Genomic DNA, 40766 nt, shown 5'->3' on the forward strand with positions numbered 1-40766 from the left:
GTAGTCGAAGTCCTCCACCGCGTAACCCGGAGCCTCGTCGGCCACCGACACCGGCGTGGCCGGGCCACCGCCCGGCAGGACGGTCCAGGCCAGGGTGCCGGCGGCCAGAGCCGCCACAACTGTGCCTATAAGTCTCTTGCGCTGCGACTGTGCCGCAAATGTGGTACGCGACTTCATCACTTTCCTAAACTCGTTGCTTCCGAATCAATGCCAGAACGTGGTTCAAGGCAAACGTGAAGGAAATAGCCAAAGCCGCGAGTGCTTCCACATCGCTTTCCCCCGGCCTCGATGCCACATCGCTTCCGCAGGTTTGTCCACCCTCCAAAACCCATAAAACGGACGGCAGTTGGAGGTTCGGTGTGACGCTCGCCACACCCGGGAAGGGTTGTACGGCTTCTATAACGAAAAGACAAAGAATGCTTTTGAATTCGCGTAGCCGAATTGATTGCCCTGTGAACGCGCGTTGGTAGGGTCACGTCATTGCGCAGGCACCGCATAGACCCAACCGGGATCACACAGAAACCACGGGGAAAAACATATGCAGACGATCTTCTGGAGCCGCAGACGAGTCCTCGGCTCGCTCGCCGCTGTGACAGCCGTCGCCGCCGCGCCCCTGACGTGGGCGCCGGTGGCCCGCGCGGCCGACGCGGCAGCGACGACGGCCGATCCGCTCTCCCTGCCGAACACCGACCGGGCGAAGGTGGTCAGAGCCTGGATGACCGGCGGGAAGGCCACCAAGGCCGCGGCGGCCGACGCGCTCTTCGGCACCGAGACCGACATCAGTACCTTTATCGCCCAGACGCTGCCGACGGTGACGACGGAGGACAACCGCGTCGCGATCGCCAGCTACCTCTCCCGCTCCGGCAAGGGCCTGCGCCGCGAGGCCGTCGCCGCTCTCGACAGTGGCGACAGCGCCATCGCCGCCTTCCTCCAGGGCGGTTACGAGTCGGCTCTCCTGGAAGACCTTCAGGTGGCGACCGCCATCCTGTCGGCCACCGGCGGAAAGGCGGTCCAGCGCAAGGCGTCCGCGGCCCTGGACACGGGCACGCGGTCGGCGCTTGAGGCCTTCCTGACGGAGGGTCAGTACGCCGCCCGTCTGGAGGACTCCCAGCTCCTGGTCTCCGCCATGCTGGTCAACGCCGGGCCCGAGGTGCAGAAGTACGCGAACCGCGCCCTGAACGGCTCCGCGACGGACATCCAGTGGTTCCTCGACACCGGCCAGCACATCGCGCGCGCCCGCGACCAGGAGTCGGCGACCATCGAGGAACTCGTCGCGGTCGTCGACCGGGAGGGCAAGCGCGCCCAGGCCGAGACCGACCTGGCCGTCGAGGCGTCCGAGCGGGCCCTGGCCGCCGCGGCCGAGGCGAAGAAGGCGGCGGAGAAGGCCGCGGCCGAGGCCGAGGCCGCCAAGGAGGACGTACAGAAGTCCGCCGCGGCGGCCCGCAAGGCGGCCAGTGCGGCCACCGGCGCGGCGAACGCCGCCCGTATCGCCATCAACGCCTCCAACGCGGCCGTGAACGCCTCCCGGCGCGCCTCCTGGGCGGCCACCGCAGCCTCCCAGGCCGCGTCGGCCGCCGGAGGGGCCGCGTCCCGTGCCTACAACGCGGCCATCGCGGCCTCCAAGGACGCGAGCAAGACCCAGGCGGCCAAGGACGCGGCGGTCACGGCCCGCAATTCCGCCGCGAAGGCCCGTACCGCGGCCAAGGCCGCCGACTACGCGCGGGCCGCCTGCGCGCAGTCCGTCAGCGCCAGTGCCTCGGCCGCCTCCGCGGCCCGTAACTCCGCGGCCGCCGCCACCGCCTCCGCGCAGGCCGCGGCCGCGTCCGGAGTCGCCCAGTCGCAGGCCGCCGAGGCCAAGCGCCAGGCCGCCATCGCCACCGCCGCCGCCAACCGCGCCACCAACGCCGCCTCCACCGCACAGGCCCTCGCCAACGCGGCGGCCTCGGCCGCGGCCGTCGCGCGGGATGCCGCCAACTCCGCCGCCGCCCATGCCGAGAAGGCCGCCGACGCCGTCGACGAGGCCGTGGCGAACGCGGGCAAGGCCATCGACTTCGCGAACAAGTCCACCGCCCACGCCGGTGAGGCCGTCAAGGCCGCCGACACCGCCACCAAGGCCGTGACGGACGCCATGGCGGTCGCCAAGGCGGCCCGGGACGCGGAGCTCGCGCGCCTGGAGCAGGAGCGGCTGCAGGGCGTGGACGAGGCCCGGCTGCTGGCCGAGATCGAGGTGGCGGAGCTGGCCGAGTACGCGAACAAGCGGGCCCAGGAAGCGCAGACCGATCAGGCGCTCAAGGACCTGATCAGCGCGGCCGAGAAGGCCCTGTTCACGGACGGCGACCTGGCGCTCGCCGCCACCCTGGGCCGCAAGGCCGCCACCGGGCTGCTCGAAGCCAAGGGCGCGTGGACGCGGGAGGCCGCCCAGTTCGCGCTGTCCGGCAGCGACGACGACGTGTTCTCCTGGATCGACCTCGACCGGGGTGTCGCCCAGGGCCAGGACGACCGGGAGACGGTCCTCTACATCGCGCAGATATCCAACCCCGCCATCGCGGCGGCGGCGCACGCGGCGCTGGCGAGTACCAGCTCCACGGCGGTGGGCGACTTCCTGACCTCCGGGGTGATCAAGGCCTCGCAGGACGACAACCGGGTGCAGATCGGCCGCATCCTCGACCAGAAGCCCGGCAAGGCCGTCATCGAGGCGGCCAACGACGCGCTGGACAAGAACACCCCGGAGGCGTTGCAGGACTTCTTCGACCGCACCTACCCCGAGGCCGTACGGGAGGACGACGCGGTCGAGACCGCGACCTCGGTGGCGAGCGGAGGCGACTACACCAAGGCCTACGGGGACGTCGCCCTGGAGGGGCCGACGTGGATGCGCCGGAACTTCGTCCAGGTCGTGCAGCACTCCGCGGCCCAGCTCGACCACGACTCCGCGACCCACGTCGCGGCGATCCAGGGGGCGATCGCCGCCGCGGCCAAGACCGCCTACGCGGCGCAGCAGACCGCGGCACTGGCGTCGCAGGTGGCGGCGACCGCCCGCAACGCCGCCACGGAAGCCCAGCAGTGGGCGGACAAGGCCGTCGCGGCGGGGACGAAGGCCGGCCAGTACTCCGACCAGGCCCGGCAGAACGCGGACGCGGCGGACAAGTCGTCCGCGGACGCGCAGGTCTCGGCGAACAAGGCCTCGGCTGCCGCGACGACGGCGCGCACCGCCTCCCGCTCGGCGAACTACTCCGCGAACAAGGCGATCGACTCGGCCCGTTCGGCCCTGAACTCCGCCTACAGCGCCCAGCAGTCCGCGGCGAGCGCCCGCCAGTCCGAACTCGAGGCGGGCCGGGACGCGGCCACGGCGGCCGCGGCGGCGAACCAGGCGCGCGCCATCGTCATCCAGAAGCGCCAGGACGAGGCCCGCGAGGCCGCCCGTGAGGCCGCGGAGAAGGCGCAGGAGAACCGGAACAACGGCAGCAACCCGGCCGACAGCGATGCCAACGACGACGTCAACCAGAACGGCACCAACGGCGACAACGACGAGTGGTACTCGGACGCCGGCTGGTGGGCCGACGCCTTCAACTACGTCAGCATCGGCGCCGGATTCATCTCCGCCGGCCTCGGGCTCGCCAGCCTCGTCTTCCCGCCGTTCGCCGTCGTCGGTGTCCCGGCCGCGGCGATCTTCGGCGGCATCGCGATGGGTGCCGGCGCGCTGAGCACCCTGTTCACCGGCATCGAACACGGCTTCACCAGCAGCGAGTTCATGTGGGCCGCGGCCGGCACGGCGCTGAGCCTGGTCACCTACGGCCAGTCCAAGTGGATCACCCCGGTCGCCAAGAGGGTGGCTCCCGTGGTGAAGCAGGTCGCGGAGGAGGGCAAGGAGCTCGTCTCCTCGATCACCAGCGGTCTGTCGTCGATGTTCTGACCCGCACCAGCACCAGCACCAGCAGGGCCTCTTGGCAATTCGGAGGGCGGCTACGCCAACCGGTGCGCCAGGAGGCCCTTTTCATGGCGGCCTCACAGCTTGGTCAAGGGTTAACCCTTGACTCCCGCCCACCCGCATGACATGCCCCGATCAATCATGTCACTCTCCCTCCAGCTCTCACGCAGTTCCCGCACGGCACCTCCACCCCGTCGTCGCAAGAGGAGTACGAGTGAGACCCTCCCCCCGCAGATCGGCCGCCGCCGCGTCCCTGGTCGCCGCCGCATCGCTGCTAGCCGTAGGAATCCAGACGGTCCCCGCGACCGCCGAGCCCGCCTCCCCCCACGCCGGCGCGTTGCGCGCCGGCGGCCTCCAGGCCGAACTCTCCCCGGCCCAGCGCACCGCACTCATCAAGAGCGCGTCGGGCAAGACCGAGGCCACCGCCGACTCCCTCGGCCTCGGCGCCAAGGAGAAGCTGGTCGTCAAGGACGTCGTGAAGGACGCCGACGGCACCCTCCACACCCGCTACGAGCGCACCTACGACGGACTTCCGGTCCTCGGCGGCGACCTGGTCGTCCACACACCCCCGGCCTCGCTGGCCACCGGCACCGTGAGCACGACCTTCAACAACAACCGCCGTACCGTATCGGTCAAGTCCACGACCGCCACGTTCGGCAAGGCGTCCGCCGAGACCAAGGCGTTGAAGACCGCAAAGGCGCTCGACGCCGAGAACCCCGCCGCACAGAGCGCCCGCAAGGTGATCTGGGCCGGTGAGGGCACCCCGAAGCTCGCCTGGGAGACGGTGGTCTCCGGCTTCCAGGACGACGGCACGCCGAGCAAGCTGCACGTCATCACGGACGCCACGACCGGCGCCGAACTCTCCCGGTTCGAGGGCGTCGAGACCGGCACCGGCAACAGCCAGTACAGCGGCACGGTCACCATCGGGACGTATCTGTCCGGCTCGACGTACCAGATGTACGACACCTCGCGCGGCGGCCACAAGACGTACAGCCTCAACAACGCCACGTCGGGCACCGGCACGCTGATGACCGACACGGACGACACCTGGGGCACCGGCTCCGGCTCCAACACCCAGACCGCCGGCGTGGACGCGCACTTCGGCGCCCAGACGACCTGGGACTTCTACAAGAACACCTTCGGGCGCAGCGGCATCAAGAACGACGGTGTCGCCGCCTACAGCCGCGTCCACTACAGCACGGCGTACGTCAACGCCTTCTGGGACGACGACTGCTTCTGCATGACGTACGGCGACGGCACCAGCAGCACTCACGCGCTGACCTCGCTGGACGTGGCGGGCCACGAGATGAGCCACGGCGTCACCTCCAACACGGCCGGTCTCAACTACACCGGTGAATCCGGCGGGTTGAACGAGGCGACCTCCGATATCTTCGGCACCGGTGTGGAGTTCTACGCCAACAACTCCACCGACGTCGGCGACTACCTCATCGGCGAGAAGATCAACATCAACGGCGACGGCACGCCGTTGCGTTACATGGACGAGCCCGACAAGGACGGCGGCTCGGCGGACAGTTGGTACTCGGGCGTCGGCAACCTGGACGTGCACTACTCCTCGGGGCCGGCGAACCACATGTTCTACCTGCTCTCCGAGGGCAGCGGCAGCAAGACCATCAACGGCGTCACCTACAACAGCCCGACCTCCGACGGTGTCGCCGTCGCCGGCATCGGCCGGGCCGCGGCCCTGCAGATCTGGTACAAGGCGCTGACGACGTACATGACGTCCAGCACCAACTACGCCGCGGCCCGCACCGCCGCCCTGAACGCGGCAGCCGCCCTCTACGGCACCAGCTCCGCGCAGTACGCCGGGGTCGGCAACGCCTTCGCCGGCATCAACGTCGGCAGCCACATCACCGTGCCGTCGACCGGCGTGACGGTGACCAACCCGGGCAGCCAGTCGACCACGGTCGGGACGGCCGTAAGCCTCCAGGTCAGCGCGAGCAGCACCAACAGCGGCTCACTGACCTACGCGGCCTCCGGTCTGCCCACCGGCCTGTCGATCAGCAGCTCCACCGGCCTGATCTCCGGGACCCCGACCACGGCCGGCAGCTACAGCAGCACGGTCACGGTGACCGACAGCACGGGAGCCACCGGCACGGCGTCCTTCACCTGGACGGTGAGCTCGTCGGGCGGCGGCAGCTGCACCTCGACCCAGCTGCTGGGCAACCAGGGCTTCGAGTCGGGCAACACGACCTGGACCGCGACCAGCGGTGTCATCACCAACGACAGCGACCAGGCCGCCCGCACCGGCTCCTACAAGGCCTGGCTGGACGGCTACGGCTCCACCCACACCGACACGCTGTCCCAGTCGGTGACCGTCCCGAGCGGCTGCACCGGGACGACGTTCACCTTCTACCTCCACATCGACACGGCGGAGACCACCACCAGCACCCAGTACGACAAGCTGACGGTGACCGCCGGTTCGACGACCCTGGCCACGTACTCGAACCTCAACGCGGCCGGCGGTTACGTCCAGAAGTCCTTCAGCCTGTCGGCCTTCGCGGGGACCACGGTCGCCCTGAAGTTCACCGGCGTCGAGGACTCCTCGCTCCAGACCAGCTTCGTGATCGACGACACGGCGGTGACGACCGGCTGAGCCCTCTCGGGCAGGGGCGGGTCGCAGGCTCAGGCCTCCGGCTCGCCCTTCATCGCTTCCTCCATCGCGAGGAGCTCCTCGTTCGGGACGGCCCCGCCGAAGCGGCGGTCCCGGGAGGCGAACTCGAGGCAGGCCCGCCACAGGTCACGGCGGTCGAAGTCGGGCCACAGGACGTCCTGGAAGACCATCTCGGCGTAGGCGCTCTGCCAGATCAGGTAGTTGGAGGTGCGCTGCTCGCCGCTGGGACGCAGGAAGAGGTCCACGTCGGGCATGTCGGGGTAGTACAGGTACTTCGCGAGGGTCTTCTCGGTGACCTTGGCGGGATCGAGGCGCCCGACCCTCACGTCCTCGGCGAGGGCCTGCGCGGCATCCGCGATCTCGGCCCGGCCGCCGTAGTTCATGCAGAAGTACAGGGTCAGCTTGTCGTTGTCCTTGGTCTGCTCCTGGGCGACCTGGAGCTCCTTGGCGACGGACTTCCACAGCTTGGGCATCCGGCCCACCCAGCGCACCCGGATCCCGAGCTCGTCGAGCTGGTCACGGGTCTTGCGGATGAAGTCGCGGTTGAAGTTCATCAGGAAGCGGACCTCGTCGGGCGAGCGCTTCCAGTTCTCGGTGGAGAAGGCGTAGAGGGAGATGTTCTTCACCCCGACCTCGACCGCGCCCTGGAGCACGTCGAGCACCCGCTCGGCACCGACCTTGTGCCCCTCGGTCCGGGGCAGCCCGCGCTCCTTCGCCCACCGCCCGTTGCCGTCCATGACGATCGCCACGTGTTCGGGGATCAGCTCACCGGGGAGCTTCGGCGCACGGGCGCCGGACGGGTGCGGCTCGGGCGTCTTGTACTCGCGGCGCTGGCGACCGAGGATCCCGCGTACGACCATGGTGGTTCTCGTCTCCCTCTCAGGGTTGCTTCTCTACATAACGCAGGGATCTGAGCCCGCGTTCCAGGTGCCAGTGCAGGTAGGCGGACACCAGACCGCTGCCCTCCCGGACGTGCCGCGGCTCACTGGCGTCCGCGGTCTCCCAGTCTCCCGTAAGCAGCGCGGCGAGGAGTTCCAGGGTCTGCGACGACGGTACGACGCTGCCGGGCACCCGGCAGTCCACGCAGACCGAGCCTCCGGCGGCCACGGAGAAGAAACGGTTCGGGCCCGGCATGCCGCACTTCGCGCAGTCGCTGAAGCTGGGGGCGTAGCCGTTGACGGCGAGGGAGCGCAGCAGGAAGGCGTCGAGCACGAGGTGGGGCGCGTGCTCGCCCCGGGCGAGGGTTCTGAGCGCCCCGACGAGCAGCAGATACTGCTGTACGGCGGGCTCCCCCTCATGGTCGGTGAACCGCTCGGCGGTCTCCAGCATGGCCGTCCCGGCGGTGTACCGCGCGTAGTCGGAGACGATCCCGCCACCGTAGGGCGCGATGGTCTCACTCTGCGTGCACAGCGGCAGCCCGCGACCGACCAGCTCGCTCCCCCGCGCGAAGAACTGCACGTCGACATGGGAGAAGGGTTCGAGGCGCGCCCCGAACTTCGACTTGGTCCGCCGCACCCCACGGGCCACGGCCCGCACCCGCCCGTGCCCGCGTGTGAGCAGCGTGATGATCCGGTCCGCCTCCCCCAGCTTCTGGGTGCGCAGCACGATGCCGTCATCCCGGAACAGACTCACCGCACACCCCCACAGCGGGCCGGCCGGGGGTCCGGGGGTTGCCCCCCGGGCGAACACAGCATGATCCGGTCCGCCTCACCCAGCCTCTGGGTGCGCAGCACGATGCCGTCATCCCGGAACAGACTCACCGCACACCCCCACAGCGGGCCGGCCGGGGGTCCGGGGGTTGCCCCCCGGGCGAACACAGCATGATCCGGTCCGCCCCACCCAGCCTCTGGGTGCGCAGCACGATGCCGTCATCCCGGAACAGACTCACCGCACACCCCCACAGCGGGCCGGCCGGGGGTCCGGGCGTTGCCCCCCGGGCGAACACAGCATGATCCGGTCCGCCCCACCCAGCCTCTGGGTGCGCAGCACGATGCCGTCGTCGCGGAACAGACTCATGAGCCCATTCTCGCCTACGCAAGCGGGGCCCGGGTGTCCGAGGCGGAGGAGGGGCGGTGTACAAACACCCCATGGCTACCGGAACACCGGGTCTCACCGAGTTGTGGCAGTGCTTCGAGGACTGGCTGGGCGCGCATGCTCCGGGAGACCACGCGACCTTGCGGCCGGGCTGCTCGGACGGTGAGATCAGACGGCTGGAGGACGGGCTCGGCTTCCTCGTGCATGAGGACGTCAGGGTGACCCTCGGGCTGCACAACGGAGTCGTCATGCGGCGGGCCAGTACCGAAGCGGGCGCCTTCCTTCTCGGTTACAGCCTGTTGGACGTCGACGGGATTCTGCAGGCGCACCGGGATCTCGTCTCGATGGTGGAAGACGCCCGCGAGGAGGACGAGGAGGACCTCGTGATCGGCCGGATCGCCGACCCCCTGTGGGTTCCTCTCGCCCGGAACATCTCCGGTGATCTGTTGTTCGTGGACCACCGCCTTCATCACTCGGGAGAAATCGGGGAGATGTCGTTCGGTGATCCCGAGTACCGCCTGCTGTGGCCGCGCATGGATCTCATGCTCGCGGATCTGTACGACGCGTTGGAGAAGCGGACTCCGGTGACCTCCGTACCCCGGGTTCCCCGGCTGCACGAGGAGCGGATGCTGGAGTGGCCGGTACAGACGAGACAGCCCTGAGCCGCTCGGCCGGACTCGCTTCCCGTACGGCGTCCGGGGCCGCGTCCCACTCCCTGCCGCCAGCGTACGGTCTGAGCTGGACGTACGGCCCCTCGTACCCCATCACGACGCCGAACTTCCCGGTACGGGTGTCCACGACATACGTACCCACGGGCATTCTCGTCACCGATTCCCTCCAGAGTCCGATCCCACCGAACTCCCCCGCCTTTTCGGGTTTCACTCTTCCCTTCTCGGCGGTGGCGTTCTTTCCCTACACTCGGCAGGAGTCTGTGCACCTACAGGTGTCCGGCGCTTGTGTCGGGCAGTTCGAGCAGGCCTTTCGAAAACCTCGGCCGGATATCTCGCCGCACATCGATGAGGTTCCACAAACCGACGGTATTTTCGAACTCCGGCCGTGGTGAAACGGGGGCGGCGCGCATACGATCTGCTCGGGGCCGCCGGAGGCGTCCCCGGCCCTGGTCGAGTCGGCGGCGGAGGACTTCGGACGATGCGCGAGTACGGCAGCCACAGCGACGGCGAGGGCACCTGGCCCGGCTTCCTCGGGCTGCTCAAGTAGTGCCCCCGTGGACCGTCCAGGCGGCCCGGCCTGCCGAACTGACCGCTCTGCACTCCCTGTTGACCGACACCTGTGAGCCGCAGGACATACCCGCCACGGCGCTGCTCGCCCAGGCCGTGGACCGTGGCCTCGCGCTCGTGGCCGTGTCCGACGGGGTGCCGGTGGGCTGTGTGGCCGCCGAGATGCCGTCACCGGGGCATGCGCGACTGACAGTCGTCGCCGTACGCCAAGAAGCACGTCGGCAGGGTGCGGCCGCACAGCTGCTGGCCGAGATGCTGCGGGTACTTCTGCGTAAGTCGGACGAGCCTCCCCTCATATCCGTGATCGCCAGGACCGAGCAACTCACCCTCACCCGGCTCCTGTTGGCGTCCGGATTCATAGGGACCCGGGTGCTGCGCCTGCCCGGTCTCCACGTGCACTACCAGTACAAGTCCCGCGTGGAGTACATCGATCCCGAGGCCCGCCACCTCGTGCCCGTCTCGGCGCGGGAACAGCTCGTGGAGTCCCTGTCGCCCTCCGACCACGCGGTGACGGCCCTGGTGACCCTCGGTGGTGAACCCGCCTTCGAGATCGCCCGGTTCGAGAAGGACGACCCCGCCGCGCTCCAGTCGGGAGAGGCTGCGGCCGGTATCGCCTTCTCCGGTTCGATCCTGGCCGCCGTCACCTTCCTGCTGGGCTTCGCCTTCTCCTCCACCCGGTTCCCGGACGACGTACGGCTGCTGCTCATCGGCGCGACCTTCGCCACCGTACTGTCGTTGATCATCTACGCGAGCGCGTCCGGCGAGCTCGCGCGGCTCCGCTCGAACTCGTTCGGCAGGATCATGAAGTGGGGCAACGTCCTCTCCGAGTACGGCGGGGTGCTCCCCTTCCTGATCTCGCTGCCCGTCACCTACGCGCAGGCCAGCGGCGATCCCTGGACCACCATGGTGCTGGCCGTCGTCCTGAGTCTGGCGATCGGCTGGTACGAGCGGTCGGAGTTCTCCATCGCCCACCGGTTCCGCCGCAGCCGTACCGAACTCGCCCTGAAGCTGTTCACGGCCGCGTCCCCGACGATCGGCGCGGCACTGGTGGCGGCGGACGCGACAAGCTGGCCGTGGACCATCGCCCTGATCACCGCACTCACGGCCCGGACGTGGCTGTACCTGTTCCGCCGCGGCGCGGAGGCGGACGTCGCGGAGCGACGGCAGTGGCGGATCAGGGCGTAGACCGCGGAGCGGAGGCCCGGTCCGCAGGACCCGCAACGGCAGATCAGGGCGCAGACCGCGGAGCGACCGCCCAGGACGCAGGGCCCGAGAGGGTTGAAGGAGTGCGGATCGCGAGGTGGCGGGCGGGCCAGAAGACGGAGCCGACGGCCACCACCCGGGCCGCGGAGCGCACCGTAGCGGATCAGGGTCAGGGTCAGGGTCACGGCGTCGAGCCCACCGTGCCCCGGACGCGGTCCACGACCTCGCGGGCGCAGCCCCAGGACAGGGTCACCCCGGCTCCGCCGTGGCCGTAGTTGTGCACCAGCAGCCCGTCGTCCCGCCGCTCCTCCGTGAGCCGGACGCCGGTGCGGACCGGGCGCAGGCCCACCCGCTGTTCGATCACCCGGGCGCCGGCCAGCGACGGCTCGACGGCGGTGCAGCGCCGTACGATCTCGCGGGCCGCGTCGTCGTCGGGCCGCAGGTCCCAGGTCCCCGGCTCGGCCGTGCCGCCCAGGACGACCGCTTCCGCGTGCGGGTAGATGTACGTCAGTTCCCGCGCACCGGGGGTGTCGTCGCAGAAGAAGGTCCCGATCCCGGGGTTCTCGACCACCACGAGCTGTCCGCGCACCGCGTCCACGGCCGGGTCGTCGGCGAGGAACCGCGCTTCCGCACCCGAGCAGTTGACGACCACCGGGGCCTCGTGGAGGGCCTCGTCGAGGGTGTCGTAGTGACGGTGGTGGAGCGTTCCGCCGGTCCGCTCCAGGCGCCGTACGAGATGGTTCAGGTAGCGGGGCATGTCGACGAGTGGCGCCCGGTAGCGCCAGCCGGTGACATAGCCGTCCCGGAGGTCCTGCGGCGGGCACGGGAGCGCTGCGACCACGCTGCCCCAGGTGGGCATCTCGCAGGGGACGCGGGACTCGTGCGTGCCCTCCATGAGGCGGACACCGGTGTCCGGGGCCGTGCTCAGCGCGGTCAGTTCCGCCAGGGTCTGCCGGCTCCAGCGGTCGACCAGGTCGCGCGGTTCGACCAGAAACGGGTCCCACATCGCGCCCGCAGCCGCGGATGTCGTGGCGCCGGGAAGCCGGTCCGTGTCCACCCGGACGTCGATGCCGGCCTCCGCCAGACACACCGCCGTGGTCAGGCCCGAGACCCCGGCGCCGATCACCAGCACACTCGCCACCACTGTCGCGCCTCCCTCGTAGCGGACTCCGAGACTAACCGAACCGGCACAAACACCCCCACCGCCACTTCGGCCATTCACCAGGCCTGACGAAGGGGGGTAAACCCCCCTGGAATTCGGGCAGTTGGCCGGATGGGACCGCGGCGGCAGATCCGCGAGGCTCCTGACATGAAGCAGATGACGCAGAGCCTCGCCCTGATCGCCGCCGCCTCCGGAGTCGTCTTCGGTGTCCTGACGCCCCTCACCGCTTCCGCGACGAACGGCACCCCCGACTCACTGAAGTGGACCGAGTGCGAGGGCAGCGGCCTCGATCCGCGCCAGCGGTGCGCGACCGTCTCCGTGCCCATGGACTACGCCGACCCGGGCGGCCCGAAGATCGAGATCGCCGTCTCCCGCATCCCGAGCGAGAATCCGGCCGCCCGGCGCGGCGCCCTGCTGCTGATCCCTGGCGGACCCGGCGGCGACAGCATGAACGACCCCTCGGAGAAGGGGCAGAAGCTGCCGCGGTTCGTGCGGGACGCCTACGACCTGATCGGGTTCGCGCCACGCGGGATGGCACCCTCGACGGCCGTCGACTGCGGGCTCGAACAGCGGGACCTGGCCCGGACGACCCTGCTGCCCTGGCCCGCTCCGGACGGCTCCGTCGACGCCACCATGGCCGCGGGCCAGCGCATCTCAGAGGCCTGCGCGCGCAACGGCGGCGAACTGATCCGGCACATCAGCACCCTCAACGAGGCCCGCGACCTCGACCGCGTCCGCGCCGCCCTCGGTGAGCGCAAGGTGTCCGCGTGGGGCGTGTCGTACGGCACCTATGTCGGCGACGCCTACCTCCAGTTGTTCCCGCAGCGCACCGACCGTGTTGTCCTGGACAGCAACGACAACGCGGACCCCGTCCTCGCGGAGCGCGCCTGGCTCGCCGCGTTCGAGCGGGGCGCCGAGGACAACTTCCCGGAGTTCGCCAAGTGGGCCGCCACGCCCGGCAATCCGGACCGCCTCGCCGACACGGCCGCCGAGGTCCGCCCCCTCTTCCTGAAGCTCGCCGCCCGCCTCGACCGCGAGCCGATCCCCTGGCCCGGCGCCAACCCGGCCGAGCTGAACGGCAACGTCCTGCGCCAGTCGATGCTCGACGCCTTCTACGAGCCGGACGACTACCCGGCCCTCGCCCAGCTGATCAGCGCCGCCCGGAAGGGCACGGTGCCGCCCGCCCCCGCGGGCCCGCCCGAGGCCGTCCTCCAGAACGTCACCGCGGTCGCCGCCGCCACCATCTGCAACGACGCCGACTGGCCGAGCGACCCGGCGGTGTACACCAAGGGCGTGGCAGAGAGCCGGGCCAAGTACCCGCTGACCGGGGGCATGCCTAGGAACGCCATGGCGTGCGCCGCCTGGCCGTGGGAGCCGGAGGAGGCGCCGGTGCACGTCTCCGACCGCGGCCCGTCCAACATCCTGATGGTGCAGAACGAACGGGACGTCGCCACCCCGCTCAGCGGCGCCCTCAAGCTCCGCGAGGCGCTCGGCCGGCGGGCCGTCATGGTCGTCAACGACTCCACCGGCCACGACGCCTACCTCGGCAACGGCACCGCGTGCGGCGACGCGACCGTGTCCCGCTTCCTGGCCACGGGGGCGCGTCCCGCCCAGGACACCTACTGCCGCTGACACGCCCTCCCGTACCGCGCCGCCAGCGCGTGGAACGCCTCCTTCGGCTCCCAGTGCCAGTCCGAACGCGGGTCGTCCGGGCGGTCCTTGATCGCCTTGGCGATGCCGTAGCTCGCCATGTCGAGGTCGTGGCGGGGGTCGTCGGGGCGGTGCGGAGCGTCCGCGGTGAGGAACTCGAAGGCCATCGCGGCGTAGAGGCCCATCGACTCGAAGACATCGAGGAGCCCGGTGAGATGGACGGCCTGCGTGCGCTCGCTGCGGACGACGTTCCCCTTGATCTCCGGCGGGTCCTTGTCGTAGTCGACGATGTCCCAGCCCATGCCGCCCGCCTCGGGCGCGCCGACGAAGGTGCAGGTGCCGAACTCGGTGATGGCGACGGGCTTGCCCCAGCGCAGGTACTGCCTCAACTCGCGTACGTAGTCCTGGGGTTGGCGGAAGCAGGAGTAGTAGTCGATGCCGACCACGTCGAACAGGTTCCAGTCGACCTTGTCGTCCTGGGCTGCGGCGTAGCTGAGTCGGCCGTGGAAGACCGAGCGGCCGGCCTTGGCGGCCTTCGCGGTGAAGCGGTCCAGCTCGCGCTGCATCCGCACCGGGTCGTAGTTGCCCTTCATCCGGTTCTCGACCCGCTCCAGGATCGTGTCCCCCGGCAGGATGCCCGGCACGAACAGCCAGAACTCGCAGCCCACACTGAACTCCACGCTCGCGCCCTGCCTCCGCAGCCGCTCCGCGAACCGGCCGGTCTCCGCGAGGTGGTCGAGGATGTCCCGCTGCGGAACGTCTCCGAGGGTCGGCTGGAGCCAGATGTGCAGCCCGCGTTCGGCCGCCTCGGCGGCGGTGGCGGTGAGGCGTTCCACGCCGTCGCCGGTGACGTCCACCGTGTCGGCGTGCAGGTCGTCCCTGATGGCCCGGATGTCGGCACGCATCCTTGCGGTGTTCCAAGCGGTGCCGGGCGTCTCGCCCGCGCCGACGGTGTAGACGACGCCGTGGCGTTCGAGGCCACGCTGCTGTGCGTTCGCCTCCGCCCGGCCCGTCGGCAGGAGCGCGGCGGCCCCGACCGCCGCTGCTCCCGTGAGAAACCGCGCCCGGCTGATCCCCGTTGTGTTCTCCATGCCGCCACTGTGTCGGGCAGGGGCGGTCCTGTCCGTCCGCCGATGGTCTACGGCCGTGCAACCAAGGGATGACCCTCGACGTCGGTCATTGAAGAGATCGGCATCTGTCCCCGTACGAAGGAGAGCAAGATCTTAGGCTCCGGAAAGCTGTCCCGCCGCTCGCTTCTGGCCGCCGGTACGGCGACCCTCCTGACCAGCACCACTGCTTACGCGGCTGACGAGGTCACCGCCCGCCTGCGCGCACTGGAGGAGCGGTACGACGCCCGGCTCGGCGTCTTCGCGCACCACCTCACCACCGGGCGGTCCGTCCGGTTCCGCGCCGACGAGCGCTTCCCGATGTGCTCCGTGTTCAAGGCCCTCGCGGCCGCCGGCGTCCTGCGTGACCTGGACCGCCACGGAGAGGTGCTCGCCCGCCGGATCCACTACACCGAGGACGACCTGGTCATCCCGGGCTCGGACCAGACGGCGGCGCATCTGGCCGAGGGCATGACGATCGCCGAGCTCGCCGAGGTGGCCATCACCTACAGCGACAACACGGCCGGCAACCTCCTCCTGCGCGAACTCGGCGGCCCCACCGCGATCACCCGCTTCGCCCGCTCCCTCGGAGACCGGGTGACCCGCCTCGATCGCTGGGAGCCCGAGCTCAACACCGCCGAGCCGTGGCGGCTCACGGACACGACGAGTCCGTACGCCATCGGTCGCACCTACGGCCGTCTCGTCCTCGGCGACGCGCTGAACCGCCGGGACCGCGAGCGGCTCACGCACTGGCTGCTCAGCAACACGACCAGCGTGAACCGCTTCCACGCGGGTCTGCCGAAGACCTGGACGATCGCCGACAAGACGGGCAGCGGCTCCTACGGCACCGCCAACGACGTGGGCGTGGTCTGGACCGAGGAGGGCGACCCGGTCGTCCTGTCCGTCCTGTCGACCATGCCCGAGCAGGACGCGGTACGGGACGACGCCCTGGTCGCCGACGCGGCCCGGGTGGTCGCGGAAACCCTCACCCGACCGGGAAGTACTCCCTCGGCGTGACCCCCACCAGCCGGCGGAAGGCCGCCGTGAAGGAACTGGCCGTGGCGTAGCCGACCCGGTGCGCCACGGCCTGCACGGGCAGGCCGGCCGCGAGGTGCGGCATCGCGGCCTGCATCCGCAGCCGTTCTCGCCACTGCCCGAACGCGAGACCCGTCTCGGCGACGAACAGCCGGGCCAGGGTGCGGGCACTGGCCCCGGTCTCGCCGCCCCACTGCGCGAGGGTGCGGGCGTCGGCGGGGTCGGCGGTGAGGCGTTCGGCGACGGTACGGGCGCGTGCGTCGCGCGGGAGGGGGACGTTGACGCTGGTCACCGGGACGGGGTGGAGTTCGTCGAGCAGGACGGCCTCGGCGCGGGCGCGTGCCTCGGCGGCGAGGTCGGTGCGGACCAGGTGGTCGACGAGGGCGCGGAACAGGGGCGTGACCGACAGGACGGTCGGCTCCCGCCAGGTGATGTGGGGGCAGCAGGCCGGGTCGACGTAGGGGCTGCGCATGACGGCGTCACCGGCGGACTCGGTGGTGTGCGGGAGCCCTGCGGGGATCCAGAGGGCGAGGGAGGGTGGCAGCAGCCAGACGCCGTGTTCGCTGCGGACCCTCACCAACCCCTTGGGGGACCAGGCGAGTTGGTGGAGGGGGTGCCAGTGGACGGGGTAGGCGGTGCCGCGGGGCATGGTGAAGTCGCCGACGAGGATGCCGGCGGTGGCGTATCTGCTCCGCAGGTCGGCGGAGACCGGGACCTGGTGTCCGTTCCGCGACATGGGTCGGCAGCCTAGCGTGTGGTGGACAACTTCGGTGCTCCCTAACGTCGTCGGCATGCCGATGAACCGAGCACATCGCAAGCTGTGCAGCTCCGAGGAGTGGGCACGGACCACGAAGGAACGGCTGCTGCCGTGGGCGCTGGAGCATGTGGACCTGGGTGAGGACGTGCTGGAGATCGGGCCGGGGTACGGGGCGAATCTCCGGGTGCTGGTGGATCAGGTGCCGAGGGTGACGGCGGCGGAGATCGACGAGGGCACGGCTCGGCTGCTCCAGGACAAGTGGGGGGACCGGGCGCGGATCCTGCATGCGGACGGTGCCCGACTTCCCTTGTCCGAGGGCGACTTCGACTCCGTGGTCTGCTTCACGATGCTGCACCACGTGCCGACGTCAGCCCATCAGGACGGGATCTTCACGGAGGCGTATCGGGTGCTGCGCCCGGGTGGCGTGTTCGCGGGCAGCGACAGCCTCGACAGTTTCCGGTTCCGGGTCCTGCACCTCGGGGACACCCGGAACACGCTGGATCCCGGGACCCTGGCCGAACGCCTCCGCAGGGCCGGGTTCGCGGAGGTGTCCGTCGACCGGCATGCCGAGGCCAACGCGCTTCGGTTCCGGGGGCGTCGCGAGTAGTTCGGCCGCGGCAGCGTCGTGGCTGGTCGCGCCCGCGCGGCGGAGCCGCACATCGACACGGCCCCGCGCCCCCGGAAGCGCTATCCGAACCGCGTGACATATCCGCGCTGCCACGGCGTCTCCACCGCCCGTCGGTCGTAATGCGCGCGTACGTACGCCACCGCCTCTTCCGGCCTCACGCCGTCCAGGACCGCCAGGCACGCCAGGGCCGTTCCCGTGCGGCCCTTTCCGCCGCCGCACGCGATCTCGACCCGCTCCTCGGCAGCCCGCCGCCAGCCCTCCGCCAGCACCTCGCGCGCCTCCTCCCGGTCCGTCGGCAGTCGAAAGTCCGGCCAGCGGAGCCAGCGGGAGTCCCAGGGAACCTCCGGTGGGCTGCCGCCGAGCAGATAGATGCCGTACGACGGTGTCTGCGCGGCCGGGTCCAGCCGGCGCCGTAGGCCGCGGCCCCGGACCAGGCGTCCGGACGGCAACCGGAGGACACCCGGGTCCTGTTCGTCCCATCCCTGCATGGCCCCATTCGAACCCGTCACCGAATCCGGGGCAACCGAATCCGCCCTCACCGTGGTCTGGAGGGCGAGGGAGGGTGCTTGATGCAGGCCGAACAAGAGGATCGGTTTCAGGAGTTCGTCAGAGCCAGATGGTCGCACCTGGTGCGGACCGCCTATCTGCTCACCGGCGACGCACACCACGCCGAGGATCTGACGCAGACGGCGCTGGCGAAGGCGTACCGCTCCTGGCGGCGCGTGTCGGGCAGCGACAACCCGGAGGCGTACGTCCGGCGGATGCTCGTCACCTGCAACAGCGACCGCTTCCGCAAGCGGCGCGTCAAGGAGTCGCTGACCGACGCGCCGCCGGAGGTGGCGGGCCGGGACGAGGCAGTGGCCCGGGTCGACGAGCGCGGTGTGCTGCTCGGGGCGCTCGCCGGGCTGCCGCCCAGGCAGCGGGCGGTGGTCGTCATGCGCTACTGGGAGGACCTGTCGGAGGCGGAGGTCGCCGAGGTGCTCGGCTGCTCCCAGGGCACCGTCAAGAGCCAGGCGTCCAAGGGGCTGGCGAAGTTGCGTACGTATCCGGGGCTCGCGCAGATCATGGACCGCGCCCCGCAGGGAGGCACGAAATGAGCGAAGAGGAGCGGGACTTCGAGGAGCAACTGCGGGAGCTGCTCGCCGAGGACGCGTACACGATCCGGCCGTCACCTGCGCCGTATCCGCAGATCCGCCGTCAGGGTGTGATCGAGCGGCGCCGGCGGGTGGCGGTGGCCGGGGCCGCCCTGGTGACGCTGGCCGCGGTGCCGGTGGGGGCGTTCGCGGTGGGCGGCGGCGGGACGGGGGCGGCGGATACGGCGACGACACCGAGCGCGTCCGCGAGCCCCACGCCGACCCCGACCCCCTCCCCCACGCCCAGCGGGCCGGCGGGACCGGCGACGGCGGGGCAGCTCCGGGACGGGATCACGTCGGCGCAGGCCGCGGAGGGGCTCGACCGGTGCCTCGCCTACGACCGGGACCGCGTGGCCCACGGCGGCACCCCCTTGGACCTGGGCGAAACCGACGAGTACCGGATCATCCTGGCGCTGAACAGCACCGGCGACGTCAACTCGCCCGGTGACGGCGTCTTCGTGGTCGCCGTGAAGGAGAAGCCGAAGGAGACCCGGCTGGTCTGCAACATCAAGAACGGCGAGGCCTCCGGGCTCAACTCCGCTGTCGGCAGCGACCGGCAGCCGGACTCCCCGCCCGTGCTGGTCGACACCGGCGCCAACAAGCTCTACCAGCAGTCGTTCATGAACAAGGGCAACTGGAAGCTGCCGTTCGGCTGGGGCTTCATCGGCACGGTCGAACCGACGGTGGCCAGGGTGACCGTCTCCTACGGCGGCTCCACCAGCGAGGCCGTCCTCGACCACGGCTGGTTCGTCGCCTCCGGCACCCTGACCGAACAGGTCACCAAGAACCCGCGCATCAAGGGCTACGACACGGGCGGCAAGCTGATCTACGACTCCGACGAGGACTCGACGTACGAGCAGACACTGCCGTAGCGAGACGGGAGCCGGGGGCGCCGTACAGGGGTCGGCGCCCCCCTCCACATCGCGGCAGCGCAACGCGGACAGCGACCGGTGGTCGATCTCGGCAGCGTCGGCCCCGGGACACCGGTTCCGGTGCCACCATCCGGTGGAGGAGGACCAGTCCGACGAAGACCCGAGGGAGCCTCGATGACCCTTCCCACCCCGCTGACCGGTGTCGTCCCGCCCGTCTGCACGCCCCTGACACCGGACCGCGAGGTGGACGTCCCCTCGCTGCTCAGGCTCGTCGACCATCTGGTCGCGGGCGGGGTGCGCGGCCTGTTCGTGCTCGGCACGACGTCCGAGGCGGCGTTCCTGACGGACGACCAGCGCAGGCTGGTGGTGGAGACGGTGGCCCGGCACGTCGGAGGGCAACTGCCCGTCCTCGCCGGGGTGATCGACATGACGACGCCCCGGGTCCTGGACCACGTACGGGAGGTCACGGCCGCGGGCGCCGACGCGGTCGTCGTCACGGCCCCGTTCTACGCGAGCACCCATCCGGTGGAGATCGCCCGCCACTACCGGCTGGTGGCGGCGGGCAGCCCGGTCCCGGTCATCGCGTACGACCTCCCGAGCGGCGTCCACACCAAACTCCCCCCGGACGTGATCCTCGACCTCGCCGCCGAAGGCGTCATCGTCGGCCTCAAGGACTCCAGCGGCGACCTCGCGGGCTTCCGCACGGTCGTCTCCGGCGCCCGTTCCCGCCCCGACATCACCGGCTTCAGCGTCCTGACCGGCTCCGAACTCATCGTCGACGCGGCCCTCGCCGTCGGTGGAGACGGGGCGGTCCCGGGTCTCGCCAACGTCGATCCCGAGGGGTACGTCCGCCTCGACCGCCTGTGCCGCGCGGGCGACCGGGATGCGGCCCGGGCCGAACAGGAGCGCCTGTGCGCCCTGTTCGGCATGGTCACCGTAGGCGACCCGACACGCATGGGCCCGTCGTCATCGGCCCTGGGCGCCTTCAAGGCGGCCCTGCACCTGCGGGGCGTGATCGCCTGCCCGGTCACCGCGGAGCCGCAGGTGCCGTTGTCGCCGGGCGAGGTGGAGCAGGTGGGTAAGTTCCTGGCCGGTGCGGGGTTGCTGTAGGGCTGTTTCCGCCCCCGCCGCCCCTACCCGTCCCGTCCCTGGGGGCTGCCCCCAGACCCCCGTCGGCCCTGAAGGGGCCTCGTCCTCAAACGCCCAACGGGCTGGAATCAGCCCCTCCGGCGTTTGAGGAGCGGGGGTCGAAGGGGGCGAAGGAAAACCCCGTCCGTCACATCGTCCCCGGAGTCACCATCCCCGACTCGTACGCCACGATGACCAATTGCGCCCGGTCCCGCACCCCCAGCTTCCCCATGATCCGGCTGACGTGCGTCTTCGCGGTCAGCGGGCTCAGGCCCAGCGCCTCGGCGATCTCCGTGTTGTTCAGGCCCCGCGCGACCAGGGCCAGCACCTCGCGCTCCCGGTCGGAGAGGCACTCGGGACCGTTGCCCGCCACCGGCATCGGCACGGACGGGCTGCGCAGGAACCGCTCGATCAGACGAGCCGTGGGCCCCGGTGACAGCAGGGCCTCGCCGGCCGCCACCGTGCGGATGGCGTCGAGGAGTTCGGCCGGGCGGGTGTCCTTCACCAGAAAGCCGGAGGCCCCCGCGCGCAGCGCCTCGACGATGTTCTCGTCGGTGTCGTAGGTGGTCAGGACCAGCACCCGCACCCCGGCGAGTTCCTCGTCGGCCGCGATGAGCCGGGTCGCCTCGATGCCGTCCAGGTCGGGCATGCGGATGTCCATCACCACCAGGTCGGGCCGCACTTCGCGGACCGCCCCCACGGCCTCTCGCCCGCTGGCCGCCTCTCCGACGACCTCCATGTCCCGCGCCGACTCGACGAGCATGGCGAACGCGGCCCGCACCAGGGTCTGGTCGTCGGCGAGCAGCACGCGAATGGTCATACGGTTCCCTCCCCCACGGTGAGCGGCAGCGCGGCCGTCACCTCGAAGCCGCCGTCAGGGCGTGGTCCGGCGTCGAGTGTGCCACCGAGACTGCGGGCCCGCTCCCGCATTCCGACCAGCCCGAAGCCGGGGGTGCCGCCGGGAGTTGGCCCGGTCCCGTCGTCGGTCACCGTCAGACGCAGGGCGCCCGGTTCGTCGTACAGCCTGAGGCGTACGGCGGGTTCGGGGCCCGCGTGCCGGACCGCGTTGGTCAGCGCCTCCTGGACGATCCGGTAGGCGGCCGCGCCGACGGCGGGCGGCGGTGAGGTGCGGACGCGCAGGTCCTGTTCGACGCGGGCGCCCGCGAGTCGTGCCGCCGCGACGAGGTCGGGCAGGCCGTCGAGGCCGGGCAGCGGGCCGCGGGTGTCGGGCAGTCCGTGTTCGCGCAGCACCTCCAGGGTCGTACGGAGTTCGCCGCGCGCGGTCCGGCAGGTCTCGGAGATGTCGTCGAGGGACTTGGCGACCGCCTCCCGGTCCAGGCGTTCGGGGTCGGCGGCCAGGACGTGTGCGGCGACGGAGGTCTGCACGCCGATCAGCGTGATGGTGTGGGCGAGCAGGTCGTGCAGGTCGCGGGCGATGCGCAGGCGTTCCTCGGCGACCCGGCGGCGGGCCTCCTCCTCGCGGGTGCGTTCCGCTTTCTCGGCCCGTTCGACGATCGCTCTGACGTACTCGCGGTAGTAGCGGACGTCGATGCCGCAGAACAGGACGGCGATGATCCAGCCGGAGATCCGCAGCAGTTCGACGGCCTGATGGGTGCTGACGGTGAGCATGACGCTCGTGGAGACACTGAGGACGGTGGCGCCCGTCAGGATCGTCCGCAGGGGACGGCCGGTGACGGCGACCGTGTAGAGGGCGACGTACGCGACCGGGGTGGGGGCGACGTGGTTGTAGTCGAGGGCGTGGTACGGCACGATCAGCGCCACCAGGGCGGCCAGCACGAGCAGCGGGCGCCGGCGCCGCCACACGATCGGCACATGGGCGGCGAGCAGCAGTGTCCAGCCGAGGGCGTCCGGGCGGCGGGCCTCGTCGGTGAACAGGCCGACGCACACGGCCACCACCGCCAGCACGCCGGCGAGCAGGGCGTCGTTGCGGGTGCCGTGCGGGGCGGTCCGCGGGTCGCGGTTGACCGCCGCCATGATCCGTTCCCCCGGGCGGGGCGTCGTGGTCTCCTGCACGGGGTCATCATCCGGGACTTCCGCGCGGAAGGCGCCCTTCCGGTAGGGAAGGGCGCCCATGAGCGGCCTTGTCACACGGGTTCCCGCTGGCGCTCGGCCCGTACGGGCGGCTCGGGCACCCGGGACAGCGGCCCCGGCCACCACACCTTCCGCCGCAGGGCGACGGCCGCGCTGGTGACCAGGTAGGTCCGCACGAGGAAGGTGTCGAGCAGTACCCCGACCGCGATCACGAAGCCCAGTTCGACGAGTTGGACCAGCGGCATGTTGGTGAGCACCGCGAAGGTGGCCGCGAGGACCAGGCCCGCCGAGGCGATGACCCCGCCGGTCGAGCGCAGCGCGGTGAGGGCGGCGTCGACGGGTTCGGCGCCGGCCAGGGACTCCTCGCGCATCCGGTGCATCAGGAAGATGCCGTAGTCGACACCGAGGGCGACCAGGAACACGAAGGACAGCAGCCCGAGCCCGGGATCGGTGCCCTCGAACCCGAACACCGGCCCGAAGACCAGTCCGCCGATACCGAGGGCGGCGCCCCATACGGCGACCACGGCGGCCACCAGGATCAGCGGCGCGACCAGCGACCTGAGCAGCACGATCAGGATCAGCAGCACGGAGACGAGAACGATCGGCACGACGATCGACCGGTCCCTGGCGTTGGTGTCCTTCAGGTCGATCTGCTGGGCGCTGGGCCCGCCGACGTACGACCCGTCGAGTCGGTCCCGCAGGGCCTCGATGGTCGCGGTCTCCCCCGCGGACTGGGGAGCGCTCTTCGCCATGACGACGATCTCGGTCCAGCCGTCTCCGGTACGGCCCCGCTGCGCGCTGTCGACTCCTTCGGTACCCCGAATCGCGGCGAGGGTGGCGTCGGCGCGGCCGGCCGGGGTGATGACGCTGATGGGCTGAGTCCCCTGCTCCGGATACGCCTCGGCCAGCGTCTCCATGGCGGCGACCGCGTCGGGCTTGCTGGTGAAGGAGTCCTCCTGCTTGATGCTGCCGGGCAGGTTCAGCACGCCCAGCGCGAGCGCCCCGAGCAGCACGGCACCGCCGGCCAGCACGGTGAGCGGCCGCCGCCCGGCCGAGCTGCCCATCGCGGCGAACAGCGACCGGCGGACCTTGGGCGTGCTGCCGTAGCGCGGGACGAGCGGCCAGAAGACCCGGCGGCCGAGCAGTACCAGGACCGCGGGCAGCAGCGTCATCATCGCGGCGAGCGCGACCAGCACCCCGACCGTCCCCAACGGCCCCATTCCGCGGCTGCTGTTGAGGTCGGCGGCGAGCAGACACAGCAGGCCCGCGGCCACGGTCCCGGAGGAGGCGAGCACGGCGGGCCCGCAGCCCTTCAGCGCGGCCGCCATGGCGTCGTACGGCCGCTCGGTCCGCCGTAGCTCCTCCCGGTACCGGGAGACCAGCAGCAGCGCGTAGTCGGTGCCCGCGCCGAACACGAGGATCGTCATGATGCCGGAGCTCTGACCGGTCACGGAGGTCCCGAAGCCCTGGTTGAGCCCGTAGGCGACGGCCCGCGCCAGGAACTCCGACATGCCCGCGACCCCGAGCGGCACCAGCCACAGGAACGGACTGCGGTAGATGACGATCAGCAGCAGGGCGACGACTCCGGCGGTGGTGTAGAGCAGCGGCCCGCCGAGCGAGTTGTAGACCTCGGCGGCGTCGGTGGCGAGGGCCCCTTCGCCACCGACCTCGACACCGAGCCCGGCCCCGCCCTCGGCGATGTCCCGCACATCGTTGACGAGCCGGTCGCGGGCCTTCTCGTCCGTGCCCGGCTCGGTGCTGGCGACGGGATACATCACGGTGGTCCCGTCCTTGGACGGAATGCCCTGCGGCTCGGCGGTGAGCGTGTGCGCGTCCGCGATCCGCCCGATCTGCTCGGCGGCGGTGGCCCTGTCCTTCGCGGTCAGCCCGCCGTCCCGGTGATAGACGACGACCATCTGTGTGGCCTCGCCTCCGGGCAGCCGGTCCTGGATCTTCGCGACCTGCGTCGAGTCGGCACTCGCCGGCAGATAGTCCGTGGCCCGGTCCCGCTGCACGTCGGCGAGCTTCGCCGCGAACGGCGACACCGCCGCCAGCAGGACGATCCACAACCCCAGCACAAGCCAGGGCACGGCCCGTCGCCGTGTGCTCATCTTTACGGCCCCCATCGACGGGCCTCCCTCCGGGTCGGGTGTCTGGGTCGGTTCCAGACTCCCGGCGGGCAGGGGGCGAATCGTCGGGCGTGAGGGCGAGTTGGGGGTTACTGCCGGGGGTGGTCCGACAGCCGGCGTTACTCCCCCGGGAGTATCAGGACGGTGTCCGGGCCGCCGCCAGCAGCCTCGTCACGTCGTCCGCGCAGATCGTCAGGGCCGTGCCCACCGTCGAGAGGGCGTCGCGCTCCGCCGGGGTGTAGGGGCCGTCCGCGAGGGCGATGCGGGCCGCCTGGAGGAGGATCGACTCGCGGCCCGCGGGGGCGAGGTGGGGGGCGAGGGGGTCGAGGGCCTCGTGGAGCTCTATGGCGAGGCCGGCTCCGCAGGGGCGGTCGTGGAGACGGCCGGTGTCCTGGGCGAGGGCCTCGACGAGGGCCTCCAGCTGGTCCTCCGTGCAGTCGTCGAAGCCTGCCGCGCGGACCGTGACGGCCGCGGCCTCCAGGGAGGTACGGGAGCAGGTGCCGCCCGCCGCGAGGACCGCGAGGGCGACCGTGTGGACGGCGTCGCGGAGCATCGCGGAGAAGCGGGTCGTGGTGGGGTGGTCGAGGACGTCCGTGCCGAAGTGGCGCTGACACGCCGCGCACTCCACCACCGGGCCGGTGTCGCCGCGCGGCAGAACCGGGACGCCGAGCAGCGTGAAGCGGCGACGGCCGTTCAGGCGCTGGTAGTTGCGGTCGCCCCCGCAGCCGGGGCAGAAGAACTCGCCGTCGCCGACGGTGGTCCACGCGGTTCGGGTGCCCAGGAGGCGCGCAGGCCTGGTGGCACGGCCGTTTCGTCCCCGTCCTGGCAGCACGTCACACCTCCGCGTAACCCCGCGGCAACATCGCCGCGCTTGCGTGATGTTAGCCACATCCATGAGGCGGAGTCAGCACCCCTGACGAGACCTGCTCGTGACCTCCACGGCCCGATGGCCGATAAACGACGGGGCCTTGATCGCCGTATACAGCGACCAAGGCCCCGAAACCGCCGGTCAGAGGGATTATCGGGCCGCGCGGTTGACGGCCGAGACGACCGCCTTCAGTGACGCACGCGTCGTGTTCGCGTCGATGCCGATTCCCCAGAGAACCTTGCCGTCGATCGCGCATTCGATGTAGGAGGCGGCCTGCGCGGAGGCGCCCTCGCTCATGGTGTGCTCCTGGTAGTCCAGCAGCCGGGCGTCCACGCCCACCTTCTGCAGCGCGTCGAAGAAGGCCGAGATCGGGCCGTTGCCCGAACCGGTCAGGACCGTGTCCTCGCCGTCGAGCGTCGCCTCGACCCGCAGCGTGTCCACGCCGTCGGTGTCCGTCGTCGACTGGCCGTTCCTGACCTGGATACGACCCCACGGGTTCTCGGGGTTCGGCAGGTACTCGTCCTGGAAGGTCGCCCAGATGTCGGAGCCGGTGACCTCGCCGCCCTCGGCGTCCGTCTTGGCCTGGATGATCTTCGAGAACTCGATCTGCATCCGGCGGGGCAGGTCCAGCTTGTGGTCGTTCTTCAGGACGTACGCGATACCGCCCTTGCCGGACTGCGAGTTGACCCGGATGACCGCCTCGTAGGAGCGGCCGACGTCCTTCGGGTCGATCGGCAGGTACGGCACCGCCCACTCGATGTCGTCGACGGTGACGCCCTTCGCGGCCGCGTCGGCCTCCATGGCGTCGAAGCCCTTCTTGATGGCGTCCTGGTGGGAGCCGGAGAAGGACGTGTAGACCAGGTCGCCCACGTACGGGTGGCGCGGGTGGACCTCCATCTGGTTGCAGTACTCCCACGTACGACGGATCTCGTCGATGTCGGAGAAGTCGATCTGCGGGTCGACGCCCTGGGAGAAGAGGTTCATGCCCAGGGTCACCAGGTCGACGTTGCCGGTGCGCTCGCCCTGTCCGAACAGGCAGCCCTCGACGCGGTCGGCGCCGGCCATCAGGGCGAGTTCGGCGGCGGCGACCGCCGTACCGCGGTCGTTGTGCGGGTGGATGGAGATGACGACGTGCTCGCGGCGGGAGATGTTGCGGCTCATCCACTCGAAGCGGTCGGCGTGGGTGGAGGGGGTCGAACGCTCCACCGTGGCGGGCAGGTTGAGGATGATCTCGCGGCCCGGACCCGGCTGGTAGACGTCCATCACCGCCTCGCAGACCTCCAGCGCGAAGTCCAGCTCGGTGTCGGTGAAGATCTCGGGGCTGTACTGGTAGCCGAACTCCGTCTCGGGGCCCAGCAGCTTCTCCGCGTACTCCATCACCAGGCGGGTGCCGTCGACGGCGATCTGCTTGATGTCGTCCTTGGAGCCACGGAAGACGACCCGGCGGAACACGGGCGCGGTGGCGTTGTACAGATGGACGGTCGCCCGCTTGGCGCCCTTCAGGGACTCCACCGTGCGCTCGATCAGGTCCTCGCGGGCCTGGGTCAGTACGGAGATGGTGACGTCGTCCGGGATCGCGCCCGGCTCCTCGACGATCGACCGCACGAAATCGAAGTCGGTCTGGCCGGACGCCGGGAACCCGACCTCGATCTCCTTGTAGCCCATCTTGACCAGCTGGTCGAACATCCGGCGCTTGCGCTCGGGCGACATCGGGTCGATCAGTGCCTGGTTGCCGTCACGCAGGTCGGTGGAGAGCCAGCGGGGTGCGACGGTGATCCGCTGGTTCGGCCAGGTGCGGTCCGGGATGTCGACCTGCTCGTACTGGCCGTACTTGTGGATCGGCATGGTGCTGGGCTGCTGGCGGTTCGCCATGATTGCGGGGCTCCTCAGGATGTCCGGAAAGGACGGCCGACACGCAACGCGAAGCTCCGCGGGGAGGGAGTCGACCTGGACTACAGGCCCTCGCCGCGGCAGCTAAGAAGAAGCAGCCCGAAACGCATGATGCGCAGAATGCTAGCGGAGCCGCTCTCCGTGCGGGGCGCCGTATCAGTATGCGGGACCAGGGGAGCAAAGAGGACAAAAAGTGCGCTATACCACTTCGTCACGGAGCGTGCGCTACCTGTCCGCATATTTCACCAATCATGGTTGCGGCTAGTGACACGGTCATGACTCAGTGCAAGGGTGCCGGGCATGACGACCAACGGGGGCTTCGAGCCCGTCTTCTGCACCGTCATTCCGCCGCATGTCCTCGACAAGCTGGCCCGGAACGACGATCCCGCACTCTCCGGTCCCGCCCAGCGCACCTTGATGCGCGACAGCGAGCTGCGCGGCCGCCGCCGCGTCACCACCGAGTTCGGCCTCGCGGCCGCGCCGACGGCGAAGGCACCGTCGGACCAGCCGCTGCGCACCATCCACGACGCCGGGCACAAGACCGACCTGCCGGGCACGAAGGTCCGCGCCGAGGGCTCGGACCCCGGCCAGGACGCCACCGTCAACCGCGCCTACGCCGGCCTCGGCGCCACCTTCGACCTCTATCTGAAGGCCTACACCCGCCACTCGATCGACGGCGACGGCCTCCCGCTCGACGCGACCGTCCACTTCGACGAGAACTACAACAACGCCTTCTGGAACGGCGAGCAGATGGTGTTCGGCGACGGCGACGGCGAGATCTTCCTCGACTTCACCATCCCGATCGACGTGATCGGCCACGAGCTGACCCACGGCGTCACCCAGTACACGGCGAACCTGACCTACTACGGCCAGCCCGGCGCCCTGAACGAGTCGATGTCCGACGTCTTCGGCTCGCTCATCAAGCAGTACACGCTCGGCCAGACCGCCGCCGAGGCCGACTGGCTGATCGGCGCGGGCCTGCTCGCGCCCAGCGTCTCCGGCAAGGCCCTGCGCTCGATGAAGGAGCCGGGCAGCGCGTACGACGACGACGTGCTCGGCAAGGACCCGCAGCCCGCGACCATGGACGACTACGTCCGCACAGGCCGCGACAACGGCGGCGTCCACATCAACTCCGGCATCCCCAACCACGCGTTCTACCTGGTCGCGACTGCCCTCGGCGGCCATGCCTGGGAGAAGGCGGGACAGATCTGGTACGACGTCCTGACCGGCGGCGAACTCTCGGACCGGGCCCTGTTCACCGACTTCGCGAAGCTCACGGTCGCGGCGGCGAAGGCCCGCTTCAACGAAGGCGAAGAACTCCAGGCCGTGTCGAAGGCCTGGGAGCAGGTCGGGGTGCGGATCCTCTGAGTCCGTACTAGACAGGGACCCATGCGTATTCAGGTGCGGCGCACGGGCGGTTTCGCGGGCATCGAGCGGCACAAGGTGGTCGACACCTCGGGGCTGCCCGATGCCCACGAATGGCACGCCCTGGCCGAGAAGGCTCTCGCCGCCGGCCGGGGCACCCGGCCCATCGGGGTTCCGGACGGCTTCAGTTACGAGATCACCGTGGACGGGAGGACGGTGTACGCGGCCGATCCCCGGCTGACGGAAGAGCAACGGAAACTGATCTCGAAGGTGCTCAAAGAGGGCGCTTAGCTGGTTGTTCACGCCCGCCCGTTGACTTCCCTACCCGCCGGTACCGATGATCCGGCGCATGGCGACTCAAGAGCATCCGATCCCCCAGTTCCCGGCCGGCTTCCTGTGGGGTGTCTCGACCTCGGCCCATCAGATCGAGGGCGCGGCGGACGAGCGCGAGCGGTCCGTGTGGGACGCCTTCACGGCCGAGCCGGGCCGGGTCAAGGACGACTCGACGGCGGCGGTGGCCTGCGACCACTACCACCGCTACCGCGAGGACGTGTCCCTGCTGGCCGGCCTGGGCGTGGACGCGTACCGCTTCTCGATCTCCTGGCCGCGCGTCCGGACGGCCAAGGGCCTCGACTTCTACGACCGTCTCGTGGACGAGCTGGTCGCGGCGGGCGTACGTCCGGTCCCGACCCTCTTCCACTGGGACCTGCCGGTCACACTGGACTGGCTGGAGCGGGACACGGCTTCCCGGTTCGCCGAGTACGTGTCCCTCGTGGCCGATCGTCTCGGCGACCGCGTCAAGAAGTGGATCACCATCAACGAGCCCGCCGAACACACCCTGTTCGGGCACGCGTTGGGCGCCCACGCCCCGGGCAAGCAGCTGATGTTCGACGCGCTGCCCGCCGCCCACCACCAGCTCCTGGGCCACGGTCTGGCCGTACAGGCACTGCGCGCGGCCGGTGCCACGGACATCGGCATCGCCAACTCGCACGGCCCGACATGGCCGGCCTCCCGGAACCAACCCGACCTGGAGGCGGCCGACTTCTATGACCTGCTCCTGAACCGGCTGTTCGCCGAGCCGGTCCTGCTGGGTGAATACCCCTCAGGACTGGGAGACTTGATGCCGGGCGACGTCGCCGCCGACCTCAAAATCATCGGCGAACCGCTCGACTTCTACGGCGTCAACTACTACGCCCCGACCCGGGTGGGCGCCCCGCAGGGCGAGGACATCGAGTTCGGCGGTCTGACGATCCCCGCCGAACTCCCCTTCTCCGTCCGGGAGATCGAGAACGTCCCGGTGACGGACTTCGGCTGGCCGGTGGTCCCGGAGGGGCTCACCGAACTCCTCACCGGCATGCGCGAGCGCTACGGCGACCGGCTCCCGCCCGTCGTCATCACCGAGAACGGCTGCTCGTACGAGGGGATCGACGACCAGGACCGGATCGCCTACCTGGACGGCCACATCCGCGCCCTGCACAAGGCGGTCGAGGCGGGCGTGGACATACGCGGGTACTTCGTGTGGTCGCTGATGGACAACTTCGAGTGGGCGGAGGGGTACGCGCGGCGGTTCGGGCTGGTCCACGTCGATTTCGAGACGCTGGCCAGGACCCCGAAGGCGTCGTACGAGTGGTACGGGAACCTGCTCCGGGCCCAGAGGTGAGCACAGCTGGCTCGGAGCCCGTCGAGCGGGTCGGCAAGGGCTGGACAGCGTCCCTGTCGCTGGCCAACGTGGCGATCTGGGTGGGCTGGTACGGCCCGCTGCAGATCCTTTTGGCCCGGCAGGCCGAGGACTTCGCGCCCGGCACCGGCATGTCGAAGGAGACCCTGCTGGCCTGGGTGACCGGCGTGGGCGCGGTGGTGTCCCTGGCGGCGAACCCGTTCTTCGGCGCCCTGTCGGACCGGACCACGGCCCGCTGGGGCCGCCGCAGCCCCTGGATCGTGGCCGGTGCGGCGGGCGGCGCGCTGTCGTTGCTGCTGCTCGCGGGCGCGGACGGCCTGTGGCTGATGACGCTCGGCTGGTGTCTGGTCCAGCTCACCCTGAACGCGGCCTTCGCGGCGGTGACGGCGGCCGTGCCGGACCGGGTGCCGCGGCTCCAGCGGGGCGCGGTGGGCGGCTGGATCGGGGCGGCGCAGATCCTCGGCGCGGTCGTCGGCACGGGCCTGGCGACCGCGGCGGGCGGGATCGCGGCGGGCTATGCGGCGTGCGGGGTGTTCGCGCTGGCGGGTGTGCTGCCGTACGTGCTCCGCCACCGCGACCTCAGACTCTCGGCCACGGACCGGCCGCCCTGGTCCTGGCGTGCGTTCGCGCGCGGCTTCTGGCTGAGCCCGCGCCGCCACCCTGACTTCGCCTGGGCCTGGCTGACCCGCTTCCTGATCAACCTCAGCAACGCCCTGGTGATCCTCTACCTCCTCTACTACCTGCGGGACCGCCTCCACCACGACGACCCCGAGCAGGGCGTCCTGATCCTCACGGCGGTGGACAGCGTGGCGCTGCTGGCCACGGTGGTGGTGGGCGGCGTCTGGTCGGACCGGGTGGGCCGCCGCAAACCCTTCGTCCGCTGGTCGGGAGTGCTGATGGCGGCCGCCACGGCCCTGCTCGCCGTCTGGCAGACCTGGCCGAGCACGATCGTCGTGGCGGCACTGCTGGGGGTCGGCCTGGGGGTGTTCATGTCGGTGGACTTCGCCTTGATGACGGACGTCCTGCCCACTGCGTCGGACCGCGGCAAGGACTTGGGCGTCATCAACGTGGCGAACGCCCTGCCGCAGGTGGCCGCCCCCGCCGTGGCGGCACCGATCGTCACACACCTAGGGGGGTACCGGGCGCTGTACGGGTTGGCGGCGGCGGTGGGTTTGGCGGGGGCGATACTGGTCGGCCGTATAAGAGGCGTCGACTAGGTCTCCCCAGGGGCGCGGGGCTGTATCGATTTGCGGCTCCGCCGCGTGGGTGCGACCAGGCAGAGCTACAGCGCCCCTGCCTCCCTCGCGGCATACACCGACGGATACACCGGCCGATACCCCAACTCCCGCCGAATCCGCTCCGTGGACGTAATCACCAGCCACGGATCGGGGTCGACCCGCTCGTACAACTCGGCCGGCACCTCAACCCCGTTGAGCTGATGCAACTCCACCGCCGTCACAGGCGCATCGTCGGCGATGTTGTACACCCGCCCCGCGATCCCCGGCGCATACAGAATCCGCAGCAACCCCTGGGCGACGTCAACGTGATGCCCCATCTGGAGCCGCTGGGCCGACGCCCAGTTCTTCGCCCACATCAGGGACTGCGCGAGATGCGGATCCCCCTCGCCGTACACGAAGGGCAGCCGCCCGACCCGCACATCGAGCCCCTCCAGCGCGAACAGCTCCCGCTCGGCCTCCGCCTTGGACGCGGGATAGGCGCCCCACATCGAACCGCCGGGCCGGCTCTCGTCGTCCTCGGTCAGCGGACGCCCCCGCCCCTCTCCGTACACCAGCCCGGTGCTGACCTGCACGAACCGCCGAACGCCGGAGGCCACCGCGGCCCGCCCCAGCTCCACGGCCGCGTCCCGGTTGACGGCCCACGCCTCCTCGTCCGGCACCCCACGGAACGCCGCGGCGACGTTCACGACCGCGTCGGCCCCGGCGACGGCCTTGCCGAGTGCCTCGGTGTCGCGGAGATCGCCCACGACGACCTCGGCGCCGAGTGCGGCGAAGGGCTCACCGCGCGCGGCGTCCCGCACCAGCACCCGTACCTGCTCCCCCGGTCGGGACTGCGCCAGCAGCCTCGGTACGAAGCGCCGGCCGACCTGTCCCGTCGTACCTGTCACCAATGTCAGCATGTGCTGCTCCTCTCGTCCCGACCAGCGTGGAGCGGCCGCGCACGCACCGGGAGAGACCTCTTGATCGGGGGATCGGCAGTCCCTGGATAAGCCGGGCGGGGTGCCGCACGCTGGAGGGGTGAACCGAGCCGAACTCGCCGACTTCCTGCGCCGTGGCCGCGCCCGGCTGAACCCGTCCGACGTGGGTCTTGCGCCGGGCACCCGGCGTCGTACGCCCGGTCTGCGCAGGGAGGAGGTGGCGCAGCTGGCGGGCATGTCGGTGGACTACTACACCCGTCTCGAACAGTCCCGGGGTCCGCGCCCCTCCCGTCAGATGCTGACGGCGCTGGCCCGCGCGCTGCGCCTGGCCGATGTGGAGCAGGACCACCTGTTCCATCTGGCCGGCGAGGAGCCGCCGCGGCGCGAGACGGCGTCGGCGCATGTCCGGCCGGGGCTGCTGCTGATCCTGGACCGGCTGCACGACACCCCGGCGCAGGTGGTGAACGACTGCGGTGAGGTGCTGGCGCAGAACGCGATGGCCAGGGCCCTGGTGGGTGACGTGATGTCCCGCCCGCGGCGCGAGCGCAATCTGACCCGCCTCTTCTTCCTGGACCCGACCGCGCGCACGCTGTTCCCCGAGGAGGACCTCGCGGACCACGCGCGCACCCAGGTCGCCACGCTGCGCGCGGTGGCCGCGGCCCGCCCCGACGACCCGGAACCGGCCGCGCTGGTGGCCGAACTCCGGTCGTCCAGCGCGGAGTTCGCCCGCCTGTGGGACGAGCACGAGGTGTTCCAGCGCAACAGGGCCACGAAGCGCTTCGTGCACCCCGTGGTCGGCCTACTGGAAGTCGACTGCGAGGTCATGGTCAGCCACGAACACCACCACCTCCTGGTCGTCCACACGGCCCGCCCGGGAACGGAGTCGTACGAACGCCTGCAACTGCTGAGGGTGATCGGCCTGCAGGACCTGGCCCCGCACGAGGCGACCCCCTAGAACCCCAGCTTCCGCAACTGCCGAGGATCCCGCTGCCAGTCCTTCGCCACCTTCACATGGAGGTCCAAGCTGCATCAATGTGCGGCTACCGCCGCGCGGCCGGCGTGCCGAGGAGCGCCTCGACCTGCTTGCGGCTCTTGATACCGACCTCCTTCAGGCGCTTGCGCAGACGGCCACCGCCATGAACCCCCACCCACCCTGCTCAGAACCCCAACTTCCGCAACTGCCGAGGATCCCGCTGCCAGTCCTTCGCCACCTTCACATGGAGGTCCAAGTAGACCGGCGTGCCGAGGAGCGCCTCGATCTGCTTGCGGCTCTTGATGCCGACCTCCTTCAGGCGCTTGCCCTTGGGGCCGATGATGATGCCCTTCTGGCTGGGGCGCTCGATGTAGACGAAGGCGTGGATGTCGAGGAGGGGCTTGTCGGCGGGGCGGTCCTCACGGGGGAGCATCTCCTCGACGACCACCGCGATGGAGTGCGGGAGCTCGTCGCGGACGCCCTCCAGGGCCGCCTCGCGGATGAGCTCGGCGATCATGACCTGCTCGGGCTCGTCCGTGAGGTCGCCCTCGGGGTAGAGCGCAGGACCTTCGGGGAGCATCGGGATCAGCAGGTCCGCCAGCAGGTCGACCTGCTTGTTCGCGGTCGCCGACACCGGGACGATCTCCGCCCACTCGATACCGAGCTCCCTGCCCAGCTGGTCGATGGCGATGAGCTGCTCGGCGAGCGTCTTGGAGTCGACGAGGTCCGTCTTCGTGACGATCGCGACCTTCGGGGACTTCTTGATCCCCGCCAGCTCCTTCGCGATGAAACGGTCACCGGGCCCGAGCTTCTCGTTCGCCGGCAGACAGAAGCCGATCACGTCGACCTCGGCCCACGTGGTGCGTACGACGTCGTTCAGCCGCTCGCCGAGCAGCGTGCGCGGCTTGTGAAGGCCGGGGGTGTCGACCAGGATCAGCTGAGCCTCCGGCCGGTGCACGATCCCACGGACCGTGTGCCGCGTCGTCTGCGGCTGGTTCGCGGTGATCGCCACCTTCTGGCCGACCAGAGCGTTCGTGAGGGTGGACTTGCCCGCGTTGGGGCGGCCCACGAAGCAGGCGAAGCCGGCGCGGTGGGGTGCCTCGGACGAGGCCGACGGCTCGGATGACTGACTACGAACGCTCATGCGGCCCATTCTCCCTGATCCACAGAGCTCCGCCGCACCGTGAGGTTTCGGTAACCCGCAGGCAACGAAACGTCACGGAAACACGGCTGTACGCGTCCGGAAACGCACGCCGGTGACCCTCTGACGAGCCCCCACCTCGTTGGAGACCCCCATGCCTCTCGCCGCGCAAGGCATCGACACCGGCGACACCGCCTGGCTGCTCGCCGCCACCGCCCTCGTCCTGCTGATGACCCCGGGCCTCGCCCTGTTCTACGGCGGCATGGTCCGCACGAAGAGCGTCCTCAACATGCTGATGATGAGCTTCGTGTCGATCGCCCTGGTCACGGTGGTGTGGCTGGCGGCCGGATACTCACTGGCCTTCGGGGACGACATCGGCGCCGGCCTCATCGGCGGGCTGGAGCACGCCGGTATGGGCGGCCTCGGCCCGGACAGCGTCCAGGGCACCGTTCCGACCCTCCTCTTCGCCACCTTCCAGCTCACGTTCGCGATCATCACGGCGGCCCTGATCAGCGGCGCGATCGCAGACCGCGCGAAGTTCGGGGCATGGCTGGTGTTCGTCCCCGTCTGGGCACTCCTCGTATACGTTCCCGTCGCCCACTGGGTGTGGGGCCCCGGCGGCTGGATCCTGGACAGGCTCGGCGCGCTCGACTTCGCGGGCGGTCTGCCCGTCGAGATCACCTCCGGCGCCTCCGGTCTCGCCCTCGCGCTGGTCCTCGGCCCGCGGCTGGGATTCAAGAAGGACGCCATGCGCCCGCACAACCTCCCCATGGTCGTCCTGGGCGCGGGCCTGCTCTGGTTCGGCTGGTTCGGCTTCAACGCGGGCTCGGCCCTCGGCGCCAACGGCCTCGCCGCCGCGGCCTTCCTCAACACCCTCGCGGCAGGCTGCACGGGCCTGCTCGGCTGGCTCTTCGTGGAGCAGAAGCGCGACGGCCACCCCACCACCCTGGGCGCCGCGTCCGGTGCCGTGGCCGGCCTGGTCGCGATCACCCCGTCCTGCGGCTCGGTCTCCCTCCTCGGCGCACTCGTCGTCGGCCTCGCCGCCGGTGTCGTCTGCTCGTACGCCGTCGGCTGGAAGTTCAAGCTGGACTACGACGACTCGCTCGACGTCGTCGGCGTCCACCTGGTCGGCGGAGTCATCGGCACGCTCCTGATCGGCGTCTTCGCGGTCGAGTCGATGACCGGTGGCGCCGAGGGCCTCCTGTACGGCGGCGGGCTCGCTCAGCTCGGCAAGCAGCTCGTGGCCGTGGTCGCCGTGGGGACGTACGCCTTCGTGGTGACGTACGGCATCGGGAAGCTGATCGACCGGACGATGGGTTTCCGGGCCGACGAGGAGCACGAGCACACCGGCCTGGACCTTACGGTGCACGCCGAGACCGCATACGATCACGGCGTCCTGGGCCACGGCGCCCCGGTCAGCGCGTCCTCCGTCCCCTCAGCCCAGAAGGTCAAGACCCAGGCATGAAGCTCATCACCGCGATCGTCAAGCCGTACCGCCTCGACGAGGTCAAGACCGCCCTCCAGGAACTCGGCGTGCACGGCCTGACCGTGACCGAGGCCAGCGGCTACGGCCGGCAACGCGGCCACACCGAGGTGTACCGCGGCGCCGAGTACCAGGTCGACCTGGTCCCCAAGGTCCGTATCGAGGTGGTCGTCGACGACGCCGACTCGGACGCGGTCATCGACGCGATCGTCAAGGCCGCCCAGACGGGCAAGATCGGCGACGGCAAGGTGTGGGCACTGCCGGTGGAGACCGTCGTACGGGTGAGGACGGGTGAGCGCGGGCCCGACGCGCTCTGAGATGGGCGGCGGGTGGTACGTACTCGTTGAGCGGAACCAGGGGCACAGCGACAGCAACTGGCTGCTGAAGGACAAGATCCATGTGGAGGGCGGCCGGGAACAGGCGCTGGCGCGCGCCGAGGAGTTGAGCCTCTCCCTCCCGGGGGCCCTCTGGCGCGCCGAGGAGTACGGCCACCTCGTGTTCCGGACCTCTGAGACGAGCTGGCTGCTGGAGTTCACCACCGAGGCGTGGCACGCGGACTGGGACAAGCCGCACACCTTCACCGAGTACGCCCGTCTGACCGTCGCCGAGCTCGTCGCCTCGAAGGAACCCCCTCCCGCGCAGCGCCCCGCGTCGAAGAAAGGCGTTTTGCGCCGCGCCCTGGGCCGTGACTAGACGACCGGTGTCCGCGCCCGCCGCGCCCTGACGAACAGCACCGTCCCCACGGCGGCCGCCGCCCCCAGCACCACCGCGACCAGCCACGGCAACGCGAAGAAGGACGCGCCCGCCGACTCCCGCGTGTCCTTGGCGCTTGCCGTCAACTTCACGTCGCCCCAGTCGAGTTGGGGCGCCCCACTCCACGGCTCGCTCAGTCGCACCCGCTGCCCCGGCAGCAACTCCCCCGGAATCCTGGCGAGTTCGCGGGCCAGCAGCGTCCGCCCGAACAACCCCGTCGCCCGCAGCTCCACCTTCGGGTCGAGCGTCACGTTGCCGGTGTTGCGCAGGGTGTACGAGATCGTCGCGCCGCTGTCCCCCAACCCAGGTACCAGCGGCTGGTGATGGCTGACGCGGACGTCCTCGACGGCGATCGCCGGCACGGTCGGTCCACCCACCCGCAGATAGATCCTCGCGGCGACGGCCCGCTGCACACCGAGCGCCACGGCGCCGTCGCCCTTGTCGATCCGCTCGTCCAGTGCCACCAACGCACCGGGATGGTCGCCCGGTTCCGCGCCCTCGGGCACCGTCAGCGTGAAGGGCACGGTGACCTTGCCGTGCGCGGGGACGGTCACCCGGGACTTCGCGGGCTTCGCCCAGGCACCCACCCCGCGCTGCTTCTCCGCGACCGTGCGCACGGCGAAACCGCCGTCGCGGGCGGTGTTGTAGGCGTCGGCGGCGTAGAGCCGGAAGGTCAGCGGCTCGCCGGTCTTGTTGGTGACGACCACCTTGTCATCGATGCTCTGGCCGGGGTCCGCGGAGAGATAGAAGTAGGGCCGCGCGGCGATCTGGGACGCGGCCGGATAGACGGACCAGCTGCCGTTGTCGGCGGCGTACGCGGGCGCGGTGGCCGTGACCAGGAACAGGCTCAGGAGGAGGACGTACAGCTTGCGCATGGGTGCGGACCCCCACGGTGGTGAGAAGGACGGACGGGCGGGTGCGGGCGCCCGTACGGTCAGCTGAGCGTGAGAGTGAGAACGCCGGAGTACGTGCCCACGGGCGTGAACGCCGGTACGTTCAGGGAGAGTCCGGCGTCCACGGTGAACTCACCGCCGGTGAGCGTGGAGTTGGGGGTGGACGCGAGGGTCGCCCCGGAGGATCCGACCGTGCCGGCGGAACCGGCCTGGCAGGTGCTCGGGCTGCCCGCCTTGGTGGCGCAGTCGGGGCTCCAGCTCAGCGCACCGGCGTCGATCTTGGCGCCGGGGCCGGTGAAGTCGGTGACCTTGCCGGTGAGGGACCAGCCGGCCGGGCCGCCGCGGAAGTCCTGGACGGTCACCGTGTTGAGGTCACCGGTCGAGGCTCCGCCCTTGCCGTAGTCCACCGCCGAGAGGCTGACGGTGTCCCCGGTCTGGGACATGGACAGGGTGCCCGCCTTCACTGTGGTGGTGACCTTCTGGCTGCCGTCCGGGACGGGCGTGTCGTCGATGACGACGTACGCCTTGGGCCCGGTGCCCTTGGCGTCGCTCCACGCGCTGCCCTCGTACGCCACGACACCGGTCGTCGTCTTGTCGTTGACGACGAGCGAGCCGCTGAAGGCGCCCGAGGAGTCGGCGGTCGCGGTGGCCGTGTCCGCGGTCTGGGCGGCGCCGGCCCGCCCGGCCAGGGTGACCGTCGCGCCCGGGGTGAACTTGCTGCCGGTGACGGTGACGCTGTCACCGGGCTTCCCGGAGGCCGAACCCAGCGTGATGTCCCGCTCGTTGACGGGGTTCGCGTCCGTCGCGGTCACCGTCTCGGAGACCGGGGCGGGCGGGTTCGTCACCGTGCAGGGGGTGTCCAGTTCGAGGATGTAGCTGGTGTGGATGTTGTAGTCGCCGGGCGCGAGGGTGATCGCGCCGGGTGCGGTGACCTTGAAGGTGCCGGTCATGGAGAACGAGGGGAAGGCGCCGTTGCCGGGCACCGGGTCGTTCTTCTTGGGTCCGGCGACCGTCACGGCACCGGTCTGGGCGCCGCCGAGGGTGACCTTTCCGGTCGGCGTCATGATGTCGGCGGGCAGCGCGATCGCCGTGGGGTTGCTGGCGGCGGGCTTGACCACCGTGTAGGTCACGGTGACGGTGTCGCCCACCTTGGGGCTGGTGTTGTCCACGGCGATGTTGGCCGTCGTGGTGCCGTCGATCGGCGGGATGCCCGCGACCGCGGGCGGGATGCAGTGCGTGGCGAAGTCCACGTTGGTGGCGGCACCGGCCGGACAGGCCAGTGCGCCGCTCGCGGTGACCGCGAGCGCGGTCGCCCCGAGCAACGAAGCCCAGTGACGTCTTCGGGTTGTCGAACCCATGGGTTGCCCCCTCTCTTCTGCGCTCACTGGGGGCATTGATGTGTGGATCGCGTGAGAAGTCAATGGAGCCGCCGCAGAAATCTGACGATTCATCAGTTTCCGCGGCGGCGTTGAGGGTTGCTCAGTCGAACACGAACGGCCCCGGCGACTGCGGTCCGGTCGCCGTGCAGGTGACGGTAATCCCGAAGACGACGATCTGCAGCGAACCGCCGTACGACTCCAGGCTGTCGCCGGAGGCCACGGTGCCGTTGAGCGGACCGACGGTGACGGGGTCGCCGGCCGCGATGGCGGGGTTCTCCGTGCCGGTGAAGGTGGTGGTGCCGCCGTTCGCGTTCACGAAGGTGAGGGTCGAGGCGATCGAGTCCTCGTCGAGCGCGAGCGGCGCGTTGATCGCCGAGGTGACGGTGACGGTGGCGGCGGTGCCGTCCTGGGTGGCGGTGAGAGTGGCCTCGCCGCTGCCGTAGATGCCACAGTCCGCGTCGATGGTCGCGGTGTCCGGTGTGACGGCCAGGGCGGCGGGCGCGAACGCGAGCCCGGCGGCCGCGAGCGTGCCGACCACCAGTGCCGCACCGGTACTTATGCGCTTGCCTTTCATGGAATCCGGTTCCCTTCCCGTGGTGGGGACTGCCATGTGGGGATGGACGGGGGGTGCATCCCGACGGACGGCCGGCGATCACGGGCGTGGTGCGGTACGCCTCGCGAGCTGGAATCTGACGGTCCGTCGGAATTTCCGGTTCCATTGATGCGCGTGGGACGACGAACGGCAAGCCGGAATTCCGGCCAAGTGTTACCGGGGGTATCAGCCAGCGGTCACGGTACTCCGCACGGCGCCGTCGGGCCCCGCCAGCAGTACCGGGGTCTGCGACCCGCCCAGGTCCCGGACAGCGGCCAGGTCCTGTGCGGAGGCCGATTCCGCATCCGTCACCACAGCGGCCGCCTCCAGCGACTTCGCCCCGGACGCCACCGCCATGGCCACCGCCGTCCGCAGCGCGCTCAGCTTCAGGGACGCCAGCTCGACGGTCCCGGCCACATAGGTCCGCCCGGTGTCGTCCCGTACGGCCGCCCCCTCGGCCACCCCGTTCCGGGCCCGGGCCGAACGGGCCAGGGTGACGATCTTGCGGTCCTCGGGGTCAAGCGCACTGTTGTCGGTCATGACAGGAGCATACGAAGCGGGACCCCCACGACACCGCCACGGGGTACGCCACCCGCCGGGAACACCGTCGGCCAAGCGACACCGGGGCCGGGGGCACCGCCGCCGGGGGCCGACCACGGCTGAGGGCACCGCCCTCCGGAGGACCAACCACGACTGGGCACACCGCCCCCGGAGGACCAACAGCGGCTGGGGGCACCGCCTCCGGAGGACCGACTACGGCTGAGGACACCGCCCTCCCGGGGGACCAACCACGGTTTGGGGGCACCGCCCTCCCGGGGGACCAACCACGACTGGGCACACCGCCCCCGGAGGACCAACAGCGGCTGGGGGCACCGCCTCCGGAGGACCGACTACGGCTGAGGACACCGCCCT

General features: G+C 70.6%; 35 protein-coding genes. 18 read left to right on the top strand and 17 right to left on the bottom strand.

The window, feature by feature from the left end:
• Window positions 1-538 precede the first annotated feature (538 nt).
• Both ACI2L1_RS08010 and ACI2L1_RS08015 read left to right on the top strand, forming a co-directional pair.
• Entirely contained in the window at window positions 539-3910 is a 3372-nt protein-coding gene (locus ACI2L1_RS08010) for a hypothetical protein (protein ID WP_404738462.1), read from the top strand.
• A gap of 229 nt (window positions 3911-4139) precedes the next feature.
• On the top strand, window positions 4140-6539 hold the full coding sequence (locus tag ACI2L1_RS08015) for a M4 family metallopeptidase (protein ID WP_404738463.1): 2400 nt from the start codon (window positions 4140-4142) through the stop codon (window positions 6537-6539).
• Between the two features lie 29 nt (window positions 6540-6568).
• Here the strand turns inward: ACI2L1_RS08015 and ACI2L1_RS08020 are convergent, their stop codons facing one another.
• A complete protein-coding gene (locus ACI2L1_RS08020; protein ID WP_404738464.1) occupies window positions 6569-7417 on the bottom strand; it encodes an isoprenyl transferase in 849 nt (282 codons plus the stop codon).
• Between the two features lie 19 nt (window positions 7418-7436).
• Window positions 7437-8189: a DNA repair protein RecO gene (gene recO / locus ACI2L1_RS08025; protein ID WP_404738465.1), complete on the bottom strand. Its 753-nt coding sequence runs from the start codon at window positions 8187-8189 to the stop codon at window positions 7437-7439.
• 455 nt (window positions 8190-8644) lie between these two features.
• Between recO and ACI2L1_RS08030 the strand changes: the two genes are divergently transcribed.
• Together ACI2L1_RS08030 and ACI2L1_RS08035 are read left to right on the top strand one after the other, a co-directional pair.
• Window positions 8645-9253, top strand: coding sequence for an SMI1/KNR4 family protein (locus tag ACI2L1_RS08030; protein WP_404738466.1), 609 nt, complete (start codon window positions 8645-8647; stop codon window positions 9251-9253).
• A 555-nt stretch (window positions 9254-9808) separates the two neighbouring features.
• Window positions 9809-11014, top strand: a complete 1206-nt coding sequence (locus ACI2L1_RS08035; protein ID WP_404738467.1) for a GNAT family N-acetyltransferase — start codon at window positions 9809-9811, stop codon at window positions 11012-11014.
• Between the two features lie 199 nt (window positions 11015-11213).
• On the opposite strand, the gene ACI2L1_RS08040 is transcribed toward ACI2L1_RS08035, so the two are convergent.
• Window positions 11214-12173, bottom strand: coding sequence for an FAD-dependent oxidoreductase (locus ACI2L1_RS08040; RefSeq protein ID WP_404738468.1), 960 nt, complete (start codon window positions 12171-12173; stop codon window positions 11214-11216).
• Between the two features lie 168 nt (window positions 12174-12341).
• On the opposite strand from ACI2L1_RS08040, the gene ACI2L1_RS08045 reads away from it, so the two are divergent.
• The gene (locus tag ACI2L1_RS08045; RefSeq protein WP_404738469.1) at window positions 12342-13826 is read left to right on the top strand and encodes an alpha/beta hydrolase; all 1485 of its coding nucleotides are present in this window, start codon (window positions 12342-12344) and stop codon (window positions 13824-13826) included.
• On the opposite strand, the gene ACI2L1_RS08050 is transcribed toward ACI2L1_RS08045, so the two are convergent.
• Entirely contained in the window at window positions 13814-14935 is a 1122-nt protein-coding gene (locus ACI2L1_RS08050) for an abortive phage infection protein (RefSeq protein WP_404738470.1), read from the bottom strand. The genes ACI2L1_RS08045 and ACI2L1_RS08050 overlap by 13 nt on opposite strands.
• Window positions 14936-15037: 102 nt before the next feature.
• Here ACI2L1_RS08050 and bla point away from each other — a divergent pair, with 102 nt between their 5' ends.
• The gene (gene bla, locus ACI2L1_RS08055) at window positions 15038-15967 is read left to right on the top strand and encodes a class A beta-lactamase (RefSeq protein WP_404738707.1); all 930 of its coding nucleotides are present in this window, start codon (window positions 15038-15040) and stop codon (window positions 15965-15967) included.
• Here bla and ACI2L1_RS08060 read toward each other — a convergent pair.
• Window positions 15936-16721 carry an AraC family transcriptional regulator gene (locus tag ACI2L1_RS08060; RefSeq protein ID WP_404738471.1) on the bottom strand — a complete coding sequence of 262 codons (786 nt, stop codon included), beginning with the start codon at window positions 16719-16721 and terminating at the stop codon, window positions 15936-15938. The two genes, bla and ACI2L1_RS08060, sit on opposite strands and share 32 nt — an antisense overlap.
• A 55-nt stretch (window positions 16722-16776) precedes the next feature.
• On the opposite strand from ACI2L1_RS08060, the gene ACI2L1_RS08065 reads away from it, so the two are divergent.
• The gene (locus ACI2L1_RS08065; protein ID WP_404738472.1) at window positions 16777-17349 is read left to right on the top strand and encodes a class I SAM-dependent methyltransferase; all 573 of its coding nucleotides are present in this window, start codon (window positions 16777-16779) and stop codon (window positions 17347-17349) included.
• Window positions 17350-17429: 80 nt separating this feature from the next.
• On the opposite strand, the gene ACI2L1_RS08070 is transcribed toward ACI2L1_RS08065, so the two are convergent.
• Window positions 17430-17858 carry a protein phosphatase gene (locus ACI2L1_RS08070; RefSeq protein ID WP_404738473.1) on the bottom strand — a complete coding sequence of 143 codons (429 nt, stop codon included), beginning with the start codon at window positions 17856-17858 and terminating at the stop codon, window positions 17430-17432.
• An 81-nt stretch (window positions 17859-17939) separates the two neighbouring features.
• Here ACI2L1_RS08070 and ACI2L1_RS08075 point away from each other — a divergent pair, with 81 nt between their 5' ends.
• The 3 genes from ACI2L1_RS08075 to ACI2L1_RS08085 all read left to right on the top strand — a co-directional run bounded on the left by ACI2L1_RS08075 (window position 17940) and on the right by ACI2L1_RS08085 (window position 20485).
• A complete protein-coding gene (locus tag ACI2L1_RS08075; protein ID WP_404738474.1) occupies window positions 17940-18467 on the top strand; it encodes a SigE family RNA polymerase sigma factor in 528 nt (175 codons plus the stop codon).
• On the top strand, window positions 18464-19375 hold the full coding sequence (locus ACI2L1_RS08080; protein ID WP_404738475.1) for a hypothetical protein: 912 nt from the start codon (window positions 18464-18466) through the stop codon (window positions 19373-19375). The genes ACI2L1_RS08075 and ACI2L1_RS08080 overlap by 4 nt, the downstream gene beginning before the upstream one ends.
• A 174-nt stretch (window positions 19376-19549) precedes the next feature.
• The gene (locus ACI2L1_RS08085; protein ID WP_404738476.1) at window positions 19550-20485 is read left to right on the top strand and encodes a dihydrodipicolinate synthase family protein; all 936 of its coding nucleotides are present in this window, start codon (window positions 19550-19552) and stop codon (window positions 20483-20485) included.
• Between the two features lie 166 nt (window positions 20486-20651).
• Here the strand turns inward: ACI2L1_RS08085 and ACI2L1_RS08090 are convergent, their stop codons facing one another.
• From ACI2L1_RS08090 to leuA, 5 genes are all read right to left on the bottom strand, one after another.
• Window positions 20652-21323, bottom strand: coding sequence for a response regulator (locus tag ACI2L1_RS08090; RefSeq protein WP_404738477.1), 672 nt, complete (start codon window positions 21321-21323; stop codon window positions 20652-20654).
• Window positions 21320-22597 carry a sensor histidine kinase gene (locus ACI2L1_RS08095; protein ID WP_404738708.1) on the bottom strand — a complete coding sequence of 426 codons (1278 nt, stop codon included), beginning with the start codon at window positions 22595-22597 and terminating at the stop codon, window positions 21320-21322. Before ACI2L1_RS08095 ends, ACI2L1_RS08090 begins: the two co-directional genes overlap by 4 nt.
• Before the next feature lie 11 nt (window positions 22598-22608).
• Window positions 22609-24681, bottom strand: a complete 2073-nt coding sequence (locus tag ACI2L1_RS08100; RefSeq protein ID WP_404738478.1) for an MMPL family transporter — start codon at window positions 24679-24681, stop codon at window positions 22609-22611.
• 139 nt (window positions 24682-24820) lie between these two features.
• Entirely contained in the window at window positions 24821-25516 is a 696-nt protein-coding gene (locus ACI2L1_RS08105; RefSeq protein ID WP_404738479.1) for a TerB family tellurite resistance protein, read from the bottom strand.
• A 186-nt stretch (window positions 25517-25702) separates the two neighbouring features.
• Window positions 25703-27424, bottom strand: a complete 1722-nt coding sequence (leuA, locus tag ACI2L1_RS08110; protein WP_404738480.1) for a 2-isopropylmalate synthase — start codon at window positions 27422-27424, stop codon at window positions 25703-25705.
• Window positions 27425-27742: 318 nt separating this feature from the next.
• Here leuA and ACI2L1_RS08115 point away from each other — a divergent pair, with 318 nt between their 5' ends.
• From ACI2L1_RS08115 to ACI2L1_RS08130, 4 genes are read left to right on the top strand one after another with little or no spacing between them, the layout of a single operon-like run.
• Window positions 27743-28810, top strand: a complete 1068-nt coding sequence (locus tag ACI2L1_RS08115; RefSeq protein ID WP_404738481.1) for a M4 family metallopeptidase — start codon at window positions 27743-27745, stop codon at window positions 28808-28810.
• Between the two features lie 21 nt (window positions 28811-28831).
• Window positions 28832-29098, top strand: a complete 267-nt coding sequence (locus ACI2L1_RS08120) for a protealysin inhibitor emfourin (RefSeq protein WP_404738482.1) — start codon at window positions 28832-28834, stop codon at window positions 29096-29098.
• A 58-nt stretch (window positions 29099-29156) separates the two neighbouring features.
• Window positions 29157-30467 (top strand): GH1 family beta-glucosidase, encoded by a 1311-nt coding sequence (locus ACI2L1_RS08125; RefSeq protein ID WP_404738483.1) that lies wholly within the window; start codon window positions 29157-29159, stop codon window positions 30465-30467.
• Complete coding sequence (locus tag ACI2L1_RS08130) at window positions 30464-31702, top strand: MFS transporter (protein ID WP_404738484.1); 1239 nt, start codon at window positions 30464-30466, stop codon at window positions 31700-31702. Before ACI2L1_RS08125 ends, ACI2L1_RS08130 begins: the two co-directional genes overlap by 4 nt.
• Window positions 31703-31767: 65 nt before the next feature.
• On the opposite strand, the gene ACI2L1_RS08135 is transcribed toward ACI2L1_RS08130, so the two are convergent.
• Window positions 31768-32622 (bottom strand): NAD-dependent epimerase/dehydratase family protein, encoded by an 855-nt coding sequence (locus ACI2L1_RS08135; protein ID WP_404738485.1) that lies wholly within the window; start codon window positions 32620-32622, stop codon window positions 31768-31770.
• A 118-nt stretch (window positions 32623-32740) separates the two neighbouring features.
• Here ACI2L1_RS08135 and ACI2L1_RS08140 point away from each other — a divergent pair, with 118 nt between their 5' ends.
• Entirely contained in the window at window positions 32741-33595 is an 855-nt protein-coding gene (locus ACI2L1_RS08140; protein ID WP_404738486.1) for a helix-turn-helix transcriptional regulator, read from the top strand.
• 202 nt (window positions 33596-33797) lie between these two features.
• Here the strand turns inward: ACI2L1_RS08140 and era are convergent, their stop codons facing one another.
• Window positions 33798-34766 (bottom strand): GTPase Era, encoded by a 969-nt coding sequence (gene era, locus ACI2L1_RS08145; protein ID WP_404738487.1) that lies wholly within the window; start codon window positions 34764-34766, stop codon window positions 33798-33800.
• Window positions 34767-34908: 142 nt separating this feature from the next.
• Between era and ACI2L1_RS08150 the strand changes: the two genes are divergently transcribed.
• The 3 genes from ACI2L1_RS08150 to ACI2L1_RS08160 are packed head-to-tail and all read left to right on the top strand — an operon-like array spanning window position 34909 to window position 36930.
• On the top strand, window positions 34909-36219 hold the full coding sequence (locus tag ACI2L1_RS08150) for an ammonium transporter (RefSeq protein ID WP_404738488.1): 1311 nt from the start codon (window positions 34909-34911) through the stop codon (window positions 36217-36219).
• The gene (locus tag ACI2L1_RS08155) at window positions 36216-36554 is read left to right on the top strand and encodes a P-II family nitrogen regulator (protein ID WP_404738489.1); all 339 of its coding nucleotides are present in this window, start codon (window positions 36216-36218) and stop codon (window positions 36552-36554) included. The genes ACI2L1_RS08150 and ACI2L1_RS08155 overlap by 4 nt, the downstream gene beginning before the upstream one ends.
• On the top strand, window positions 36529-36930 hold the full coding sequence (locus tag ACI2L1_RS08160; RefSeq protein WP_404738490.1) for a hypothetical protein: 402 nt from the start codon (window positions 36529-36531) through the stop codon (window positions 36928-36930). The genes ACI2L1_RS08155 and ACI2L1_RS08160 overlap by 26 nt, the downstream gene beginning before the upstream one ends.
• On the opposite strand, the gene ACI2L1_RS08165 is transcribed toward ACI2L1_RS08160, so the two are convergent.
• From ACI2L1_RS08165 to ACI2L1_RS08180, 4 genes are all read right to left on the bottom strand, one after another.
• Window positions 36927-37865, bottom strand: coding sequence for a WxL protein peptidoglycan domain-containing protein (locus ACI2L1_RS08165; RefSeq protein WP_404738491.1), 939 nt, complete (start codon window positions 37863-37865; stop codon window positions 36927-36929). The genes ACI2L1_RS08160 and ACI2L1_RS08165 overlap by 4 nt on opposite strands.
• A gap of 59 nt (window positions 37866-37924) precedes the next feature.
• Window positions 37925-39241: a beta-xylosidase gene (locus tag ACI2L1_RS08170; protein ID WP_404738492.1), complete on the bottom strand. Its 1317-nt coding sequence runs from the start codon at window positions 39239-39241 to the stop codon at window positions 37925-37927.
• 121 nt (window positions 39242-39362) lie between these two features.
• Window positions 39363-39836, bottom strand: a complete 474-nt coding sequence (locus ACI2L1_RS08175) for a hypothetical protein (RefSeq protein WP_404738493.1) — start codon at window positions 39834-39836, stop codon at window positions 39363-39365.
• A gap of 204 nt (window positions 39837-40040) precedes the next feature.
• The gene (locus ACI2L1_RS08180; protein WP_404738494.1) at window positions 40041-40394 is read right to left on the bottom strand and encodes a cytidine deaminase; all 354 of its coding nucleotides are present in this window, start codon (window positions 40392-40394) and stop codon (window positions 40041-40043) included.
• Between the last annotated feature and the right edge of the window lie 372 nt (window positions 40395-40766).

It is taken from the genome of Streptomyces sp. NPDC019531, assembly GCF_044903305.1.
GTDB lineage: Bacteria > Actinomycetota > Actinomycetes > Streptomycetales > Streptomycetaceae > Streptomyces.

What these genes read in the sequence shown, in the direction of transcription:
- ACI2L1_RS08010 (WP_404738462.1), top strand. Translation starts at nt 539, where the DNA reads ATGCAGACGATCTTCTGGAGCCGCAGACGAGTCCTCGGCTCGCTCGCC.
- ACI2L1_RS08075 (WP_404738474.1), top strand. Translation starts at nt 17,940, where the DNA reads ATGCAGGCCGAACAAGAGGATCGGTTTCAGGAGTTCGTCAGAGCCAGA.
- ACI2L1_RS08080 (WP_404738475.1), top strand. Translation starts at nt 18,464, where the DNA reads ATGAGCGAAGAGGAGCGGGACTTCGAGGAGCAACTGCGGGAGCTGCTC.
- ACI2L1_RS08175 (WP_404738493.1), bottom strand. Translation starts at nt 39,836, where the DNA reads ATGAAAGGCAAGCGCATAAGTACCGGTGCGGCACTGGTGGTCGGCACG.
- leuA (WP_404738480.1), bottom strand. Translation starts at nt 27,424, where the DNA reads ATGGCGAACCGCCAGCAGCCCAGCACCATGCCGATCCACAAGTACGGC.
- ACI2L1_RS08050 (WP_404738470.1), bottom strand. Translation starts at nt 14,935, where the DNA reads ATGGAGAACACAACGGGGATCAGCCGGGCGCGGTTTCTCACGGGAGCA.
- ACI2L1_RS08060 (WP_404738471.1), bottom strand. Translation starts at nt 16,721, where the DNA reads ATGTCGCGGAACGGACACCAGGTCCCGGTCTCCGCCGACCTGCGGAGC.
- ACI2L1_RS08115 (WP_404738481.1), top strand. Translation starts at nt 27,743, where the DNA reads ATGACGACCAACGGGGGCTTCGAGCCCGTCTTCTGCACCGTCATTCCG.
- ACI2L1_RS08150 (WP_404738488.1), top strand. Translation starts at nt 34,909, where the DNA reads ATGCCTCTCGCCGCGCAAGGCATCGACACCGGCGACACCGCCTGGCTG.
- ACI2L1_RS08020 (WP_404738464.1), bottom strand. Translation starts at nt 7,417, where the DNA reads ATGGTCGTACGCGGGATCCTCGGTCGCCAGCGCCGCGAGTACAAGACG.
- ACI2L1_RS08070 (WP_404738473.1), bottom strand. Translation starts at nt 17,858, where the DNA reads ATGCAGGGATGGGACGAACAGGACCCGGGTGTCCTCCGGTTGCCGTCC.
- ACI2L1_RS08030 (WP_404738466.1), top strand. Translation starts at nt 8,645, where the DNA reads ATGGCTACCGGAACACCGGGTCTCACCGAGTTGTGGCAGTGCTTCGAG.
- ACI2L1_RS08125 (WP_404738483.1), top strand. Translation starts at nt 29,157, where the DNA reads ATGGCGACTCAAGAGCATCCGATCCCCCAGTTCCCGGCCGGCTTCCTG.
- ACI2L1_RS08065 (WP_404738472.1), top strand. Translation starts at nt 16,777, where the DNA reads ATGCCGATGAACCGAGCACATCGCAAGCTGTGCAGCTCCGAGGAGTGG.
- ACI2L1_RS08170 (WP_404738492.1), bottom strand. Translation starts at nt 39,241, where the DNA reads ATGGGTTCGACAACCCGAAGACGTCACTGGGCTTCGTTGCTCGGGGCG.
- ACI2L1_RS08095 (WP_404738708.1), bottom strand. Translation starts at nt 22,597, where the DNA reads ATGGGCGCCCTTCCCTACCGGAAGGGCGCCTTCCGCGCGGAAGTCCCG.
- ACI2L1_RS08100 (WP_404738478.1), bottom strand. Translation starts at nt 24,681, where the DNA reads ATGGGGGCCGTAAAGATGAGCACACGGCGACGGGCCGTGCCCTGGCTT.
- ACI2L1_RS08135 (WP_404738485.1), bottom strand. Translation starts at nt 32,622, where the DNA reads ATGCTGACATTGGTGACAGGTACGACGGGACAGGTCGGCCGGCGCTTC.
- era (WP_404738487.1), bottom strand. Translation starts at nt 34,766, where the DNA reads ATGGGCCGCATGAGCGTTCGTAGTCAGTCATCCGAGCCGTCGGCCTCG.
- ACI2L1_RS08180 (WP_404738494.1), bottom strand. Translation starts at nt 40,394, where the DNA reads ATGACCGACAACAGTGCGCTTGACCCCGAGGACCGCAAGATCGTCACC.
- ACI2L1_RS08155 (WP_404738489.1), top strand. Translation starts at nt 36,216, where the DNA reads ATGAAGCTCATCACCGCGATCGTCAAGCCGTACCGCCTCGACGAGGTC.
- ACI2L1_RS08090 (WP_404738477.1), bottom strand. Translation starts at nt 21,323, where the DNA reads ATGACCATTCGCGTGCTGCTCGCCGACGACCAGACCCTGGTGCGGGCC.
- ACI2L1_RS08045 (WP_404738469.1), top strand. Translation starts at nt 12,342, where the DNA reads ATGAAGCAGATGACGCAGAGCCTCGCCCTGATCGCCGCCGCCTCCGGA.
- ACI2L1_RS08085 (WP_404738476.1), top strand. Translation starts at nt 19,550, where the DNA reads ATGACCCTTCCCACCCCGCTGACCGGTGTCGTCCCGCCCGTCTGCACG.
- ACI2L1_RS08165 (WP_404738491.1), bottom strand. Translation starts at nt 37,865, where the DNA reads ATGCGCAAGCTGTACGTCCTCCTCCTGAGCCTGTTCCTGGTCACGGCC.
- ACI2L1_RS08120 (WP_404738482.1), top strand. Translation starts at nt 28,832, where the DNA reads ATGCGTATTCAGGTGCGGCGCACGGGCGGTTTCGCGGGCATCGAGCGG.